General features: G+C 34.3%; 54 protein-coding genes (1 of these 54 running past the window's edge). 39 read left to right on the top strand and 15 right to left on the bottom strand.

The annotated features are described in order from the left end of the window. Window positions 1–485, top strand: partial view of a patatin-like phospholipase family protein gene (locus IRZ78_RS18655; protein ID WP_194617958.1) — the final stretch only. It extends 1060 nt beyond the left edge of the window; 485 of the gene's 1545 nt are visible here — the last part of the coding sequence; its start codon lies off the left edge, out of view; it ends in the stop codon at window positions 483–485. Between the two features lie 57 nt (window positions 486–542). Continuing rightward, on the top strand, window positions 543–1952 hold the full coding sequence (locus IRZ78_RS18650) for a T9SS type A sorting domain-containing protein (RefSeq protein ID WP_194617957.1): 1410 nt from the start codon (window positions 543–545) through the stop codon (window positions 1950–1952). Window positions 1953–2090: 138 nt separating this feature from the next. Here IRZ78_RS18650 and IRZ78_RS18645 read toward each other — a convergent pair whose 3' ends face one another. Next, entirely contained in the window at window positions 2091–2720 is a 630-nt protein-coding gene (locus IRZ78_RS18645; RefSeq protein WP_228520526.1) for a DapH/DapD/GlmU-related protein, read from the bottom strand. 255 nt (window positions 2721–2975) lie between these two features. Between IRZ78_RS18645 and serS the strand changes: the two genes are divergently transcribed. The 7 genes from serS to proC all read left to right on the top strand — a co-directional run bounded on the left by serS (window position 2976) and on the right by proC (window position 10943). After that, on the top strand, window positions 2976–4247 hold the full coding sequence (gene serS, locus IRZ78_RS18640; RefSeq protein WP_194617956.1) for a serine--tRNA ligase: 1272 nt from the start codon (window positions 2976–2978) through the stop codon (window positions 4245–4247). A 94-nt stretch (window positions 4248–4341) separates the two neighbouring features. Next, entirely contained in the window at window positions 4342–5160 is an 819-nt protein-coding gene (gene lgt / locus IRZ78_RS18635) for a prolipoprotein diacylglyceryl transferase (RefSeq protein ID WP_194617955.1), read from the top strand. Between the two features lie 202 nt (window positions 5161–5362). Further along, complete coding sequence (locus IRZ78_RS18630) at window positions 5363–7144, top strand: tetratricopeptide repeat protein (protein WP_194617954.1); 1782 nt, start codon at window positions 5363–5365, stop codon at window positions 7142–7144. Window positions 7145–7259: 115 nt separating this feature from the next. Beyond that, on the top strand, window positions 7260–7571 hold the full coding sequence (locus IRZ78_RS18625; RefSeq protein WP_194617953.1) for a DUF4286 family protein: 312 nt from the start codon (window positions 7260–7262) through the stop codon (window positions 7569–7571). 376 nt (window positions 7572–7947) lie between these two features. Then, window positions 7948–8733 carry a 16S rRNA (adenine(1518)-N(6)/adenine(1519)-N(6))-dimethyltransferase RsmA gene (gene rsmA / locus IRZ78_RS18620; protein ID WP_083692330.1) on the top strand — a complete coding sequence of 262 codons (786 nt, stop codon included), beginning with the start codon at window positions 7948–7950 and terminating at the stop codon, window positions 8731–8733. After that, a complete protein-coding gene (mgtE, locus tag IRZ78_RS18615; protein WP_194617952.1) occupies window positions 8717–10066 on the top strand; it encodes a magnesium transporter in 1350 nt (449 codons plus the stop codon). Before rsmA ends, mgtE begins: the two co-directional genes overlap by 17 nt. 100 nt (window positions 10067–10166) lie before the next feature. Then, window positions 10167–10943, top strand: a complete 777-nt coding sequence (gene proC / locus IRZ78_RS18610) for a pyrroline-5-carboxylate reductase (protein ID WP_194617951.1) — start codon at window positions 10167–10169, stop codon at window positions 10941–10943. A 179-nt stretch (window positions 10944–11122) separates the two neighbouring features. Here the strand turns inward: proC and IRZ78_RS18605 are convergent, their stop codons facing one another. The 3 genes from IRZ78_RS18605 to nhaA all read right to left on the bottom strand — a co-directional run bounded on the left by IRZ78_RS18605 (window position 11123) and on the right by nhaA (window position 13281). After that, complete coding sequence (locus IRZ78_RS18605) at window positions 11123–11524, bottom strand: cytochrome c (protein ID WP_194617950.1); 402 nt, start codon at window positions 11522–11524, stop codon at window positions 11123–11125. Between the two features lie 64 nt (window positions 11525–11588). Beyond that, window positions 11589–12131 carry a hypothetical protein gene (locus IRZ78_RS18600; protein WP_194617949.1) on the bottom strand — a complete coding sequence of 181 codons (543 nt, stop codon included), beginning with the start codon at window positions 12129–12131 and terminating at the stop codon, window positions 11589–11591. 4 nt (window positions 12132–12135) lie between these two features. Beyond that, entirely contained in the window at window positions 12136–13281 is a 1146-nt protein-coding gene (gene nhaA / locus IRZ78_RS18595) for a Na+/H+ antiporter NhaA (RefSeq protein ID WP_194617948.1), read from the bottom strand. A 256-nt stretch (window positions 13282–13537) separates the two neighbouring features. Here nhaA and IRZ78_RS18590 point away from each other — a divergent pair, with 256 nt between their 5' ends. The 4 genes from IRZ78_RS18590 to IRZ78_RS18575 all read left to right on the top strand — a co-directional run bounded on the left by IRZ78_RS18590 (window position 13538) and on the right by IRZ78_RS18575 (window position 16836). Then, a complete protein-coding gene (locus IRZ78_RS18590) occupies window positions 13538–14485 on the top strand; it encodes a 2-hydroxyacid dehydrogenase (RefSeq protein ID WP_194617947.1) in 948 nt (315 codons plus the stop codon). Window positions 14486–14666: 181 nt separating this feature from the next. Further along, window positions 14667–15050 carry a DUF4234 domain-containing protein gene (locus tag IRZ78_RS18585; RefSeq protein ID WP_194617946.1) on the top strand — a complete coding sequence of 128 codons (384 nt, stop codon included), beginning with the start codon at window positions 14667–14669 and terminating at the stop codon, window positions 15048–15050. Further along, complete coding sequence (locus IRZ78_RS18580; RefSeq protein WP_194617945.1) at window positions 15025–15489, top strand: DUF2752 domain-containing protein; 465 nt, start codon at window positions 15025–15027, stop codon at window positions 15487–15489. The genes IRZ78_RS18585 and IRZ78_RS18580 overlap by 26 nt, the downstream gene beginning before the upstream one ends. Window positions 15490–15735: 246 nt before the next feature. Then, a complete protein-coding gene (locus IRZ78_RS18575) occupies window positions 15736–16836 on the top strand; it encodes a suppressor of fused domain protein (RefSeq protein ID WP_194617944.1) in 1101 nt (366 codons plus the stop codon). A 97-nt stretch (window positions 16837–16933) separates the two neighbouring features. Here IRZ78_RS18575 and IRZ78_RS18570 read toward each other — a convergent pair whose 3' ends face one another. Further along, window positions 16934–18736: a lysophospholipid acyltransferase family protein gene (locus tag IRZ78_RS18570; protein ID WP_194617943.1), complete on the bottom strand. Its 1803-nt coding sequence runs from the start codon at window positions 18734–18736 to the stop codon at window positions 16934–16936. 117 nt (window positions 18737–18853) lie between these two features. Here IRZ78_RS18570 and IRZ78_RS18565 point away from each other — a divergent pair, with 117 nt between their 5' ends. The 4 genes from IRZ78_RS18565 to IRZ78_RS18550 all read left to right on the top strand — a co-directional run bounded on the left by IRZ78_RS18565 (window position 18854) and on the right by IRZ78_RS18550 (window position 22557). Beyond that, window positions 18854–19615, top strand: a complete 762-nt coding sequence (locus IRZ78_RS18565; RefSeq protein WP_194617942.1) for an exodeoxyribonuclease III — start codon at window positions 18854–18856, stop codon at window positions 19613–19615. Between the two features lie 254 nt (window positions 19616–19869). Beyond that, complete coding sequence (locus tag IRZ78_RS18560) at window positions 19870–20814, top strand: OmpA family protein (protein ID WP_194617941.1); 945 nt, start codon at window positions 19870–19872, stop codon at window positions 20812–20814. 335 nt (window positions 20815–21149) lie between these two features. After that, on the top strand, window positions 21150–21380 hold the full coding sequence (locus IRZ78_RS18555; protein ID WP_194617940.1) for a hypothetical protein: 231 nt from the start codon (window positions 21150–21152) through the stop codon (window positions 21378–21380). 139 nt (window positions 21381–21519) lie between these two features. Continuing rightward, the gene (locus tag IRZ78_RS18550; RefSeq protein ID WP_194617939.1) at window positions 21520–22557 is read left to right on the top strand and encodes an aldo/keto reductase; all 1038 of its coding nucleotides are present in this window, start codon (window positions 21520–21522) and stop codon (window positions 22555–22557) included. Between the two features lie 89 nt (window positions 22558–22646). On the opposite strand, the gene IRZ78_RS18545 is transcribed toward IRZ78_RS18550, so the two are convergent. From IRZ78_RS18545 to IRZ78_RS18530, 4 genes are all read right to left on the bottom strand, one after another. Beyond that, window positions 22647–24284 (bottom strand): DUF4139 domain-containing protein, encoded by a 1638-nt coding sequence (locus IRZ78_RS18545; RefSeq protein ID WP_194617938.1) that lies wholly within the window; start codon window positions 24282–24284, stop codon window positions 22647–22649. Window positions 24285–24351: 67 nt separating this feature from the next. Continuing rightward, on the bottom strand, window positions 24352–24975 hold the full coding sequence (locus IRZ78_RS18540; RefSeq protein WP_194617937.1) for a murein L,D-transpeptidase catalytic domain-containing protein: 624 nt from the start codon (window positions 24973–24975) through the stop codon (window positions 24352–24354). A 15-nt stretch (window positions 24976–24990) separates the two neighbouring features. Continuing rightward, window positions 24991–26151, bottom strand: a complete 1161-nt coding sequence (locus IRZ78_RS18535) for a vWA domain-containing protein (RefSeq protein ID WP_194617936.1) — start codon at window positions 26149–26151, stop codon at window positions 24991–24993. A gap of 111 nt (window positions 26152–26262) precedes the next feature. Continuing rightward, window positions 26263–27222 carry an SIMPL domain-containing protein gene (locus IRZ78_RS18530; protein WP_194617935.1) on the bottom strand — a complete coding sequence of 320 codons (960 nt, stop codon included), beginning with the start codon at window positions 27220–27222 and terminating at the stop codon, window positions 26263–26265. 147 nt (window positions 27223–27369) lie between these two features. On the opposite strand from IRZ78_RS18530, the gene IRZ78_RS18525 reads away from it, so the two are divergent. After that, the gene (locus IRZ78_RS18525; RefSeq protein ID WP_194617934.1) at window positions 27370–29193 is read left to right on the top strand and encodes a histidine kinase; all 1824 of its coding nucleotides are present in this window, start codon (window positions 27370–27372) and stop codon (window positions 29191–29193) included. Next, entirely contained in the window at window positions 29190–29939 is a 750-nt protein-coding gene (locus IRZ78_RS18520; protein ID WP_194617933.1) for a LytTR family DNA-binding domain-containing protein, read from the top strand. The genes IRZ78_RS18525 and IRZ78_RS18520 overlap by 4 nt, the downstream gene beginning before the upstream one ends. A 112-nt stretch (window positions 29940–30051) precedes the next feature. On the opposite strand, the gene IRZ78_RS18515 is transcribed toward IRZ78_RS18520, so the two are convergent. Continuing rightward, window positions 30052–32016 (bottom strand): biosynthetic peptidoglycan transglycosylase, encoded by a 1965-nt coding sequence (locus IRZ78_RS18515; RefSeq protein ID WP_194617932.1) that lies wholly within the window; start codon window positions 32014–32016, stop codon window positions 30052–30054. A 255-nt stretch (window positions 32017–32271) separates the two neighbouring features. Between IRZ78_RS18515 and IRZ78_RS18510 the strand changes: the two genes are divergently transcribed. Beyond that, window positions 32272–32748 (top strand): DUF6252 family protein, encoded by a 477-nt coding sequence (locus IRZ78_RS18510; protein WP_194617931.1) that lies wholly within the window; start codon window positions 32272–32274, stop codon window positions 32746–32748. Between the two features lie 94 nt (window positions 32749–32842). On the opposite strand, the gene radA is transcribed toward IRZ78_RS18510, so the two are convergent. The 4 genes from radA to panC form a co-directional block, all read right to left on the bottom strand. Next, entirely contained in the window at window positions 32843–34204 is a 1362-nt protein-coding gene (gene radA, locus IRZ78_RS18505) for a DNA repair protein RadA (protein ID WP_194617930.1), read from the bottom strand. Further along, the gene (locus IRZ78_RS18500) at window positions 34204–35358 is read right to left on the bottom strand and encodes an alpha/beta hydrolase-fold protein (RefSeq protein ID WP_194617929.1); all 1155 of its coding nucleotides are present in this window, start codon (window positions 35356–35358) and stop codon (window positions 34204–34206) included. Before IRZ78_RS18500 ends, radA begins: the two co-directional genes overlap by 1 nt. 201 nt (window positions 35359–35559) lie before the next feature. Then, window positions 35560–35910: an aspartate 1-decarboxylase gene (gene panD, locus IRZ78_RS18495; protein WP_194617928.1), complete on the bottom strand. Its 351-nt coding sequence runs from the start codon at window positions 35908–35910 to the stop codon at window positions 35560–35562. A 14-nt stretch (window positions 35911–35924) separates the two neighbouring features. After that, window positions 35925–36803, bottom strand: coding sequence for a pantoate--beta-alanine ligase (panC, locus tag IRZ78_RS18490; RefSeq protein ID WP_194617927.1), 879 nt, complete (start codon window positions 36801–36803; stop codon window positions 35925–35927). Between the two features lie 78 nt (window positions 36804–36881). Here panC and IRZ78_RS18485 point away from each other — a divergent pair, with 78 nt between their 5' ends. From IRZ78_RS18485 to IRZ78_RS18395, 19 genes are all read left to right on the top strand, one after another. Beyond that, the gene (locus tag IRZ78_RS18485; RefSeq protein ID WP_194617926.1) at window positions 36882–37688 is read left to right on the top strand and encodes a glycogen/starch synthase; all 807 of its coding nucleotides are present in this window, start codon (window positions 36882–36884) and stop codon (window positions 37686–37688) included. A gap of 21 nt (window positions 37689–37709) precedes the next feature. Continuing rightward, entirely contained in the window at window positions 37710–39422 is a 1713-nt protein-coding gene (locus tag IRZ78_RS18480) for a DUF4270 domain-containing protein (protein WP_194617925.1), read from the top strand. 10 nt (window positions 39423–39432) lie between these two features. After that, a complete protein-coding gene (gene glmS, locus IRZ78_RS18475) occupies window positions 39433–41283 on the top strand; it encodes a glutamine--fructose-6-phosphate transaminase (isomerizing) (protein WP_194617924.1) in 1851 nt (616 codons plus the stop codon). Between the two features lie 305 nt (window positions 41284–41588). Continuing rightward, complete coding sequence (locus IRZ78_RS18470) at window positions 41589–44405, top strand: TonB-dependent receptor (protein ID WP_194617923.1); 2817 nt, start codon at window positions 41589–41591, stop codon at window positions 44403–44405. Window positions 44406–44492: 87 nt separating this feature from the next. Then, complete coding sequence (locus tag IRZ78_RS18465) at window positions 44493–46058, top strand: G-D-S-L family lipolytic protein (RefSeq protein ID WP_194617922.1); 1566 nt, start codon at window positions 44493–44495, stop codon at window positions 46056–46058. A 234-nt stretch (window positions 46059–46292) separates the two neighbouring features. Further along, complete coding sequence (gene atpD, locus IRZ78_RS18460) at window positions 46293–47804, top strand: F0F1 ATP synthase subunit beta (protein ID WP_047777068.1); 1512 nt, start codon at window positions 46293–46295, stop codon at window positions 47802–47804. A 70-nt stretch (window positions 47805–47874) separates the two neighbouring features. Next, entirely contained in the window at window positions 47875–48156 is a 282-nt protein-coding gene (locus IRZ78_RS18455; RefSeq protein WP_173969375.1) for a F0F1 ATP synthase subunit epsilon, read from the top strand. A gap of 278 nt (window positions 48157–48434) precedes the next feature. Further along, window positions 48435–48698, top strand: a complete 264-nt coding sequence (locus IRZ78_RS18450) for a hypothetical protein (RefSeq protein ID WP_194617921.1) — start codon at window positions 48435–48437, stop codon at window positions 48696–48698. A gap of 53 nt (window positions 48699–48751) precedes the next feature. After that, entirely contained in the window at window positions 48752–49033 is a 282-nt protein-coding gene (locus tag IRZ78_RS18445; RefSeq protein ID WP_194617920.1) for a hypothetical protein, read from the top strand. 245 nt (window positions 49034–49278) lie between these two features. Further along, complete coding sequence (locus IRZ78_RS18440) at window positions 49279–49917, top strand: NAD(P)H-binding protein (RefSeq protein ID WP_194617919.1); 639 nt, start codon at window positions 49279–49281, stop codon at window positions 49915–49917. Between the two features lie 79 nt (window positions 49918–49996). Continuing rightward, a complete protein-coding gene (locus tag IRZ78_RS18435) occupies window positions 49997–51133 on the top strand; it encodes a pyridoxal phosphate-dependent aminotransferase family protein (protein ID WP_194617918.1) in 1137 nt (378 codons plus the stop codon). Between the two features lie 235 nt (window positions 51134–51368). Then, window positions 51369–51563 carry a hypothetical protein gene (locus tag IRZ78_RS18430; protein WP_194617917.1) on the top strand — a complete coding sequence of 65 codons (195 nt, stop codon included), beginning with the start codon at window positions 51369–51371 and terminating at the stop codon, window positions 51561–51563. Window positions 51564–51618: 55 nt separating this feature from the next. Beyond that, window positions 51619–51816 carry a hypothetical protein gene (locus IRZ78_RS18425; RefSeq protein WP_194617916.1) on the top strand — a complete coding sequence of 66 codons (198 nt, stop codon included), beginning with the start codon at window positions 51619–51621 and terminating at the stop codon, window positions 51814–51816. A gap of 79 nt (window positions 51817–51895) precedes the next feature. After that, window positions 51896–52756: a TraB/GumN family protein gene (locus tag IRZ78_RS18420; protein WP_194617915.1), complete on the top strand. Its 861-nt coding sequence runs from the start codon at window positions 51896–51898 to the stop codon at window positions 52754–52756. A gap of 7 nt (window positions 52757–52763) precedes the next feature. Then, complete coding sequence (locus tag IRZ78_RS18415; protein ID WP_078006758.1) at window positions 52764–53267, top strand: RNA polymerase sigma factor; 504 nt, start codon at window positions 52764–52766, stop codon at window positions 53265–53267. Next, entirely contained in the window at window positions 53257–53871 is a 615-nt protein-coding gene (locus IRZ78_RS18410) for a hypothetical protein (RefSeq protein ID WP_194617914.1), read from the top strand. Before IRZ78_RS18415 ends, IRZ78_RS18410 begins: the two co-directional genes overlap by 11 nt. A gap of 181 nt (window positions 53872–54052) precedes the next feature. After that, the gene (gene bioD, locus IRZ78_RS18405) at window positions 54053–54670 is read left to right on the top strand and encodes a dethiobiotin synthase (RefSeq protein ID WP_194617913.1); all 618 of its coding nucleotides are present in this window, start codon (window positions 54053–54055) and stop codon (window positions 54668–54670) included. 98 nt (window positions 54671–54768) lie between these two features. Further along, on the top strand, window positions 54769–56040 hold the full coding sequence (gene bioA / locus IRZ78_RS18400; RefSeq protein WP_194617912.1) for an adenosylmethionine--8-amino-7-oxononanoate transaminase: 1272 nt from the start codon (window positions 54769–54771) through the stop codon (window positions 56038–56040). A 137-nt stretch (window positions 56041–56177) separates the two neighbouring features. After that, a complete protein-coding gene (locus tag IRZ78_RS18395; RefSeq protein ID WP_194617911.1) occupies window positions 56178–57344 on the top strand; it encodes a beta-ketoacyl synthase N-terminal-like domain-containing protein in 1167 nt (388 codons plus the stop codon). Window positions 57345–57433: 89 nt separating this feature from the next. On the opposite strand, the gene IRZ78_RS18390 is transcribed toward IRZ78_RS18395, so the two are convergent. Continuing rightward, a partial coding sequence (locus IRZ78_RS18390; protein WP_194617910.1) for a T9SS sorting signal type C domain-containing protein occupies window positions 57434–57671 on the bottom strand: 238 nt, incomplete at its 5' end.

Here is a 57671-nt window from a genome sequence, read left to right as displayed (position 1 = left end):
CTTTATATACCGTTCAAACGCGCTATATGACTTTTGATAAAGATGTCGAAAGTACTTTTGAACGTTATAAAATACCGGTTTCGAATTATCAGATTATTGGATTTACTACCATTAGGGATTATTTGGTAAAGATGCAAAAAGATTATCCTTATGAAGATTTGGTGTTTGAATTGAAAAATACAAATGACGAAGCAAGCAGTTGGGTAAAATTATTTGGCAGTTTTAAACAGGAACTGACCATGAAGTTTGGTGAGGATTCCTTTAAAAAAGATAAGGATGGCGAAATAATTGTAGCGACTTTAAATAAAGAAAAATTCAAGGATTTAGCTGCCAGACAGGTTTTATTATTATACGAATATGCCTCGCACGTAGAAACCAAATTAAGAATTACTCCCGACGAACGAGAGGTTTTATTGCTTTCAGGCCGTTTTGCCGCTTACTTAAAAACGAATGAATTAAAAGAATTATTGGTCGAACGTAAGTAATTTTGTCGAAATTTGATTTTCTATTTAATGCCTCAAAATTTTTGACAGAATGTTATTATGAATAAAAAAATCGTTTTTGCCTTATTGTTTTTGCCCCTCTTTTTATCTGCTCAGGAAAAAGGAAGCGATGCATCTGATAATGTTTCAAGGTATTTTTATGACGATTATGTTGTTTCGGTAGAGATTTGGTACGGAAAAGATAAGAAACCAGACAGTACCAAAACGTATTATTCGAATGGAAAGTTGAATGAGATTTTCTTTTATGATGATAAAGGTCTTAAAGATTCTAATGCTTATCAGTACAACAAACAAGGCGAAAAACTGGTCACTTGGAATTTCTCGCATGGAAAACTTGTGAGCAGAACCGATCATAAATTACCGTTTAACAAAGACAAAGAAGAAACGGTAAAAAAAGCCCTGAAATTGATGACCGAAATCAATACAAGAACGAATTATAACCCGACTAAGGTTAACGATTTGTTCAATCGTGGCGTTTTAAGTATTAGTCTTGGTAATACTACATTGGCACTTGAAGATCTAAAAAAGGTGGAATATTCTATTGATAAAGATCCTAAAAATAAAGATATTGTCCTGTCTGATTCTTTAGAGAAATCGAAAGCGGTTTTTAGAAGTAAACTTTACGATCGATTGGCTAATATTTATGCTTCACTCGAAATGGACAATTTTGCTTTTAATTATTGTTATAAAGCTATTAATAATGCTCCTGACGATTTACGTATTTTGTACAACTTTGCAATATTATTACAGCGAAGAAAGTCTTATGATTTGGCTCGTTTTTATTTAGAAAAAATTGTAGCCAAAAAACCGGATCACGCACATGCACAATGGGCACTCGCCATATTGTACAGTGATATAGGAGAATATCAAAAAGCTATGGAAAGTATTACTATTGCTTTTAAAAATGAGAAAACGATTATTGACAAGAGCATAGGATATGGCGGGAGGGATTTAAGAGCCACGAGGGGTTTAATCTACCATAAACTAGGAGAATCAGATAAAGGAATTGCCGATTTGAAATATGTTTTAGATATGGATAAAAACAATTCGTATGCGATGAAAAATCTGGGGATTATTTATCTCGATCAACTCAAATACAAAGAAGCCTGCGAATTGTTCCGAAAAGCTGATGAGCTTAATTATACGCTCGTTTATGATGAGGTCGATTTACCATCATTATTAGAAAGTGCCTGCAATAATGTTCAGCCCGAAGTTACAACTCTTAAAAAGCCTTATGTTTTCCCTAATCCGGCTCAAACAACAATTTCGGTTGAGAATGTAAAATCTAAAAACTTTGATTTCGAGTTTTTTGATTTCGAATCCAAAAGTGCCTTAAAAGGCAAAACCAGCGACGGAACAATAAATGTTATAGCATTAACTCCAGGATTTTATATTTTGAAAGTTACTGTTGAAGATGTTGTTAAAACATTTAAGGTGATTAAAGAGTAAAGAATTAAGAATTAAGAATTAAGAATTAAGAATTAAGAATTAAGAATTAAGAATTAAGAATTAAGAATTAGTATATTTAAATTACTAAAATTTTTTTGAATCTCTGTGCTACTTTATTGTATATCTGTGGAATAACTACTATTCCAAAACCACTTGCTCAATTAATTCCAGTCTTTTTACAATCGAATTTTTGACTAAAATAGTTACCGGCGATAATACTGCATTTGCTCCAATTCGTGAATTGTCACCAACCAAAGAACCAAATTTATCCGAGTTCGTTTCGATAATTTTAGCATCATAAAGTACTGATATTTTTTTATTCGCTCTTTCGTTGTAATGATTGGCGGCAATCGAACCTGCTTCAAAATTGATGTTTCGTCCAATAATACTGTTTCCGATGTAATTAAAATGCGCAATTGCGGTATTAGAACAAATAATACTGCTTTTTATTTCGCAACCCAGACCAATTTTTACCGATTGATCTAAATAAACACCTTCTCTAAAATAAGCGTTTGCACTAATATAGCAGTTTTTACCAATAATAGCCGGTTTCTTAATCGTTACATTGTTTTCAATAGTGGCTGATTTATGAATGGCAATATTATCTTGAATAATATAATCATCCCCCAGATTTAAAATCATTTTTTCGATTATAGCTTTGAGGTCATTGGTGATATTCCAGGGTTCTGATGGAGAAAGATTAGTAAAAGTCTTTGAGAAATTTTCGATAAAATGGTCGATAAGCATGATGGTAATTTTTAATTGCAATTTACTGATTTTTTATTTTCGAAAAAGGGATTTCGCACGTTATTCCGCAGAGATACACGGAGATTTTCACGAAGCTTCACGAAGTAATATTTAAAATTTTTGTGTATCTCTGTGAAAATCTCTGTGTATCTGTGCGGAACCTCTTCTTGAACAACCTCGAAATAACTTTAGAATCAACTTTGTCGTGATCTTATAAAACATTTCCTTAAATTTGCTTCCGTTATAAAAAAATACAATAGTTATAAAAATCAAGCTATGTTACAAATCGCATTTATTAGAGAGAATCAGGAGAAAGTAATCAAGGCTTTAGCAAAACGAAATATCGATGCTAAAAGCGTTGTTGAAGAAGTCGTGCAATTAGACGAAAATCGTCGTGCAACACAAGTTGAATTAGACAACACTTTATCTGAATCTAATAAATTATCCAAAGATATTGGAGAATTAATGAAAGCGGGAGAGAAAGCTAAAGCGGCAATCTTAAAAGAAAAAACGGTTTCATTAAAAGAAAAAAGTAAAGAATTAGGCGAAAAAGCTGAAGCTTTGGCTACCGAATTAACCAATTTATTATATACTTTACCAAATCTTCCGGCTGATATTGTTCCTGAAGGAAAAACTCCGGACGATAACTTAAATGTTTTTCAGGAAGGTGATATTCCGGTTCTTCACGAAGGTGCACAACCTCACTGGGAATTGGTAAAAAAATACGATATCATCGATTTCGAATTGGGTGTAAAAATTGCTGGAGCAGGATTTCCGGTTTATAAAGGAAAAGGAGCTCGTTTGCAACGTGCTTTGATCAATTATTTCCTGGATAAAAATACTGCTGCAGGATACAATGAAGTTCAGGTACCGCATTTGGTAAACGAAGCTTCTGGATACGGAACAGGACAATTACCGGACAAAGAAGGACAAATGTATCACTCAACAATTGATGATTTATATTTGATTCCAACTGCTGAGGTTCCGGTTACGAATTTATTTCGCGATGTTTTATTAAGCGAAACGGAATTACCAGTTTTATACACAGCTTATACTCCATGTTTCCGTCGTGAGGCAGGTTCTTACGGAGCACACGTTCGTGGATTAAACCGTTTGCACCAATTTGATAAAGTAGAAATTGTACGTGTAGAACATCCCGAGAAGTCTTATGAAGCACTTGACGGAATGGTTGAGCACGTAAAAGATATTTTGAAAGAATTGAAATTGCCATACCGTGTTTTACGTTTATGTGGTGGCGATATGGGATTCACATCGGCTTTGACATATGATTTTGAAGTGTTTTCTACCGCGCAGGATCGTTGGTTAGAGATCAGTTCTGTTTCTAACTTCGAAACTTTTCAGGCCAATCGTTTGAAATTACGTTTCAAAGACAAAGACGGAAAAAATCAATTGGCGCACACGCTTAACGGAAGTTCATTGGCTTTGCCAAGAGTTTTAGCCGGTATATTAGAAAATTACCAAACTCCGGAAGGAATCGTAATTCCAGAAGTTTTACGCCCTTACTGCGGATTTGATATTATAAATTAATTAAACAGTACTTAGGATTAAACCTAACAGGTTTCTAAAACCTGTTAGGTTTTCTTAATTTAAGCGAAGTACTAAAACAAAAATAAAACAAGAGATGAATGGAATTTTAAACTGGAATGTTGATCCGGTTATTGTCATGATAACAGATAGTTTTCCTTTAAAATATTATGGAGCTCTTTTTGCTATCGGACTTTTACTGGGATATTATATCGTAAGAAATATTTATAAAAAAGAACATCTATCGGTAGATAATCTGGATAGTTTATTGGTTTATGTAATCGTTGGTACCATCTTAGGCGCACGATTAGGGCATTGCTTTTTTTATGAGCCTTCTTATTTTTTACAGCATCCTATAGAAATTCTTTTGCCAATTCAGAAAGTAGCGGGAGTTTATAAGTTTGTTGGTTATCAGGGTTTAGCAAGTCACGGAGGGTCAATAGGTGTTTTGATCGCAATGATCTTATATTGTCGAAAATACAAAGTTAAGTTCTTATGGTTGCTCGATAAAATGGCCATTGGAGTTCCGGTAACAGGTGCTTTTATCAGATTTGGGAATTTTATGAATTCTGAAATCTACGGAAAACCAACAAACGGAAACTGGGGAGTTGTTTTTCAGAGAGATGATATGATCCCGAGACATCCAACACAATTATACGAAGCATTTGCTTATTTATTGATTTTCGCAATTGTTCTTTATCTTTATAAAACAGAAAAGTTTAAAAAAGCAGACGGGTTTATCTTCGGATGTTTCTTAACTTTAATGTTCGTAGCCCGATTTGTAATCGAATTTTTCAAAGAAAATCAGGAAGCCTTTGAAAATGATATGATTATTAATATGGGACAAGTATTAAGTATTCCTTTTATTTTAATTGGTATCGCCCTGATGATTTGGAAATCTAAGAAGGAGGTTTAGTTGATGAGTTTACAGTCACAGTCGGAGTTTACAGTTTGGATTGCGCTGAACACTGAGACGGAAACATAGTTTACAGTCGCAGTTTACAGTGAATTGTGCTGAACACTGATACTGATACTGAATACTGAAAACTGAGACTGAAAACTGAGACTGAAAACTGAGACTGAAAACTGAGACTGAAAACTGAAAAAAAGACTGAATTATGAAAAACATCTTTATTTATATCGTTTTACTATGGTCTGCTTTTGCTTTTTCGCAAAACGAGCAATTGGCTCAATATTACTACGATAAAGGTGATTTCGAAAAAGCTAAAATCAGTTATGAAGAACTGCTGAAAATTTCGCCATCCAATACCCAATATTTTTTAAGAACGATCGATTGTTATCAGCAACTGCAGCAATTTGATTTGTCTCAAAAAGTTATTCAGGAACGTTATAACAGATACAAACAAGGTGTTTTTTTAGTAGAGTTGGGGTATAACTATCAATTACAGAAAAACGAAGCTAAAGCCAAAAACTACTACGAGCAGGCTATAGAAAAAATCAAAACAAGTCCGAATGATGTTTACGGAATTGGTAATTCTTTCGAGAAAAAAGTATTGCTCGAATATGCCTTAAAAGCATATCAAACAGCAATGCAGATTCAGCCCAATTATAATTTTAATTTCCAGATCGGGATGTTGTACGGGCAGTTAGGGAAGACCGATCAGATGATTGAACTTTTATTGACAGAATCGTATAATAATCCGCAAAACGCCAATTTAATACAAACTCAATTATCCCGTTTCATGAATGGTGAAACAGATAATACCGCTTTTAAAGATGCCATGCGTAAAGCTTTGATCTTAAGAACTCAAAAAGATCAGGATGTATTCTGGAATCATTATCTGAGCTGGTTTTATGTACAGCAAAAAGAATTTGGAAAAGCCTTTATTCAGGAAAAAGCGATTTACAAACGCGAACCTGAATCTCTTTCGAGCATTGTCAATTTAAGTCAGTTTGCTTTGAACGAAGACGATACTGATACGGCTGCAGAAATCTTAAATTTCATACTTCAAAACACCAAAGATTTAGACTTATTGATTCAGACGAATTCGTATTTAATGCAAATTAAAATCGATAAAGCACAGGAAAAAGACTATCCAATTATCAATACAGAGTTACAACAATTGCTTGCAACCTATGAAATAACTCCTTTTACCTTATCTTTGCAAATAATTCAGGCACATTTCCTGGCTTTTAATCTTAAAAAGACTGAAGAAGGAAGGGCAATTGTTAAGAAAGCATTAGAATTAAATCTGAATGATTATCAAAAAGCAGATGCCAAAATGGAGTTGGCCGACATCTTGCTTTTAGAAGAAAAGTTCAATCAGGCGCTGATTTATTATTCTCAAATTCAATTGGATTTAAAGAATGATGTCATGGCGCATGAAGCAAGTTTAAAAGCGGCAAAAACAAGTTATTACAAAAGCGATTTTGAGTGGGCTTTGAAACAGTTTAAAGAGCTGAAAGCGGCAAATACGCAGTTAATTGCCAATGATGCCCTAGAATATTTTTTACTGATAAATGACAACACTGTTGCCGATTCGACGCAAACGGCATTAAAACAATTTGCAAAAGGTGATTTTTTGATCTATCAGAATAAGAAACCGGAAGCAATTGCTCAGTTTCAGAGTATTTTAAAAGCCTTTAAAGGACAAGAAATAGAAGCTGTAACACTGTTGCGTTTAGGTAAAATTTATGAAAGTCAAAAAGATTTTAGTTCGGCTTTAAGCCAATATCAACAGATCATTGACAATCATAGTGACGGAATTTATGTAGATGAAGCGCTGTTTTTTTCGGCAGAAATTTACAACGACGAATTGAAAGATGCAGAAAAGGCAAAACCTTTATATGAAAAGGTAATTTTTAATCATCAGGATAGTATTTACTTTGTTGATGCCAGAAAAAAATACCGAGAGCTGAGAGGGGATAAGAATTTGTAAAATTTCAAAAAGCAAATTCCAAATTGCAAAAAATGAATTTATAATATGACGATATCTTGAGTCTAACAAAATGCTTAGAATCTTAGAGACTCAGAATCTTAGAAACTTTAAAAAAATGATTATTTACAACGTTACAACCAATATACATGAGAGCGTGCATGACCAATGGTTAAAATGGATGCAGGAAAAACACATACCGGAAATTCTGGCTACTAATAAATTTTCTTCGGCAAGAATCGTAAGGGTTATGATCGAAGAAGAAATGGGCGGAATCACCTATTCTGTTCAATATGTTACAGATAGCAAAGAGACTTTGGATCAATATTATATCGAAGATGAACCAAAGTTTCATCAGGAAGCTTTAAGTTTATTTGCAGACAAAATGCTTTCTTTCAGAACAGAATTGGAAGTGATTTCGGAGCATTAATATTAAGTTTTTCAGTCTCTCCCGATAGCTATCGGTATCAGTCTCGGTAAAAATAGGAAATTATGGAAGTTCGATTTCAAACCAAAGAAGAAAGTAATAAACAGCAACAAGAAGATTTTTTGAAGTTGTCTAAAGTTGAAAGATTTTATAGTTTTTTACGCTTAAGCGAAAGAATAAGCAGGTTTCCTGTGAGAATAAAGTAGATAAAAACAAAGATAATTTCCAGATTGTAATTGATTTGGAAAAGAAAAAATAAAACTTTGTGCCTTCGTGCCTTTGTGGCAAATTGAGCAAAACAGAAATAAAATAAAACTTTGTGTCTTAGCGTCTTCGTGGCAAAAATACCTTAGTGCCTTTGTGGCTAATAAAAAAGAAAATGGAAAAAGTAAAAGCCAAAAAACATTTAGGACAACACTTCCTGAAAGACGAAAGTATCGCCAAAGCAATTGCAGATACGTTGAGTTTAAAAGGATATGATGAGGTTTTAGAAATAGGACCGGGGATGGGTGTGTTGACTAAGTATTTGCTTGACAAACCAATTAACACGCACGTGATCGAGATCGATGGTGAATCTGTGGTGTATTTGGGTGAAAATTATCCAAAACTAAAAGATAAAATTATCTCTCAGGATTTCCTGAAATACAATATAAACGAGGTTTACGAAAATAAACAATTCGCTATTATTGGAAATTTCCCTTATAATATTTCGACGCAAATTGTTTTTAGAACTTTAGAATTCAAACATCAGATTCCGGAATTTTCGGGGATGTTCCAGAAAGAAGTTGCTGAAAGAATTTGCGAGAAAAAAGGCTCAAAGGCTTACGGAATCTTATCCGTACTGGCTCAGGCTTTCTATGATACAGAGTATCTGTTTACAGTAGATGAAAACGTCTTTATTCCTCCGCCCAAGGTCAAGTCGGGTGTGATGAAAATGACCCGAAAGGAAGATTATAGCCTTCCGTGCGGAGAAAGGTTGTTTTTTACAGTAGTAAAAACGGCTTTTCAGCAAAGACGAAAAACATTACGTAACAGTTTGAAAACATTAAATTTATCTGATGAATTGCGATTAGACACTATCTTTGATAAACGTCCGGAGCAGCTTAGCGTAGACGAATTTATTGTTCTGACTCAAAAAATAGAAGCCGATGGAGTTCAAAGTTAGCAAAGAATTAATCCACCAGTTAGAAGAGCATATCGTTAGTAAAAACGACAAAGAGCTTGAAGTTTTATTGAATGATCTGCACCATGCTGATATTGCCGAAATCCTGGATGAACTGGATTTCGACGAAGCAACTTATATCTTTAAGGTTTTAGATAGTGATAAAACGGCAGAAATTCTTCTGGAACTGGAAGATGATTTGCGTGAAAACATCTTAAGCCGACTTTCGCCTAAAGAAATTGCAGAAGAGCTTGATGAGCTTGAAACAAATGATGCGGCCGATATTATTGGTGAACTTTCGCAGGAAATAAAAGCGGAAGTAATCTCTGAGCTTAACGACGTTGAACACGCAAAAGACATTGTTGATTTGTTGCGTTACGACGAAAATTCTGCCGGTGGTTTGATGGGAAAAGAGTTGGTGAAAGTCAACGAAAACTGGAACGTATTAACTTGCGTAAAAGAAATGCGTATTCAGGCAGAAAACGTTTCCAGAGTGCATTCTATTTATGTGGTCGATGACGAAAATCGTCTAAAAGGAAGATTGTCATTAAAAGATTTACTCACAACTTCGACCAAAACACAAATCTCTGATATTTATATTCGAAAACTCAACTTTGTAAACGTAGATACCGAAGATGTTGAGGTAGCACGTATCATGCAAAAATACGATTTAGAGGCGATTCCGGTGGTAGATGAACTAGGGCGCCTGGTAGGTAGAATTACCATCGATGATATCGTAGACGTAATTAAGGACGAAGCTGATAAAGATTACCAATTAGCGGCGGGTATTACGCAGGACGTAGAATCGAACGATAGTGTTCTTGAACTAACCAAAGCACGTTTGCCATGGCTTTTAATAGGAATGGTGATCGAAATTGTAGCATCTTTTGTCTTGAAAGGAAACGAAGCTACGTTTCAAAAATATTCAACCTTAATTATTTTCGTTCCGTTACTTTCTGCAACTGCTGGAAATATTGGTGTTCAGGCATCGGCGATTGTGGTGCAAGGTTTGGCCAACGGAACATTAAAAGAATTTAGCAGAGGATATTTTAGTAAAGAGATTAGCGTTTCTATGATTTCAGGAACTATTATTTCGTTGCTTTTATTGGCGTATCATTCTATAATGTACCAACAATATTTAGTGGGAATTGCGATTTCGATTTCGATGATTGTAGTAATTTTATTTGCTGCGACTTTAGGAACCCTGGTACCGTTATTTTTACATAAAAACAAAATTGACCCCGCAATCGCGACGGGTCCGTTTATTACCACAACCAATGATGTATTTGGAATTATGCTCTATTTTGGAGTAGCCAAACTGATTCTTGGGTTCTAAGTTTTTGCAACAAATTAACAGAATGCAGTGATTTAACATCTCTAAAATCTGTGTAATTTGTGGCTGAAAAATTCGCTATTAACCAGCCAATAAATAAGCAATGAAAGTACATATCATAGGAGGAGGGAATCTTGGGGTTTCTATAGCCTTGGGAATTGCTAAATTCTCCAAAAATAATCAAGTCACAGTTACAAGAAGAAACATCGCCAGTATTCAATATTTAACGGAGTACGGAATCACGGTTTCATCAGATAATAAACATAATATTCAAGAGGCCGATGTGGTAATTTTAACCATTAAACCTTATCAGGTGGATACTGTTTTTGCTGAAATTTTATCAGCAATTCCGGGAAAAACCATTGCTTCGGCAGTGAGTGGTTTGTCTTTGGATATGCTTCAGGAAAAAACAAACAATGCTTTTCCGGTAATTCGTATTATGCCCAATATCGCGGCACAGTTTGGCGAATCGGCAACTTGTATCTCTTTCCCTGAAAAGGACAGAGAAAAAGCATTGCCAATTGTTGACCTGTTTCAGGATTTAGGAACTGCTCCGGTTATCGACGAAAAGTTAATGGATGCAGCAACAGTTTTGGGTGCCTGCGGAACAGCTTATGCGTTACGATACATTCGTGCGTCGATGCAAGCCGGAATCGAAATAGGTTTTGATTCTCAAACCGCTTTGGCAATTGCGGCACAAACCGTAAAAGGAGCGGCTAAAATGTTGCTAGAGGAAAAAGTACATCCGGAACAATTAATCGACCGTGTAACAACGCCTCAGGGCTGCACAATCGTAGGATTGAACGAAATGGAACACAATGGCTTTAGTTCGTCTTTGATAAAAGGTATTAAGACTTCTTTGAAACAGATCAAGGGATAAGATTTAATAAATTACAATATTTAAAATTCCAAATTCCAACTTTGTTGGGGTTTTGGATTTTTTTTTGTTTTTAAGATACTGCTTATCGTTATAGTTTGTCACTTCGAGCGAAGGGAGAAGTCGTACTAGAAACTCGTCAAATATTGATAGAAATCAAGTTGTCGAATAATTGGAATTTATTAATTATGACAATATTCAATTAAATCGCTTATATCTTTTTTATTTAAAACTTTGGAAAATTTAATCCTATGATAATCAATTCCAAATTGTTCAATTTTAGTACTGTCAATTTTGTTTCTTTTATTCGTTAACCATTTTTTCATTACTAATGAGTCAATTTGATACAATGCAGGTCCGGTAGATCTTGCATTTTTTTTATGACAGGCTGCGCAATTTGAATGGAAAATCTCTTTTCCTTCTGTTTCATTTTCTGTTAAATCAGAATTTCCGCAAAACGCAGGCACGGGTATTCTGCAATCAAAAGCGGGTGGAACATAAGTTTTTATGTGATAGAATATAAATCCGATAAGTGCAGTGATAAGTAAAACTGAAAAGAGAAGTATTTGACGGATTTTATTCATTTGCAGCTTTAGTTACTTGGAATTTGGAATTTATTCACAACTGAAATTTTGGAATTTAAAAATTTTATTTCTTAATAAGCTGTATATACTTCCTCCCACATTCTGAAAGTTTAGTATAAGAATTCATGGCGTTACCATAATTCTGAATCGTGAGAGTGTCTTTAGTATAACTGGCGCCAATTCCTACCGGAATATCCAATTGTTGAGAAGTTGTTTCTGAATCAGCTATAGAATCATTGTCTTCTTCACGGCTAATATCTCCTTCGTATTCATCCCATTCTATGCCTTCTAAAACGATAATTTTTTCTCCGGATTCGTTGGTGGTTAAATTAGCGATACCTTTTAATTGTCGAAGTTTCGTTTTTAAAGCATAACTATAACCAGTTTTAGTTTTGGTTATGGTTATCGAAATTTTACATTCATCGTTATTATCCGATTCAGGCTGTGTTTCATATAAACCTTCGATCACTTCTTCATTTGTGTTCGTTTGAAGCGAAACTTTTGATGTAGAGGGATCTTTTTCAACTGCAGGTTTTGGCTTATTATTGCAGGCCAAAACCAGGAATGCAAATACGAATACAGCTGTAATTTTAGATATCGAATTCATAAAATCAAGTAGTTTTATTTCTTGTCAGGGTATATTTCAAATAAACAAATCCAAATATTCCGGAAAGTACGGATGCGATAAGGATGGCAATTTTAGAAAAAACGATAACCTCGGGATCTTTAAAAGCCAGAAGCGTGATGAAAATCGACATTGTAAAACCAATTCCGCCTAACATTCCCGCGCCCAGAATATGCGCCCATTTTAGACTTTTGGGCAAAGCGCACAAACCAGCACTTACTCCAATCGAAGAAAAAAGTAAAATCCCTAATGGTTTTCCTATTACTAAACCTAAAATAATACCATATGTATTAGGATGATTTAGTCCCTGATGCCAGTCAGATTCTATAGCAATGCATGTATTCGCGATAGCAAATAGCGGTAAAATAACAAAAGCAACAGGTTTATGTAAAAAATGCTGCAGTTTATAGGAAGAAGATTGTTCTCCGCCATCTCCAAACGGAATTACAAATGCCAGAATAACACCCGTAATGGTAGCGTGAACTCCCGAATTAAGCATAAAATACCACATTACAATTCCTCCAATTAAATAAGGAATCAGGTTATGAATTTTCATTCGATTCAAAATAAACAAGAAAACCCATATTCCTAAAGCAATGGCAAGATTTACAAATGCAATTGAGGTGGTGTAAAATATAGCAATAACGATAATCGCTCCAAGATCATCGATAACCGCCAAAGCAGTTAAAAACACTTTTAATGACGCTGGAACTCTTTTTCCTAAAAGAGATAAAATCCCAATGGCAAACGCGATATCAGTCGCCATAGGAATTCCTGCTCCGTTTTGCGTTGCAGTTCCAAAATTTAAAGCCAGGAAAATAGCGGCAGGAACTAACATTCCGCCAAATGCTGCCATAATTGGTAATGAAGCATTTTTTATACTTGATAGTTCACCATGGTAGATTTCGCGTTCTAATTCCAGACCAATTAATAAAAAGAAAATGGTCATTAAACCATCGTTAATCCAATGTGTGATCGAATGCCCGCCTAAGTCTTTTTCCCAAAAGGCAATATATTCTGTTTGAAAAGAAGAATTGGCCAGGTAAAGAGATATAATCGTAACAAATAGTAAGAGTAATCCTCCTGATTTTTCGTTGTCAAAAAAGGCTTTAAAAGTCTTGGTTAGTTTCATTGTGGAGGGAGTTGTGTGAATTTAGAAAGATATATATTCAGCTAAAATCGCTGAGTCTTGTATTTTCAAAGTTAAAAAAAATCCTGCCAATAAAAAATTTTAAGCTTATTGTCTTCAATACATGCCTAGTTTGATTTTGTAAAATGCTTTTTTTAATAATCATTTTCTTTGCGATTTTGTGACTTTGCGAGATTAATATAAACTGTAAACTTAAATAAAGAATAAGCTGTATTTTTGCTTTATAAAATATAATACAATGAGCATAAAAATTCTGCATATCGATAGCAATAACCCAATTCTGTGGCAACAATTAGAAGATGCCGGTTTTGAAAACCACGCCGATTTTAAATCTTCTAAAGAAGAAATCGAAGCCAAAATTCAGGATTATAACGGAATCGTAATTCGTAGCCGTTTTAAAATTGATAAAACTTTTTTAGATAAAGCAATCAATTTGCAGTTTATTGCCAGAGTTGGCGCGGGTTTAGAAAGTATCGATTGTGATTATGCCGAAACAAAAGGAATACATTTAATTGCTGCTCCTGAAGGTAATCGCAACGCTGTTGCAGAACATTCATTGGGCGTAATTTTATCTTTATTTAATAATTTGAATCAGGCCGACGCCGAAATAAAAGCCGGACACTGGAATCGTGAAAGTAATCGTGGTCATGAACTTGACGGAAAAACCGTAGGGATTATTGGTTACGGAAACATGGGGAAAGCTTTCGCTAAAAAACTTCGCGGTTTTGAAGTAGATGTTATCTTTCATGATATTTTAGAAAATATTGGTGACGAAAATGCCCAACAAGTTTCGCTACAGGAATTACAGCAAAAAGCAGATGTTTTGAGTTTGCACCTTCCGTGGACTCCTGAAACGGATAAAATGGTAAATAGTGATTTTATAAATGCATTTGCAAAGCCGTTTTGGATCATAAATACTTCACGTGGTAAAAATATCGTTACGGCAGATTTGGTCGAAGCAATGAAGGCTAAAAAGATTTTGGGCGCAGGTCTGGATGTTTTAGAATATGAGAAATTATCTTTTGAAACCTTGTTTCAGGATAAAAATACTCCCGAAGCTTTTCAGTATTTATTAGAAGCTAAAAATGCTTTGCTGACGCCTCATATTGCAGGATGGACTTTTGAAAGTCATGAACGTTTGGCGCAGGTTATTGTCGATAAAATTAAGGCAGTGTATTCAAAGTAAGTTGAGCAAAAGAGAGCTCACAAGCCTTGTGCTATTTTTAGAGTTTTATAACGAGTTTTTTCTGTACAATTTTCAGGTGATTATTAGTTTTTAAAGTTAATTTTTAATAATATTGTTTCTAAATAAGGAGTAGCCGAAAATCCCAAGAGTAGGAACTAACCAATTAATTTTAATAAATAAAATGGAAAACAATTTTCAAGAGACGTCTAATGATTTTAATGAGCAAATTCCGGTATTCAAAGTAGATCCAATAATGGTATTGGTTTTTGGATTTTTAACTTGTGGATTATATTTAATTTATTGGAATATTAAAGTTGCAGAAGTTTTTAATGCTGTAGCTAAAAGAGAAGTTATTTCGCAGCCTATTGCAATTTTTGCAGGATGTTGTATGCCGGTAAATATTTATTTTTATTACTTAGCTGGTAAAGATGCATTGCCAAAAGTGTATGAAAAAACAGGTGAACTTCAAAAAGATCAGTCTACTTTATTAATTGTTTTAGGTCTTTTCTTTCCTATGGCAGCAGCAATGATTGTACAAGGTGATATCAACAGATTATACAAATAATAGCAGAGTAAAGCGTAAAGTTTACGGAATTATCGGTGCAGCAATTACACTGATAATTCCGTTTTTCTTAATGCTCAACAATCACAATGACCATTTAGAGACAGATCAGTCGTTTTGTCCTTTCAAGATGGTGACCGGATTTCCTTGTCCGGGTTGTGGTATAACAAAATCGCTAGTGTATTTCTATCAGGGAGATATTTATAAAAGCATTAGTTATCATATTTTAGGACCTTTTGTAATTGTATTTTGCTGGTTGACTATCATTATACTGATCACAGAAATTATTACCAAAAAAGAATATTTTACAGGTCTTTTATACAATCGAAAATTAGCCTATAATATGGCTTATTTTCTAGCCTTTTATCATTTGATACGATTAGTGTTATTTGTTAGGAATAATTCTTTTGATGATATATTACATCAGTCGATTTGGTTTTAAAATATTAAGTTCCCATTTGTGAAGGCAAATGGGATTTTTTTTGACTTACTGTGAACGCTAAGCTTTTGCCCTATAGCTCATCAAAATTTAAAAGGAAGTGATAAATTACTTTTTCATAATTTTTAGAGATAAGTTCGTGTAAACTGAAATTAAAAAGCATTATTTTAGTGTAAAATTAATAGTGTTTTCCAGATAAAAAACGTTGCTTAAGTGTAGTTTAATCTGGAAATAATAAATTGTAGAAACATGGGATTATTTAGTAGAAACAATAATAAAATTGAAAAACCGAAGGTTATTCTTGAACTAAGAAGTCCTGGCTGTCCAATAACTGCAATTGTAGAACAGGATAATAGAACTGCTTACTTTTATCTGTTTGGGGATAATGAAGATTTTGGTACAAAAAGCTGCTGGATTAGAAATTTAAATGCTGCGCCAAATGAAAAAGAGACAAAATTGATGGAAAAAGGTGTTTCTCCTATGTTAACCAAAGAGTTTTGCAAATTTCCGGAAGGACAGGAAGAACTCAATGCTAATACTCTGGAAATTGTTTGGCTGGAAGAAGGAGATGGAGCGGCGTTATTAGAAAACGGAGAAATTTTATGTATAATTCCTAGTTGGGGAGGTAATGGCGGGTTTTACGGATACGCTCGCGATTGTACTGGAATGGGCGATTTTGCCTGGGAAATTTCAGAAGATAATGAAATGCGTACGCGTGTTAAACGCTCAGCAGAATTTTTGAAATCATGGGATGAAGAAATGAATCCTTTTAGAATTCTGCAGCCAGAAATTTTAGATTATTACGATGAAATATTCGGTAAAAGTGAAAAATATTTTGCAATTGATAATGCAGAATGGCCCCCAAAAGGCCTTTATGTGAATCAAGGCGCAGAAAAAGCTGTTTTTGCAACTGTAGCAGTATCATTGCGACCACAGCCCAAAATAGAGATGTATTTTGAAAACACAAGTGATGTTAATAGAATTGAACTTGGAGTTATTCTACAGTCTGCATTGAACAACGACCAGGTAAATAAAATTGGGAGCTCTATAAGCGGGATGACAGCAATACCTTGGGATTTTGTTACTTTTTTAGCAGAAGGTCATACTGTAGAATTTCAAACTGGAGTTAATGAAAAATTTAATTTTGCCATACTTACCAATAGGCTCAAAGCGCTTCCAGAAGTTAAATTACCGGATTATAGAGGAACAAGAAGTACTTTTTTATGGATAGTTCCAATATCAAATAAAGAAAGAACCGAAATGATAGAATCCGGAGTTGAGGGTGTGCTAGATAAGCTAGATAATATTGGAGAAGAAATATTTAATTTAAACCGAGAAGAAGTTGTTTGAAATTAACAGCAATAAGCAAATAAAGAAAGGTATTTAAAATAAAAAAACTCATAAGCCTCGGCTTATGAGTTTTTTTATTTTGTATCCAATTTTGTAATTAATCTTCTTTCTCAGATAATTTACGCTCCAGTTCTATCTGAAACTCTTCGATAACAGGTTTCATAGTACTTTCTGGAATATCTGCAATTCTTATGTACATTAAACCATCTACGGCATTGTTGAACAAAGGATCGACATTAAAAGCGACAACGCGCGCATTTTGCTTGATGTATTTTTTAATTAAAACAGGTAAACGTAAATTTCCTGGTTCTAATTCATCAATGATTTTATCGAATTTGTTTAAGTCAGATTCTGCTTCATCAAAGATAAAATCTTTATCAGCGTCTTTTAGTTTTACCTTATATGCTTTCTTCGGGTGAATATACTGTGCAATATACGGATCATAATAATTCGACTTCATGAACTCAATCATCAGTGATTTCGAAAAGTCAGAGAATTGATTACTGATACTTACACCGCCCAATAAATATTTATGTTCAGGATAACGCAAAGTAGTATGAATAATACCTTTCCATAACAAGAACAATGGCATTGGTTTTTGCTGGTATTCCTTAATGATAAACGCACGACCCATTTCGATCGATTTGTGCATCATGTCGTGCAATTCAGGTTCGAATCTAAATAAATCATTCAAATAAAAACCTTCAATTCCGTACTTAGGGTAAATTTCAGAACCCAGTCCCATACGATAAGCACCTGCAATTTTTTTAGTGTCTTCATCCCATAAAAACATATGGTGATAATATTGGTCAAACTGATCTAAGTCGATAGATTCATTTGTTCCTTCGCCCACCTCACGAAAAGTGATTTCACGCAAACGGCCAATTTCGTGGAGAATGTTCGGGATAGATTTCGCTCTTGCAAAAAATACTTCGTAGTTTTTACTTTGCAATAAACGGCAATCACTATTTCTTAACATATTCACCTCGTCAATCATTTTTGACTCACTCGCGGGCGTTACGATTTTTTTAGGTGCTTTTGGTATTTTTAAACTCGCCGTGTCCAGTAATTTATGGTCCTTTTCGAAAGGATTGGCAAGCATATAAGTCTTCTTTCTTAAAAACTCCGAGTAATCTTCAAACGATTCAAACTCGTTTTGTTCGTTTACAGAAATTGGTTTTCCAATACGAACTTTAATTACACGGTCTTTCTGCGTAAGCAATTCCGATGGTAATTTTGCAGTTCGTAAAGTATCATCAATTTTAGAAAGCCAATAGAATAATCGGCTGTTTTTAGCATGAAAATAAATAGGTACAACCGGAACTTTGGCTTTTCTAATCAATTTTAGAGCGCCTTCTTCCCAGGGTTTATCTACAACTAATTTCCCGTCTCTGTAGGTTGAAACTTCCCCGGCAGGGAAAATCCCCAAAGGTTTTCCATCACTTAAATGACGCAACGTTTCTTTAATTCCCACTACGCTCGATTTAGCATCCTTATGATTCTCAAAAGGATTCACCGGCATGATGTATTTTTTAAGCGGAACAATTCGGTGTAATAAAAAGTTGGCAATGATCTTGAAATTTGGTTCTCTTTCGAGCATTAATTTCAATAGCAATATACCATCAATTCCTCCAAGCGGGTGATTTGAAATGGTAATATAAGCGCCATCTTTAGGTAAACGTTTTAAATCTTCTTCCGGAATTTCGAATTTAATTTGCAATTCATCCAATACTCCGTTCAAAAACGCAACGTCTTCTAAATGTTTATTATGATCGTAAATTTTATTAAGGGTAGAAATTTTAAGGACCTTCATAAGAATCCAGCCTGAAAAAGTACCAAGAACTCCGTACTTTTCAACATTTATTGCCTTTGCAACTTCTTTCGCGGTAACTAAACCCATGTACTATTTTTAATTTATTAGAGCAGCGAACAAAGATAACAAAAAAGTCTACTTTTCGTTGTTTCAAACACAAACTTTCCACTTTTTTATTACATTTGAAATCCAAAAAAAACACTAATGAAAATTATTTCTTATAATGTAAACGGAATACGTGCCGCAATAACTAAAGGCTTCATCGAATGGTTGCAACAGGCTAATCCTGATGTTATTTGTCTTCAGGAAATAAAAGCAACCGAAGAACAAATTCCCGTAAACGATATTACTGCTGCAGGTTACCCATATCAATATTATTATCCGGCTACCAAAAAAGGGTATAGCGGAGTGGCTATTTTATCTAAAATAAAACCCAATAATGTGGTTTACGGAACCGGCATTCAGCACATGGATTTTGAAGGACGTAACCTTCGTGCCGATTTTGACGATTGTTCAGTAATGAGTTTGTACCTTCCGTCTGGAACCAATATTGAGAGATTAGACCATAAATTTATGTTTATGGATGACTTTCAAACTTATATTAACGAGCTAAAGCTAACAATACCTAATTTAATTATTTGTGGCGATTATAATATTTGCCACGAAGCCATCGATATTCATGATCCCGTTCGTAACAAAACTGTTTCAGGATTTTTACCTGAAGAACGCGCCTGGCTTGATGGCTTTATGAAATCAGGTTTTGTTGATAGTTTCCGTCATTTCAATAAAGATCCGCATCATTATTCATGGTGGAGTTACCGCGCCGGAGCCAGAGGAAATAACAAAGGCTGGCGTATCGATTACAATTTGGTAAGCGATTCTTTGCAACACAGATTAAAACGTGCCGTAATTCTTCCAGATGCAGTACATTCAGATCACTGCCCGGTTTTAGTCGAAATCGAGTAAAGTTTGGTACTGTTCTTGTTGAGAGAATAGCGAGTTTAGGGACGAGCATTATTTAGCTATTTTGCAATTTGAAATTTATCCCGAGGCTTCTGGATTGGAATTTTAATTTTAAGGAGCTATTTCCTGCTGTCCACTATATTTTTGTGGTGAACCTCACCACAAAAGGATGGCGTTCCCATCAGGGCTAGGGCTCTCCGTAAAACAAGAAATTTTGAATTATTAATGCGCCCCAACAATAAAAACCAAAAAGTAATATGATTAAAAAGGCCTCCATCGGACTAATAGTTGTAGCTATGTCTATGACTTCATGCGTATCCAAGAAAATTTACAACGATCTTGAAACAAAATATTCAGATCTTAAAAAAGAAAACCGTTCAATCGCTGATCAAAATGCCGATTTACAAAAAGCAAAAAACGAATTAGAATTAGAACGTGATAAACTAACAAAAGATCTGGCCAGCACAAAAGATGATCTTGCCAAACAAAAAGCAGATCTTGCCGCAGCACAAAACAAATTCAAAGTTTTGCAGGATTCATACAACGCACTAGAGAAAAACAGCAACGATGCATTAGAGAAAAACATGGCTAAAAACCGTGAATTGCTGGCACAATTAGAAGCAAAATCAAAAAAACTAGCCGAAGAACAAGCAAGTCTGGATAAAACAGCAAGTCGCTTAAACGAACTTGAAGCTATGATTGCAGCTAAAGAAGCAGCAATGAAAAAACTAAAAGAAACTTTGTCTAAAGCCTTAAATGGTTTTGAAGGTAAAGGTCTTACAGTAGAACAAAAAAACGGAAAAGTATATGTTTCTATGGAAAACAAATTGCTTTTCAATTCAGGAAGCTGGGCCGTTGGAACCGAAGGTAGAAAAGCCGTTGTAGAATTAGGAAAAGTATTAGGAGACAATCCTGATCTTTCGGTTCTTATCGAAGGTCATACTGATGATGATCCGTATGCAGGTTCTGGACCAATTGCAAACAACTGGGATTTATCTACAAAAAGAGCTACAGCAATTGTAAATATTTTAAGTGAAAACGCTAAAATCAATAAACAAAAACTAACAGCAGCAGGTCGTAGCGAGTTTTCTCCGCTAGCGAGTAATGCTACCCCGGAAGGAAAAGCTAAAAACCGCAGAATCGAAATCATCCTAACACCAAGATTAGATGAAATCGCTGAGATGTTGAATAGTATTAATTAAGTTGCTAAGTCTCTGAGAGGCTAAGTTGCTAAGTTTTTTTAAAGATTAAAAAGGTTCAAAGTTTTACTTTGGGCCTTTTTTGTTTTCTAGTATTTCTTGCAAGGTTTTGAAAACCTTGTAAGAAATGAAAAATAGATTATTCATTTTATATAATGTAGTCCCTAACGGGACAAATATTCGTTTGTATTATTTTTTCTACCAATATTTAATCTCTTCGAGATATTTTTAAGGCTTAAAATGTTTTGGTTTTGTCGCAATTTGTCTTAAAGAAAAATAATTTTAAGAATACTCCGTTAGGAGTTAGATGTTGGTAGTAGAAGAGAAGAATCGTCTAAATGATTGTCCCGTTAGGGACTATATTTATAGAAGAAATAAAAGTAAAAGTTATGAGATGTTTAACAAAGAAAGATATGATATTTGTTGATCCAAATCTTGTTGAAAAGAATAATTTATTATGGGTAGAATATCATCAAAAAGTAGAATTGGGTTTGGAAGATATAAAACACAATAGGATAATTTCGAAAGAAGATTTAGAGAAAGAAATGCTAGATTGGGATAATGATTAGATGGAATTCATATTCTTATCCTTTTTTTAACTTTTGTACAATTTTCATTTGAAAAATCCCGTCGTATCTTTGAGTTTTATAATTCAAAAGCTGTAAACTTAGAATCTTAGTCACTCAGCAACTTAGAAACTCAAAAGAAATGAAGTATACCACACTACCCAACACCGACATAAAAGTTAGTAAAATAAACCTCGGAACAATGACTTTCGGGCAGCAAAACACCGAAGCAGAAGGACATCAACAAATGGATTATGCACTCGAAAGAGGTATTAATTTTTTTGATACTGCCGAGATGTATTCGGTTCCTGCAAACGAAGCCACTTACGGAAGTACCGAGAAAATCATAGGAACCTGGTTCAAGAAAACCGGAAATCGCGAAAAAGTGGTTTTGGCCTCTAAAATTGCGGGACCAAACCCTAATTTTACCTACATGCGTGAGAAAGTAGATTTCTCTCCGGAAAGCATTAAATATGCTTTAGAAAATAGTTTAACACGTCTTCAGACAGATTATATCGATTTGTACCAAATGCATTGGCCGGAAAGACCAACAAATTATTTTGGACAACGCGGTTTTAAAGATCACGATGCCGAATGGGAAGATAATTTTAGAGAAATTCTGGAAACTTTTAACGGATTAATCAAAGAAGGTAAAATCAAACACATTGGGGTTTCTAACGAAAATGCGTGGGGAATGATGCGTTTTCTGGAAGAAAGCAAATATCAAGACCTGCCAAGAATCAAAACCGTTCAAAATCCGTATAACTTATTGAATCGTCTTTTTGAAGTAGGTTCTGCCGAAATTTCTAAATACGAAAATGTAGGTTTACTGGCATATTCTCCTTTAGCTTTTGGAGTTTTAACGGGTAAATTTTTAACCGGAGAAGCACATCCAAATGCGAGAATCAATCTTTTCCCGCAATACACGCGTTATAATAGTGATCAATGTACCCAAGCAACAAGATTGTATCAGGAAATTGCAAAAAAACACGGCCTGACATTGACAGAACTGGCAATGGGATTTGTTTTGCAACAACCGTTTTTAACCAGTGCGATTATTGGTGCGACGACAATGGAACAACTAAAAGAAAATATCGACACTATAGATGTGTTCTTGTCAAAAGAAATTTTAACCGAGATTGCTGCAGTTCAGGCGATAATTCCTGATCCGGCTCCTTAATTAGAGTTTTTAGATTAAACACAAATTCCACTAATAAACACAGAGCAATCCGTGAGAATTAGTGGAATTCGTGTTTAAATTCTATTTTCTTATAAATTCAAATTCTGATCTTTAGGATATCTGACTTTATAACTAATTCTGAATTTCTTGTTTTCATTTGGTTTCAGCTGCAATTGCCAAGTTATTATTCCGGTTTCGGCATTTACTTTTGCACCGTCGGTTTGCAATAATTCTACCTCAATTTCTTTGTTGGTACTTAATGGGTATTGATCTTTCAATAACAATTCGACCGCTTCTTTTTTATTGTTTCTCACGGTAATATCAAAAGTAAAAGTTTGTTCTTTTTTAGTAGATAAAAACTTAGTTCCTGATTTATCAGCGACTTTTTCGCGTTTTATCGAAACCTTTTTATCACGCCCCATGCTCAGATTCAAAGTATCACTGGTTTGATTAGGTTCTATGAAAGTTTTACCAACATACATCCCTTCAAAAATAATATTAGCTTCACCTCTTAGTAAATTATACTTACTGTAATCTGCAATTTCGGCCAACAAAAATGCTTCATTCTCTACTCGTGGAACTGCATAATATTTATAAGTTGCAGGTAATTTAATTTCTTTTAATGAAACACTGTGTATTTTTCCATTCGATAAAATATCATAGGGGATATCAATATCAAACGAAACATTCAGTTGGTTTTCTGCAACAGTAGTATAATTAGAAACTGATGATTCCATCATTACAGTAGCAGCCATATCCATAGATTTTTCTGCTTCTCTTGAAACTTTTGCAATACTTCCCTGAATCTGATTTCTTTTGCTCAATCCATAAGCAGTAGTAGTCACTTCCCCATAGGTTTGATTGGCTAAAAACCAAGAACTTAATATTGGTGCCTGATTATTTTGATTAGGCTGTCCGCTTGATAAAGTCAGTTTTACTTTTTTCCAGTCAATACCCGTGTTCTGAACCACTTGTGCTTTGTACATCATATTAATTGGCGATGTAACGCTTTCGGCACGCAAATCATAAAAAGGTGTCCAGGTTGCATTATCCGTTAGATAAGAAATGTCGAACGGAATTACTCCGGCAGTTTGATTCATCACCTGTAAGATTAGTTTTCCTGATGATGTTTTCTCTTCTTTATTTGCGTTTATTTCCAGCTTATTATTCAATTTTCGAAGCGTTTCATTCAGCTTTGTCTGTTTCTCTGTAAGAGTATTGATATTGTTGGCAATCTCAATTTGCTTGTTTTTATAATAATCAACCATTTTCATTAATTCGGTTACGTTCAAACCTGAGTTTACTCCCGAAATCTGTTGGTTTTTATCTAAAAGCTGGATCGTTTTGTTTTCTGAATTAATCGTATTATGCACTTTCTGAATTTCCTTCTGAACCAAAACGATACTGTCCCTTACTATTTTTAGTGCAGGCGATTTAGAATCGGCTTCATATTCTGAAATATAATTGTTGGTAAACTGAACCGAAAGAACTGTTACGTTTGATGGCGCACCAATTTGCACAGAATTTTCATTTAAATTCACCGCTACGTTTTTGATTACAATTTCGCTCGCACCAGCCGGAAGTGTTGCAGTTGCAGTTTGAGATAATTCGGCGGCATTAAAATATACTGTTGCTGATTTTACTTTGGCAGTAGTAAAAATTGGCTTTTGTGCCAATACAAACGTGCTTATTAGCAATAAGAGCAATGTGGCTTGTTTTTTAATCATGAGTTTATAATTTAAAGTGTTATTATAAAATTATAGATAACAAAAATGGCCCTAAGGTTGGTTTAACTTAATAATAAATTACTAAAATGATTTTCTTTTTAGAATTATCAATCTTTTTTTCGATGATCCTAAAAAACTTTTCATTTACCATTGGGCATCCCAAACTGTTACAAATAGGATTAATTTGCTCGTCAAACGGAACGTCAATATATTTGTGAAGTACTATATTGCGGTCGAAAGCATTGCTATTGGTTTGGTCTAAACCATATAATTTATAGGCTTTGCCAAATCTTCCCGAATAGGAACCGCCAATGGCATATTTGCCTAAAGAGCTGCAATTCGAATTCTTTACATTGCTAAATTTCAATTTTCCCGGAGTTCCTGTTTCTGATCCGGAACCATGTCCGACCAGACCTTTATCGAGTAGTTTGTTGTGTTTTAAATCGTAAATAAAAAACCGGTTTTTTCCAGATTCAATCTTCATGTCTAAAAAGAAAACAACATCTGAATTGTATTTAGGCGTTTTCCCCAAAAAACTCCTGATTTCAGTGATCTCACTTTTTAGCTTCTCTTCGTAGGAGTAAACCGGTTTTGAACTTTTAATACTTATCGATTCTTCTTTCTTGTTCATACATGCAAAACTCAGACCAAAAATGCTGGACAGCAGCAAAAGGAAAATTTTCTTTTTCATGATTACCGATTGATTTTATTTCTCCACTGTATAACCTTTTACTTTTGCAAAGCCCACGATCGATGTGTTGATGGCATTTCCCAAATCATCTTGTTTCTTGGTTTTTTTAGTTTCGGCATCAATAAACTGCTGACGTTTTTTGCCCAATTCGCCAATTTCTTTCTGGATTGTAGCTCTCTCTTTCGTTTTTTGCTCGACAATTGTTTTGATCTCGGCTTCAGATTTATTCTGAAGTTCTTTTGGTAATTCTTCTTTTTTAATTTTAGAAATAGCCGTTTTGTCCTCTTTGACTTTGTCGACCAAATCCCAGCTTTCATTTTTATAAACCGCTTTTGATTTGCTCACCGCACGTTCAGCATAATTTGAGGCCGAAACTTTTTGTGCATTTTTATCCTGCGCTTCCTGATTCATTTTTTTAGCAGAACCTTTGGCCCCATAACTAATGTAGGTGTTGTTGATTTTTTCATTGCACTTTGTAATTTCATCATCATAAGGTGTGGCAATGTATCGTACAGATTCATTAGAATCAATATTAAAATATTTCCCTTTTCCGTAATCTGCACCATTTTTCCATAGTTCGCGTATGCCTTGAGTTTTATCTCCGCAATAAATAGTATTCACATAAATGCCATTTTTTAAAGCATCGCTAATAGCTTCTTTATAATTAATCCCGCCCTGATTGAATTCTTCATTTCCGGAAATATAAATCAGCTTCATATTGTTGTTGTCTTTCGCCCATTTCAATTTTTTGGTAGCGTCCTGAATAACAGCTCCGCAATATTCACTGCCTCCATTTGTACTTAGGGCAAACAGTTTTTCAGAAATCAAATCCAGATCTGTCGAAAGCGGCGCTATTTGTCTTATGTAATTCGATTTTTGAGATAATCCGTCATTTCCATATTCATATAATGCGATTTCGATATCAGGTGTTTTTCCGTCATATTTTAAAGTGGTCAGCGTATTTACAATGTTCCAAAGCCTGGATTTTGCCTGGTCTATCAAACCATCCATACTGCCCGAGGTGTCCAGTAAAAGCGCTACCTGTATCTTGGTGTTTTCTGTTACTACTGGTTTTTCGATTACAGTATTCTTTTTAGAATTTGCATTCGAAGAAGTAAAACTTACCAAAGAGATTGTAGTGACCAAAAGTGCTGAGATAAATAGATTTGATTTCATGATTTCGAGTTTTTAATTGTTGATTACAGATCAAATTTAAAAACTTAAAGACCTCATTTTTTACAGAAAGGGTGAAACGGTATTTTGACTTGGTGAAATGATGCTGTGCAATTAGTTTTGTTTCGTTGTATTGATATTCAGGTTTTTTAAATCACCGTTTGGAGTCACCAGAATAAATTCTTTGTCTGTTTTTAAAACCGGTTTCTTTTCTCTGTTAATCGCAATTTTAATTTCATATTGTATTTGAATAACAGGTTCTAAAACAGTTGAATTAATTACAAAATCAAAATCTTTATTAAGTACCGGCTGGCAATAAAGTGTAACCGATTTGTTGATTTGATTAATGTTTGCCTTTTTTAAGTTTAAAGAAGAACTATTGTAGGCTTCATACGATTTATACATTTCTACGGGTACGTTTATAATGAAATCATCAGTGATTTTTTTCTCAGCATTTGTAAATGTTTCTCCCAGCAATTCCTGATAGTTTTTTAATTTTTCCTGAATAAGAAGTTTTGCTTTGTTTGTCATTTCTTTTTTGAGGGTTTCTAATGCATTCGAGAAATAATCAACCCGTACCAAATCGTATATTTCATAATTGGATAAAATCGAAATAAATTCATTAAGCTGAGCAGGATCAGCGAATTTTATATGAATGTTTTTCTTGAGTTCAAATCCTGCGGGAACTTCATTATAAGTCTTTCGATTAAACACTTTTTTCTCTGTTTCGTATTGGTAAACCGGAACAAAAGAAATCATGTCGACAAAAGTTTCAACTCCTTTTTTAAGTTTAATTTCGTTTAATGACTGCGTAATTCTTTGGTCCATTAATTCATTCACTTCCTTAGTTGTTTTGCCGGTTTGAGTAATGCTAAAAATTGCCGTATAGGCGTCTGCCTTAACATTTGCAAGCCCTTTTACACTTACAATAATATCGGTATTTGAAGGAAAATTTATATCAATCGCATTGTTGTTATAAGATTGCTGATGTTGATAATTGATATTTCCGGAAGCCTGTGCCATTATAAAGGAAGAAAATAGTGTTGTTAAGAATGTAAAGAATAGTTTTTTCATGATTATAGTTTTTAAATTGATAATCAAATGTATTGATCGAAAAAACGTATTTTTGGAAGAATGGGTCAACGGGTCTTTTGACTTGGTGAAAAATATAGGATAGGAATTTGAAATTAAGTTACTTTACATTTTCAAAACAACTTATTTGTGAAACGTCATTGGTTAATTATTTTTAGTATGCTTTATGCAGTGCTATTGTTTCCGCAACAAACAATAGCGCAGGAAATTCCTGTGCCTAAAGCCGAAAAAAGCAAGCAGGTCAAAATCAGTAAGGCGGCAGAAGATTTATCTGTTTCATTGGATGAAAATAATGAATCGAAAATTGCCGTGAATTATGAAAAATTGGCCAACGAATTTTTGAATAATGGTGATAATGCCAAAGCCGAGGAATATTTTAAGAGGGCATTAAACAGTTACACCAAATTAAAAAGGACTGAAGATAAAATCCGTGTAACGCGTAGTTTGGCCAAAGTACAGGAAAGTCAAAAAAACTTTAACTCAGCCATTAAAAATTACGAAGTTGCAGGTGCATTAGCAAAAGATGTTTCTGAAGAAAAGATCAACTTAAACGATGCCAACCGACTTAAAAATCAGTCAAATCCTGCCAGTCAGACCAATTATGTAGATTCTAATATTGAATTGCTGAAAAAGGAAAAGAAAAGTCAGGAAGTTACAGAAGCATATGTTCAGAAAGCTCAAAATTCATTAGACCTAAAAGATAAAAGTGTTGCAATAGAAAGCTATAAAAATGCACTCGTTTACGCAAAAGACAAACCGGAATCTGTAATTAAAATTAAGAATGAAATTGCCAATGTTTACGCCTCAGACAATCAGTTTGAAAAAGCAATTGGAATCAATCAAAAACTATTGGCAGAAGCCGTAACCAAACAAGACTTTAATACTCAGATCAAGCAATTGCAATCGCTGGCAACACTTTATTTTAAAAAAGAAGAACCAAAGAAAGCTTTAGTTTCATTGAAAGAAGCGTATGATTTAGCGTCTAAAAAAGGAAATTCGGCGGAAGCCAAAAATACTTTATCAGCCCTTGCAAAATATTATAAATCTAACGGAAATGAAAAAGAGAGTATGGCTCTTTATGAGCAATTCTTTCAAAATTTTGATGAGTTAATTCATTCTGATACGACTTTGATTAATGCAAAAACTTTTCAGGTTACAGAAGGTAAAATACGTCAGCTTGAAAAAGAAAAATCATTAAAAGATGAATTAATTACCAAGAAAAATACCTTCAATTATTTTCTTTTAGGATCAATTTTATTGCTTTTGCTCTTGTTCGCCTTTATTGTAAAAGCTTTGTATGCTATAAAAATCAAGAACAAAGAAATCGCTTTGCAATCGTTACGACGCGAGATGAATCCGCATTTTATTTTTAATAGTCTGAATAGTGTCAACCAGTTTATTTCTGAAAACAAAGAACTGGAAGCCAATAAATACCTGACTTCGTATTCGAACCTGATGCGGGATATGATGGAAAATTCGAACAAAGATTTTATTTCGCTGGATAAAGAAGTCGAGCAATTAAAAAAATACCTGGATCTGGAACATTTGCGTTTTCAGGATAAGTTTGATTTTGAAATTACTGTTGATGAAAAGCTGGATGCCGAGAGTGTTTTTGTACCCAATATGATTATTCAGCCTCATTTAGAAAATGCAATTTGGCACGGTTTACGTTATCTCGACAAAAAAGGTTTTCTACAGCTTCAATTTCAGTTTGTTGATGGTAAAGTTGTCGTAATTATTGATGATAACGGAATTGGTTTAGCCAAAAGCAAGGAACTGAAAACAAGCAACCAGAAAGTACATGAATCGCGTGGCCTTAATAATACCAATGAACGAATTGGGTTGCTGAATGAATTGTATAAAAAGAATATTACTTTTGAAATTAAAGAGAAAGCTTTGCCGGAATCCGGAACAATTGTTCAGATTGTTTTTCCATTAATTGATAAAATATGATGACATTTCAGAAGATAAAAAGTGTAATTGTCGAGGATGAATTGGCGGCGCGCGAAGTACTCAAAAATTATTTGAGTAAATATTGTCCGCAGGTTGAAGTTGTAGGTGAGGCGCAGAATATAAAAGAAGCTGTCCCTTTGCTGCATGAAATTCAGCCTCAATTGGTTTTTCTTGATGTCGAAATGCCTTTTGGGAACGCTTTTGATGTTCTTGAAGCGTGTAAAGATCTGCAATTCGAAACTATATTTGCCACAGCATTTTCTGAATATTCGCTAAAAGCATTAAACCAAAGTGCGGCCTATTATTTGCTAAAACCCATTAGTATCGAAGAATTGATTGTTGCGGTAAATAAAGTGCAGCATCAAATTATGAATCATGAGATTTTTAACAGAAATAAAATTATCGTTGAGAACTTTCATGAATCAAAACCAGAGAAACAACAGGTAATCTTACCAACGCTGGAAGGTTTTGAAGTGGTAAAAATGGAAGAAATAGTTCGCTTGCGCGGAAATGGAAATTTCACTGATTTGTATTTGAATAATGGAAACAAGAAAATGGTTTGCCGGTTTTTGAAACACTTTTCAGAAATTTTGCCTTTGCCTTTTATCCGGGTTCATAAATCTCATATCATTAATATGAATTGTGTGAAATCATACAATAAAGGCGGAATTGTAACGCTAAACGACGGAGCCGAAATCGAAGTGTCGCCTACTTATAAAGAAGATTTTCTAAAGAACTTTAAGTAGTTTTCTAACCGCAAAGTTCGCAAGGTTTTACGCAGAGTTCGCAAAGGTTTTTATTTCACAACTTAAAGAAATCTTAGCGCGCCTTGCGTAAAACCTTGCGGTTAAACAAATATTATAAGTCAAATTCTTCTTCTATCGACAGCGAATCGTTTTTAACCGCAGTTGAGTCAGGAGCTTTTATCCGTATTAAAGAACGTGCATTACCGGAAATATAAACCGGCAGCTGGCCTATTGTATCTTCAGGAACTAAAAGACCGCGACGAAACATTAAATTTTTTAAAAACTTCTGATTTTGCACAGCAAAGTCTTTCAGATTTCCCTGATCATTAAACTGATACATGAATTTTCTTGGCTTCGGAATAATAGTCGCCAGGTACAAACATTCATCTACATTTAAAGCCGATGGACTTTTTTGGAAATAGAAATGACTTGCTTCGCCAATTCCGTATACATTTGGTCCCCATTCGATGATGTTGAAATAGACTTCCAGCATTCTTTCTTTACTAACAACACGATTGTTCTCCAAAATATAAACCAATAGAATTTCTTCCAGTTTACGCGAAAGTGTTTTTTCTCTGGTTAAGAAAACATTTTTAATCAATTGCATACTAATAGTACTAGCACCGCGAGAGAATTTTTTGGTTCTGATATTCTTTAAAATAGATTGCTTGAAAGCTTCATTAATGAATCCGCGATGGGAGAAGAAAGAAGGATCTTCGGTCGTCAGGACACATTTTCTTAAATAAGGCGAAATCTGATCTAAAGGTGTATAATTAGGATTTGCATTTCCAACTAAAACCGGTCTTTGCAAAACATTCTGAATAATGGCGCGATAGACAAATTCACCGTTTAATTTGTTGAGATCGGCTTCACCATATTTGGTGATTTTTAGATCTTCTTTATTGAGTTTACTATCAAAAACTAAAGTATTCGGTTTGTTTTTATTGAATTTGAAATCCAGTTTGTAGTCGAAATTTCCCGTAGCTTCCATTCCCTGAAAGTGTGTAAACAATCCATCAGGCAATGAAACGATAAAATCCTGCGCTTTCATTTTTGGGATATCCACTTTCAACGTATAAATGGTATCTTTTTCGGTGCTGTAAGAAATATAAGGTTTCACTTTTATCTTGTTCAGTTGCATGGTCGAAGTGCTGTCGATCGAAATAAAATCATCTCCTAATAAAAAGCGATAATCAAAACGCGCATTTTTTATCACAACGTCTTTACTGGCAATTTTTGGGTGGTTGATTTTTAAATTGGCGATAGAAGTGTAACCTTCGATATGCAATTCGCTGCCGTCTTTTTCTATATTCTGAACATTTAATCGGATAGAATCGAAACTTGCTTTTAAATTATAACGTTCGTCTAAATACGGAACACGAATTGCTCCGGTATCAAGATTGAAAAAACGAATATCGGCTTTTTTATTTCTTGGATCAGTAAATCCTTTTATGTTCCAGCGCTGATCAAAATCTTTGCTTTGAACATGAAGATTGGTTTCGAGTTGTTTGTTGTCTAAAACGAGTTTATTTACTGCGACAGAGGTTTTTTTGCCATTATCATCAATTCTGAAATTCAGGTTTTCCAACTTCATATCTGTCGGAACCAGATTCAGTAATTTTGAAATAATGCGATAGGCAAAAGTGGCGTATTTTCTTTTTTCGTTTTTATCAGTGTCGGCTTTGTCTTTCTTTAAGAAAGCATCAAAATTGCGGACATTTCCTTTTTTTACTAATTGAATATAACCGTTGTTTACTTTTAAAGTTCCAATTTGTACATCACCAATTAGTAAATTAGATAAACTGATACTGGTTTCAATTTTTTCAATGTTACAAAGTGTATCGGCATTTTTAGGAACCAGAACAACATTGGTTAATTTAATACCATTTAAACCATCAAACGTAGCCGATTTTACAGAAAATGTACTGTTGTATTCGGTATTCATCTTAGTTTTTACTTTGGCGATAGCTTGTTTTAAAAGCGAATCACGAAAAAAGTAAAAGCCTAAAAAAAGCACTACCAATACTAATGCAAGTATTATAAGTGCCTTGTATATTTTTTGTTTTGGGAATTTCATAAATGGAGATTGGTATTCGAAATTTTTCGCTTTTCAAAGCTAGTGTAAATTTAAATTTAAATTTATCTGCTTATAAAGTTTTCCTTATAAATTTTCTATAATGTTCTAAAGGTTTGATTTTGTTGTTATTATGTTTTGTGTTTTTCTAGATAATAGAAGGAATTTATGGTTTAGCGTCAAAATTGAGAGAAGCCGTAAAGTTTTACAATTTACACAATATATATTTGCTTCATTAATAATATTAAAATCAAACCAATGAAAATCTTAAAAAAAATTATGTTTTTGTCTTTTGCTATTTGTGCAATGGTGTTGTCGTCATGCAGTAGTAATGATTCTGATGATGAAGGAACTCCGGAAAATCAAGAGGAATTTATCAAATTCACATACAATGGGAAAGTATACAATTTTGAGCCTGGCCTTATGTCGTCGTTAAACATGAATATTATGGGAAGTACGGGAATTGATGACACATACAAAAAAATTTCATTATGGACGCCTTTGAATGTTACCAAGGGAAGCCATGAGATCGTATATGATTTATCAAATATGGAGACTACTTATCAAGCGTCTTTTAGTTTTATGCCTGCAATAAAGAATGCTAATGCTAAATCTGGAAAAATAAATATTACCGCTGTTGATGATAAAAAAATTGAAGGCACATTTACTTTTTCGGGAACTTCAGGAGAACAGACATTTACTGTTACAGAAGGTAGCTTTAGAGTTTTAAGATAGTAGAAGTTGTTTTATAAAAAAATCTCGCTCATGTACATTCGTTAAATTGATGTTCGTGAGCGAGATTTTTTTTTAAAAATAGAATGTTGCGGTTTTATCCAAAAAGAATGCCCGCCACATCTTCAATTTTTGCTACAAGTTCAATCTTGATTCCGGTATTCTTTAAGGCAATTTTGTTGTACTTAGAGACAAAAATAGTGGTGAAACCTAATTTTTCGGCTTCCTGAATTCTTTGATCCACACGATTTACAGGACGAATTTCGCCCGAAAGTCCCACTTCGCCGGCAAAACAAAAGCCTTTTGTTACCGGAATATCTTCGTTTGATGATAAAATAGCAGCAACAACCGCAAGGTCAATTGCTGGATCATCAACAGAAATTCCGCCCGTTACATTCAGGAAAACGTCTTTTGCGCCTAAGCGAAATCCGGCTCTTTTTTCTAGAACCGCTAAAATCATGTTTAGTCTTTTGGCATTATAACCTGTTGTGCTTCGTTGTGGAGTTCCGTAAACTGCGGTACTTACCAGCGATTGTATTTCGATCATCAACGGTCGCATGCCTTCCATGGTAGTAGCAATCGCCGTTCCGGACATTTCTTCGTCTTTGTGCGAGATTAATATTTCTGATGGATTGCTGACTTCGCGTAAACCACTTCCTAACATTTCGTAAATTCCCAATTCGGCAGTAGAACCAAAACGGTTTTTTAGCGAACGTAAAATTCGATACACGTGATTTCGATCGCCTTCAAATTGTAAAACGGTATCGACCATATGCTCGAGGATTTTTGGTCCGGCAATGTTTCCGTCTTTTGTAATATGCCCGATTAAAATAACCGGAATATTGGTTTCTTTGGCAAACTTGATCAATTCGGCAGTAGTTTCTCTAATCTGAGAAATACTTCCGGCAGTCGATTCAATATAATCTGTATGCAAAGTCTGAATCGAGTCGATAATGACAATTTCAGGCTGAATAGCTTCAATTTGTTTGAAGATATTCTGCGTTTTGGTTTCTGTCAGGATATAGCAATTGTCACTATTTGGCGTGATTCTTTCAGCACGCATTTTTATTTGCTTCTGACTTTCCTCGCCCGAAACATATAAAGTTTTATAAGGTAATTTTAATGATATCTGAAGTAAAAGTGTACTTTTCCCAATTCCGGGTTCACCGCCCAAAAGTGTCAAAGATCCCGGAACAATTCCGCCACCCAAAACGCGGTTCAATTCGCCATCAGTAGTATCCATACGGATTTCCTGAGTCGAGTCGATCTCATTAATTTTTAAAGGGCGGGGAGCTTTTCCACTTGGTGTTGGTTCGCTTTTCCAGGCTACTTTTTCCTGCTTTTGAATGATTTCTTCAGCAATAGTATTCCATTCTTTGCAGGCATTGCATTGTCCTTGCCATTTGGCATATTGGGTACCGCAATTCTGGCAAAAAAAGGAAGTTTTAACTTTAGACATTATTTACTGGTTTTTTCAAGTGTTTTCATCTGGTCGATTTTCTCGTACATCAAATCTTTGTTTAAATCTCCAATTGGCTCCATTTGTGAAGCATTTTGATATTTTTTTGAAGCTCTTTTAGGATCTCCCATTTTTTCATACATCAAACCTAACTCGTATTCTCCTAACATGGCTTTTGGGTAATTTACATTTCCAATTTCGGCCATTTTACCTAATTCATCATAAGCATTCTTTTTCAGGATCAGGGTTTCTATAACTTTAAAGTCGCTCATTCTTACCGGAATCTGAACTCCTAAAACTTTAGACATTACGTTGTATTTGTTTTCCAGATAATCAGCATAACCTGTTTCAAGAACAGCAATTTTATTATTGTATTCCGCAGAATTGATTGGTCGGTATACTTCAAATATTTGGTATAATGCACTTGGAATAGCGTGCAAGACCTCAGTATAATGTGTTGTACCTTTAAATAAGTCGTACTTATAATTTACTAATGGATTATTAGCTATTTTAATATTGCTGTCTAATTTTTCTATCGGTTCTTTGATTTTTTTATTATCTCCGTCTGCGGCAGATACATAATAAAATAAAGGCTCTGTTATTTTAGAAAATTTCTCCGGTATTCTAACTTCCATTTTATTAGCCAGTTCAGGGCTAAAAGAAATGTACGCATTAAAAAGAGGTTTTTCTTTATACAAGTAGAAGTTGATAAAACTTGCCGTTACATCATGACCGGCAATAATTCTAAAAGGTGATGTGCGGTATTTTTTTTCGACATAAGGCACTAATTCGGCACCAATGAATTCAAAAAATTCGGCTCCTTTTTCAAAAGGAAGTCCAGTATTTTGATCCACTGTTGTGTCGTCTTCACGTTCGTCATTTTTATTTTGATGAACGCCAATAATAATTACTTCGGGTAAATCTCCCCAATAGGCACCATAACTTAAAGCTCCGGAGAAAGGATCAAATAAATAATCGCCATCTAACAGGTATAAAACAGGATATTTTTTTTCGGGATTGGCCTCGTAGGATTCTGGAAGTCCAATGGTTATTCTTCTTTCTACACCAAGTTTTTCAGATTTGATGTTGTCGAATGTTTTCTGCGAAAAAACAGAAAAAGAAATTAAGGTAAGCAGTAAGTAAACTTTTTTCATGATTTGGGCATTTCAGTGAATTAAAAAGTATTGAAATAGTGTAGCAATATAATACTTTATTTGCTTTTTTGTTACTGTAGGAATTTAAAATAAAGCAATGAACTTGTGGGCTTAAATCTTTTTGATTTAAGCAAAAGAAATCTTGTTTGTTCAAAAATAATTTTGACAAACAGTGGTATTATTAAGGCGTAAAAGGAAAACTTAAGTTAGCGAATTATCGTTTTCATTAGGGAAAATGATCCATGGTTTGAAGGCTTTAGCCTCTTCAAATTCCAGGGTTGCATAGGATATAATGATAATGATGTCGTCTTTTTGAACTTTTCTTGCGGCAGGTCCGTTAAGGGTGATTTCGCCCGAATTTTTCTCTCCTTTTATAGCGTAAGTTTCAAAGCGTTCGCCATTATTAATATTTACAATAGATACTTTTTCACCTTCAATAATGTTTGAGGCTTCCAGTAAAGTTTCATCAATAGTAATACTGCCAATATAATTTAAATCAGCTCCAGTTACTTTTACTCGATGAATTTTAGATTTTATAACTTGAATTTGCATGATGCAAAGGTAAATTAATTTAATGAAATGGTGTCAATCAACCTTATAGAATTAACAAATACCGCTATAAATGCACGGTAATTTTTGTCTTTACTTTTATGATCGATAGGTAATAATGTAGATTCGTCAGCAATTACAAAATATTCAAGGTCAAAACGCTCATTGTCTTTGAAGGAATTTTCGACAAATTGAATCGTTTCTTCGGGAGTTCCGTTTTGAAATATTTCTTTTGCTTCGGTTAAGACTTTATATATAATAGAAGCTTCTTTTCTTTCTTCGGGAGTTAAACGTTCATTGCGTGAACTCATGGCCAATTGATTATCTTCTCTAAAAATTGGACAACCCACAACATTTACAGGTAAGTGGTTTTTTTCGACCATTTTTTTGACAATCTGCAACTGCTGAAAATCTTTTTCTCCAAAATAAGCATTGGTTGGCATTACAATTTCGAACAAACGTTTTACGATGGTTCCAACACCGTTAAAATGTCCGGGTCTGAACTTGCCTTCCATTTGATTTTCCAGTCCGTCAAAGTCAAAAGACTGTGATATTGTATGTCCTTCGTAAATGTCATCTACAGTTGGAGCGTAAAGAATTATTTTGTCACTTAAATTGCGCATTTTTTTTACGTCTTCTTCAAGTGTTCTTGGATATTTTTCGAGATCTTCGGGATTGTTAAATTGCGTTGGATTGACGAAAATACTTACAACCGTATCGTCGTTTTCTTTGATTGATCTTTGCATTAACGCCAGATGACCTTGGTGTAAAGCGCCCATTGTTGGTACAAATCCGATGGTTGAATTTGTGGTTTTGATAGTTTTTAAATAAGCTATCAAAGCTACTTTACCGTAGAAAATATGCATGGCAGTATTATTAAAATTTAGTGCAAACATAATATATTAGTTATAAACTGCATAAATTTTTGTAATTTTGCAACGTTTTTATTACCAAAAATTAAGTAAAATACTATTATGAAAGATAAGAGGATATTATATGTATCATCTGAAGTCGTGCCTTATTTGGCTGAAAATGAGGTTTCTTTAATGTCTTATGACGTTCCAAAAATGATCAATGATCAAGGAGGTCAGATAAGAATTTTCATGCCAAGATATGGAAATATCAACGAAAGAAGACACCAGTTACATGAAGTTATTAGACTTTCAGGAATGAATTTGGTAGTGAATGACTTAGATATGCCATTGATTATCAAGGTGGCTTCGATTCCAAAAGAGAGAATTCAGGTTTATTTTATTGATAACGATGAATATTTTAAACGTAAAGCAACCTTTGCTGACGAAGAAGGAGTTTTGTATCCGGATAACGACGAAAGAGCAATATTTTTTGCTAAAGGAGTTGTCGAAACGGTGAAAAAACTAAATTGGGTTCCGGATATCATTCACGTGCACGGTTGGCTGGCTGCAATGCTGCCAATTTATATGAAGCACTATTATAAAAATGAGGCTTTGTTTTCTGAAACTAAAATTGTCACTTCTGTTTACGGGCAGTCTTTTGATGAAAACCTGGATTTAGAAATGATAAATAAGGTGAAATTTGATGGTGTGCCTCATGAGGCGATCTCTGATTTAGAAACGCCAAACTACGAAAATGTCTTAAAGGCTAGTATATTACACTCTGATGCTGTAATTATAGCATCTCAAAACGTATCCCCAAGTTTAACAAAATTTATAGAATCTTCAGGAAAACCTTTTTTACCTTTCGCCACGAAAGATGCATTCGCTGAAGCGTATACAAATTTCTATAAAACAATGGGTCTTTAAATTTTAACATTATTATTAAACATGTATAATACTTCTTTTATTAAGAAAATTCTATTAGTAGCAACTGTTGTCCTTTTATATTCTTGTGATAAAGATTTTAATGAAATCGGTGAGGGTTTAATCGGAGACGATCATTTTGGTCTGGAACATACAGAATATGATGTTTTAGCTTATAATCAGGAAGTAACTCCAGTTCAGTCAAACGGATTGACACTTAATGGTTTGGGTATTTATGACAACGCGGTTTTTGGAACAACTACAGCCAATTTTGTAAGCCAAGTCGCTTTAGAAACCAATGCGCCAACTATTGGTGAATCACCTGTAATAGAAAGTGTAGTGCTTAGTGTTCCTTATTTTAGCCATGTAACCGGAGCAGATTCTAATGGGGGTAATCTATACGCGTTAGATTCTATTTATGGAGATAAAGCAAATGGTAAACTTAAACTGAGTGTTTACGAGTCTGATGTCCAAATGCGTTCTTCTTATATAGATGGCGGTTCTCAATTTGCTCAATTGTATTATACGAATCAGGATCCTGATTTTTTTGCAAATCTAGTTCCAAAATCAGCACCTAAGCTTTTAAATGATGATCCTGATAAGAAGCAAAATGTGGCATTCTTTTTTAGTAATCTTCAACAGAAAAAAGATTCAACAGTAGTAGATGCTAATGCTGCTGTGAAAAAGTATACTTATACTTATACTGCTCCGGAGATGCGCTTAAAACTAAATAAACAGTTTTTTCAGGATAAAATTCTTAACGCCCCGGCATCAAAGCTTTCTTCTACAACTGTTTTTCAGGAGTATTTTAGAGGGGTGTATTTTAAAGTAGAAAAATCTGCGGACAGTCCAACGACGAATCTGGCATTGTTAAATTTTTTCAAACAGGGTGATAATGCTAAAATCACGATCAGGTATAAGGCAAAAACGGCTATAACTACAGATCCTGTGGATACAATGGAAGACAAAACATTGGTTATTAATTTGTCAGGAGCTGCTGCCAACTTGTATAATGATGTTAAAGATCCTGCTTATGCTGCTGCTATAGCAAATAGAAATGACCAAACTGGAGACGAACGTCTTTATTTAAGAGGAGGGCAGGGTTCGCTTGCTGTAATTGAATTATTTGGTAAAACTGATATAATGGGTTATGATGATCAGGGGAATGTTGTAAATACTCCTAATGGTGTGTCAGATCAATTAGATGAAATCCGATATAATGTTAAGTATAAAAAATGGCTGGCCAATGAGGCTAATTTAGTTTTCTCTATTGATGCAGCTAAAATGACAGGAGTTTGGGAGCCAAAAAGAATTTACTTGTATGATTTGGTAAATAATATACCCCTTGTAGATTTTAGTACAGACGGATCTACAGATGGGACTAATAATAAAATCGTATATAGTGGTATAATTAATTTAGATGCTACTACAAAGAGAGGTACAACGTACAAAATTAGATTAACGAGCCATGTTCGTAATTTAATAAAAGATGCGGCTGTAAAAAATGTGAAATTAGGTTTGGTAGTAACAAGTGATATAAACACAATAACTTCAGGTAAATTAAAAAATAGAATTTTAATTGATCCGGCTAATCCAAATGACTATTTTTCAGAAGTACCAAGAGCTTCAATTATGAGTCCGTTAGGAACAGTATTGTTTGGAGGAAATATTCCTTCAACAGATGCTAACTATGCGAAAAGACTTCAATTGCAAGTGTACTACACGAAACCAAATTAATAAATAATATATGTGTGGAATTGTTGGATATATCGGTCATAGAGATGCCTATCCTATTGTTATAAAAGGGTTAAAGCGTCTTGAGTACAGAGGATATGATAGTGCGGGTGTCATGTTATATGATGCTGAAACAGGTATAAAAGTTTGTAAAACAAAAGGTAAAGTTTTAGATCTTGAAGCTAAAGCAAAAGAAGGTTTTACTACAAACGGAACTATAGGGATAGGGCATACGCGTTGGGCAACACATGGAGTGCCAAATGATGTAAACTCGCATCCTCATCTTTCTAATTCAGGTGAGTTGGTCATTATTCATAATGGAATCATTGAGAATTATGCACCGCTTAAAGAAGAATTAATCAAAAGAGGATATACTTTTAAATCTGATACAGATACTGAAGTTTTAGTCAATTTGATTGAAGAAGTTCAGAAGAAAGAAGGAATAAAGTTGGGTAAAGCAGTTCAGATTGCTTTAAATCAGGTGGTAGGGGCTTATGCAATTGCTGTTTTTGATAAAAAAAATCCAAACGAAATAGTGGCTGCAAGATTAGGTAGTCCGTTAGCGATTGGTGTTGGAGAAGGAGAATATTTTATTGCTTCTGATGCTTCGCCTTTTATCGAATATACTTCGAATGCAATTTATCTTGAAGATGGTGAAATGGCAAACATTAGATTGCATAAGCCTCTTAAAGTTAGGAAAATTAAAGACGACTCTTTAGTAGATCCTTATATTCAGGAGCTTCAAATGAATTTGGAGCAAATAGAAAAAGGAGGTTATGATCATTTCATGCTTAAAGAAATCTACGAGCAGCCAAGTGTTATAAAAGATACCTACAGAGGAAGACTTCATGCAAATAAAGGAATTGTTCAAATGGCTGGTGTTGAAGATAATTTGGAGAAATTTCTTAATGCCGACAGAATAATTATCGTGGCTTGTGGTACTTCATGGCACGCAGGTTTAGTCGCGGAATATATCTTTGAGGAATTTACACGTATTCCTGTTGAAGTAGAATATGCTTCTGAATTTAGATACAGAAACCCTATTATAAACAAAAACGACGTTGTTATTGCAATCTCTCAATCGGGAGAAACGGCTGATACAATGGCGGCTATTAAATTAGCTAAAGAAAATGGTGCTTTTGTATTTGGAGTTTGTAATGTGGTGGGTTCTTCTATTTCGAGAGAAAGTCATGCCGGTGCTTATACGCATGCAGGACCTGAAATTGGAGTAGCGTCAACTAAAGCGTTTACAACTCAAATTACGGTTTTAACTATGATCGCATTGCGATTAGGTAAAGCTAAAGGAACTTTATCAAACACTGATTTCCATACATACTTACAAGAATTAGAAATAATCCCTGAAAAAGTAGCGGAGGCATTAGAAACAAACGACAGAGCAAAAGAGATTGCTGCAGCTTTTAAAGATGCTCCAAACTGTTTGTACTTAGGTCGTGGATATAACTTCCCTGTTGCATTAGAAGGTGCTTTAAAGCTTAAAGAGATCTCGTACATTCATGCAGAAGGTTATCCTGCTGCAGAGATGAAACACGGTCCGATTGCTTTGATCGATGAGCATATGCCGGTTATTGTGATTGCACCTAAACAAGGTCACTACGATAAAATTGTAAGTAATATTCAGGAAATTAAATCAAGAAGCGGTAAAATCATCGCTGTAGTAACTAAAGGTGATACTCAGGTTCGTGAGTTAGCAGATTATGTTATTGAGATTCCTGAAACTTCAGATGCTCTATCTCCATTGATTACAACAATACCTTTACAGTTGCTGTCTTACTATATAGCAGTAATGAGAGGTTGTAATGTAGATCAGCCACGTAACTTAGCAAAATCAGTTACTGTAGAGTAATTCGATTAAAATATTTATATGTTAAAAAAAGCGAGATTTAGGTTTCGCTTTTTTTTATTGCCATATATTTTTTCTTTATGCTTAATTTTTATTAAATCCTTATTTTTTTAATTAAAAATAATATGTATGCATAGTATTTTGTGTTTATTAAGTTTGATTTTTGATTTTAATTGAAGAAATGCAATTGTTAAATAGTTAAAATTGTAACAAAATTTATATAGAATATTTATTTTTTTTAACATTTTTTTATTAATATCAAAAATATTTGTATTTTGGCTATATAAACTAACCAAAAACAAATCCAAATGAGAGTGTATTTGCTAATTATGTTGTTTTTCAGCGGAATATCCTTTGCGCAGAATACAATTACTGGTTCTGTTACTGATAGTAACAAACAATCTATTCCTGGTGCTAATATTAATTTAGTAGGAAGTTCTACCGGAACGTCTACTGATTTTGATGGCTCTTTTAAATTGAATACTTCTGCTAAACTTCCTTTTGTGATCAAAGTTTCGGCAGTGGGATTTGAAAGTAAAACAATTAATGTTACTTCGGTAAACCAAAAAATCAATGTGATTTTAAAAGACGAAGAAACAAAATTAGATGAAATTGTTGTTTCGGCTTCAAGAACTCCGGAACGTGTCATTGAATCGCCGGTTACTATTGAAAGAATGGGGCTTCAGGAAATTAAAAATACAACAGCACCTACTTTTTATGATGGTTTAGAAAATTTAAAAGAAGTGAACTTTAATACCAGTAGTATTTCTTTTAAATCGATAAATACGCGTGGTTTTGCTACAGTGGCAAATACACGTTTTATGCAGTTAGTCGACGGGATGGATAATTCCTCTCCAGCCTTGAACTTTGTATTAGGGAACCTAATTGGTATTTCTGATATTGATGTAGCCAGTGTCGAACTTTTGCCTGGAGCGTCTTCTGCATTATATGGAGCGAATGCTTTTAACGGTATTATGTTTATGAGCAGTAAAAGCCCTTTTACTAATGAAGGGATAAGCGTTTATTATAAATACGGACAAACAAGTCAGGATGCTGCCGGAACAAATGATTACAATGATTTTGGAATCAGGGCAGCAAAAGCATTTACCAAACATTTTGCATTAAAAGCGAACTTCACTTATATGGAAGCTTCTGAATGGATTGCGGCTGATACGAGAAGTATGACTGGCGGTTCTGTAGGGCATGCTAATAATTCAAATTATGATGGGTTAAATATATATGGTGATGAGATTACAACCTTTATCCCAAATGTTGGGCAGGTGAGTAGAACAGGATATCGTGAGCAGGATTTGACTGATAATAAAGTTAAAAGTATGAAGGCTGACTTTAGTGCTCATATTAAGCCTTGGGCAGATGATACTGAAATTATTTTGCAATATAAAATTGGTACAGGTAGCACAATTTATCAGGGAGCAAACAGATATGCTTTGAAAGATTTCTTAATGCAGCAGGGTAAATTTGAAATAAAAGGTAAAAACTTTTTTGGAAGGGTTTATTTTACAAGTGAAGATGCGGGAAATTCTTATGATATGAGATTTGCCGGCTGGAATGTTAACAGACTTGCAAAATCAGATAAAAACTGGTTTACAGATTACGGAACAGCATATCAATTGTCATCTGCCGTACTTGGTCTTAATGCAACTGATGCATCTAATTATGCAAGGAATTTTGCTGACTATAATGTCTCGCCAAATTTACCATTGGTGCCAAATATTGATCCGCTTAATCCAAGTGCCCCAAGATCGGCCAGATTTGAGCCAGGTTCTGCACAATTCAATAATGCTTTAGCGACAGTTATTTCTAATCCTGATTTAACTCAGGGGGCTAAATTTATTGATCATTCTAAATTATATCATTCAGATGTAAATTATAATTTGAGAGATGTTATCAAATTTGCCGAAATTCAGGTGGGAGGTTCATGGAGAAAATATATCATGGATTCAGAAGGAACAATCTTTACAGATTACGATGGTCCTATCGAATATAAAGAATATGGGGCTTATGCTCAATTGCAAAAAAAATGGCTGGACGACCGATTGAAATTTACAGGATCTATTCGTTATGACAAAAGTCAGAATTTTGATGGTAATGTTTCGCCAAGAGTCTCTTTTGTGTATTCTGCAGGAGAATCAAAAAGACATAATTTCAGAGCGTCTTATCAAACAGGTTTCCGTAATCCAACCACTCAGGATCAATATATTGGTTTAGATTTAGGGCCATTTGCATTAGTGGGTTCTGCGCCAGACAATTTAGATCGTTTTCAGGAAACGCAGCCTGTAAGTCTTGCTGGTCAGGCTATACCGGGAGCAGGTATAGGGCCAACGGTTAATTTATCCGGGCGTAGCGCTTATGAAAATTCATATACATTGACTTCTGTTCAGGCATTTGCAGCTTCTGCAAATCCTGCTGATCTTAAGGTTGCAAACCCAAGCTTGGTAAAACCGGAACAAGTACATGCTTTTGAAGTAGGATACCGCACAGTGGTGCAAAATGATTTATCGATTGATATCAATGCGTACTACAATATTTATAATGACTTTATGAATACTTCAAGAGTAATTACTCCTTATTATGGAACAGTAGGAACTAATTCTGCAGATCCTGGTGTTCAGTTGGGTTATGCTGCTTTGGCTTTTGGAGACAGAAGAGTGTATCAAATTTATACTAATACTACTGCTCAAATCACATCATTTGGTGTTGGAGTTGGTTTGTCTAAAAAAGTATATAAAGATTTTGAATTGGGCGTTAATTATAATTATTCTCAATTTGATTTTGATCAAACAGAAGATCCAAGTTTTGTGGCAGGATTTAATACGCCAAAACATAGAATCAAAGGTTCTTTTGGAAATGCTAAAGTGACTAAAAACTTAGGCTTTAATGTTAATGTAAGATGGAATACAGAATATTTATGGCAATCTTCTTTTGGAGATGGTATGATTCCGGAAAATACAGTTCTTGATGCTCAGATTAATTATGGTATTCCAAAATTGAAATCTGTTATTAAACTTGGAGCAACAAATCTTTTTGGAAAAGATTATCTTCAGGTGGTTGGTGCAGGTATGATTGGTCAGATGTGGTTTGCTTCATGGGTGATTAATCCTTAAATGAAAATGATTTGATCGAAATATTTTTCTTTCTTTTTATGATTTACTAAATAATAAGGAAGAGCTAATAATTTAAAAGTTAACAACATGAAAAAAAATATAAAATGGCTATTACTGGTTTCTTTAATCGTTGTAGCATGTAATAATGATGATAGTAATGATGAGCCTGCAGAAGTACCTGTTGTGCCGGGAACGGCAGTTTTTACTAAATATGTAGCACTTGGAGATTCTTTTGCTGCAGGTTACAGTGATGGAGCGTTGTTTGCAAAAGGGCAGAGTAACGCCTATACTAATATATTATCGCAACAATTTGCGGCCGCTGGCGGAGGTGCTTTTACAACTCCTTACATGCTGGATAATATTGGTGGATTTTCTTCTGGAGGTGTGCAAATTCCTAAATTTCCAACAAGGTTTATTTTTGAGCCCGTTACAAGAACTCCTGTAAATGTTCCCGGAGTTTCCGGAACAGCGATAACGGCACGTTTAACTGGCTCTTTCAATAACATGGGTGTTCCTGGGGCGAAAAGTTTTCATTTGTTAGCGCCTGGATATGGAAATCTTGCTGGTGTTTTTACGACTCCGGCTACCGCAAATCCATATTTTGCACGTTTTTCTTCTTCGTCTACTACAAGTATTCTGGCTGATGCCATGGCTCAGGCTCCTACCTTCTTCTCTTTGTTTATAGGTGGTAATGATGTTTTAGGTTATGCGACAAATGGGGGTGTGCCTACTTCTCAGGATCCGGTTTTAGGAGATGATATTACACCAACTGCAACTTTTAATTTTGCCTACAATACACTTGTTAGTACTTTAACTTCAAATGGTGCAAAAGGAGTAGTGGCTAATTTACCATACATTACAACATTGCCACACTTTACAACAGTGCCTTACAATCCGCTTACGGCAAAATCAATTGGGAAGGATAATGAAGCTGTTGGATTGGCTACTATTAAATTGCTGAATGCACAATTATATGGTCCGCTAAAAGCAGCCTTAACAGCTTTTGGCGCGGGTGATAGAATTAATTTGCTATCTGAAACTTCTGCGAGCCCGGTATTAATAAAAGATGAAACATTGCCGAATCTGGCTGCTAAGTTGGCAGCAGCATTTACGCCAACATTAGGAGCGCAGACAGCGGCTTTCTACGGAGCGATCTTTGGACAAGCCAGACAAGCCAAGTCTACAGATTTGTTACTGCTAACGACGAGAGCTGCTATTGGTGCGGCGCCAACGGCTGTTGATTCCGGTGTAGGAATTGCTCCTCCTTATCCATTAAATGCATTTGGAATTTCATTTCCATTACAAGATAAACATGTGTTGATTCCAGCTGAAATTGAAGAGATTAGAGTAGCTACAGACGCTTATAATGTAATAATTGCAGCCGCTGCAGAAGCGAAAGGACTGGCTTTTGTGGATACAAAAGGTGTAATGACAAAGTTGTCCAGCGGAGGAATTCGTTTTGGAAATTTCACAATGACTTCTTCGTATGCAGTTGGAGGTGCCTTTTCGCTTGATGGTGTGCATCCTAGTCCAAGAGGTTATGGTTTGATTGCTAATATTTTTATTGATGCCATCAATGCAAAATATGGTTCGACTTTGCGTCATGTAGATTTGGGGACATATCCAATTCAATATCCATTAACGATTCAATAGTTTTAATTTTTTTTAGTATAAAAGCCACTCATTTTGAACATGTAGTGGCTTTTTTTTATTATGTTAAAAAATGCCATTTTAGATATTTGAAGCCTTAGATTTATGAATCAAACAAAATCGTAGTATTTTTTATAAAAAAAATATTGATTTTATATTTTAAAAAATTATCTTTGCGCTTTGAAAAAAGAGGTATTTTCGATAAACCTAAATAGCTATTTAATAAATACATAAGTAATGTCAAAAGTAATAGGAAAAGTTGCTCAAATCATTGGACCAGTAGTTGACGTAGTTTTCAACGGTAAGGATGTTGAACTTCCAAAAATTTATGATTCACTAGAAATCACTAAAAAAGACGGAACATTGTTAGTTCTAGAAGTACAATCTCACATCGGTGAAAACACTGTGCGTACCATTTCTATGGACTCTACAGACGGTTTGTCAAGAGGATATGAAGTAGTTGGAACTGGAAATCCAATCCAAATGCCAATCGGTCCAGATGTATATGGAAGATTATTCAATGTAATTGGAGATGCAATTGATGGTTTAGGAAACTTGCCAAAAACAGGAGAAAACGGTTTGTCTATTCACAGACAAGCTCCTAAATTTGAAGATTTATCAACTTCATCAGAAGTTTTATTCACAGGTATTAAAGTAATCGATTTGATCGAGCCTTATGCAAAAGGAGGTAAAATTGGATTGTTTGGTGGTGCAGGTGTTGGTAAAACTGTATTGATTCAGGAGTTGATCAACAATATTGCAAAAGGTCACGGTGGACTTTCTGTATTCGCAGGAGTAGGAGAAAGAACACGTGAAGGAAATGACTTACTTCGTGAGATGTTGGAGTCAGGAATTATTAAATACGGTGATGATTTCATGCACTCTATGGAAAATGGAGGATGGGATTTATCTAAAGTAGATATGCCAGGAATGAGAGAGTCTAAAGCTACTTTCGTTTTCGGACAAATGAATGAGCCTCCTGGAGCTCGTGCACGTGTGGCACTTTCAGGATTATCTATCGCTGAGTATTTCCGTGATGGAGCTGGAACTGATCAAGGTAAAGACGTATTGTTTTTCGTTGATAACATCTTCCGTTTTACACAAGCAGGTTCTGAGGTATCAGCACTTTTAGGACGTATGCCTTCTGCAGTAGGATACCAACCAACTTTGGCAACAGAGATGGGGGCGATGCAAGAGCGTATTACATCTACAAACAAAGGATCTATTACATCTGTACAAGCGGTTTACGTTCCTGCGGATGACTTAACTGACCCGGCACCGGCAACAACGTTTGCTCACTTAGATGCTACAACTGTATTGTCTCGTAAAATTGCTGAGCTAGGTATTTATCCAGCGGTTGACCCGTTAGATTCTACTTCAAGAATTTTGACTCCTCAAATCTTAGGAAATGAGCATTATGACTGTGCACAAAGAGTAAAAGAGATTCTTCAAAAATACAAACAATTGCAAGATATTATTGCGATCCTTGGTATGGAAGAGTTATCTGAAGAAGATAAATTATCAGTATCAAGAGCACGTCGTGTTCAGCGTTTCTTGTCTCAACCTTTCCACGTAGCGGAGCAATTTACAGGTATTCCTGGAGTTTTGGTTGATATTAAAGATACTATCAAAGGATTTAACATGATTATCGACGGTGAGTTAGATCATCTTCCAGAAGCAGCTTTCAACTTGAAAGGTTCTATTCAGGATGCTATCGAAGCTGGAGAAAAAATGTTGGCTGAAGCATAATCTAGTTTTCAGTATTCTGTCACAGTATTCAGTACTGAGACTGTTAACTGAGACTGTAAACTAAAAAAAGATGATTTTAGAAATAGTATCACCAGAGGCAAAATTATTTTCGGGAGAAGTAACATCTGTTACATTACCTGGAGTTGATGGAAGCTTTCAAATATTGAATAATCACGCTCCTATTGTTTCTATTCTGGAAAAAGGAACTGTAAAAATTGCAGCGCCAAGTTTTAATTTTTCTAAAGAAGTAGCAGGTAAATTTACGAGAGTAAACGACCAGACTTATACATTAGAGATTGAATCAGGGACAATCGAGATGAAAGACAATAAAGTAATTGTTTTAGTTGACTAAGACAATCTCAAAATAATTGAAAAAAAGCCAGACAGTGATGTCTGGCTTTTTTTATGCGCTTTTGTAATGGGAATGTGAGTTTGGAAAAATGTTTCCTCTTTAGTTAATTTTTTATCATTCTTTAATATTTTAAAAAAATGATTAATTGTAAATGTCAGAAAATTAACAAAATAGACTAAAACAGCATAAAAAATGTGTAAGTATTTTTTCATATGCCTAATATATTTGTAAGTATATTAACACTTAAACATTTTATTATGAAAAAAGCTTTTTTAGGAATGCTAGTAATAGCATTAGGTTTTGGAACAATGTCATTAAGTACAAGTTCTAACGATGTTGCTAATTCTTCAATAAAAGATCAGCAGGGAGTTCAAGTTGTAAATGTTGTATTTAGTACAACTTATACGGCGCCTTGGTTAGGGATTTGTTGTGAGTCGCCACTTAGTGCGGCTGAGCGAGATCTTATTAAACGTGGACTTCCGCCTACTAATTACATTATTTTAAGTACTACAAGTAATACTGTAACTTATAAAGTCAATTAATTTACCTCAGTAGAGATAAAGCATTATTAACAGTAACACTTAAACAATTTATTATGAAAAAAGTTTTTTTAGGAATACTGGTAATAGTATTAGGTTTTGGAACAATATCGTTCACTACAAGTTCTAATGATATTGCTAAACCTTCAGTTGACAATCAAAACCAAGTTCAGGTAAATGCTGCATTTGGTGCTACGTATACAATTCCGTGGAATAGCTGTTGCGAGTCGCCGCTTATTCCTATCGAACGTGATATTGTTCAGCGTGGATTACCAATTGGTACATACTACACCATCAAAAGTACCACAGTTAATTCTGTGACCTATACAATTTTTTAGTGCAAATAGAAATTTATAATAAATAGTGTTTTTTTTGGTAATAATCCATTATCTAAGAACAAACAATTGCGGAATAAAAGAAAAAGTCATTCATTAGTTGAATGACTTTTTTGTTTTATATTTGGACTATTAGAATCTCTTTATAAAATATTGATCGTGTTAAAAGCTCAGTAAGCTTTTATTTTTTCGTTTTATCGGCTTGATAAAACGCAATTTATCTATGTCAAATTTTATAAAGAATCTATATGAAAAATATAAAAAAAGTTGCCGTATTAGGCGGTGGCGGAAGAACTGGAAATTATCTTGTCAACCAGTTATTAAAAGAAGGATTTAGTGTAAAACTACTACTGCGACACCCAGAGGATTTCTCTATTCAAAATAATCAAATCGAAATGATCAAAGGCGACGCTGTTGATCTCGAATCTATAAAATCATTGCTTAAAGATTGTCAGGCTGTTCTGAGTACAATTGGACAACGCAAAGATGAACCTTTAGTGGCAAGTGCAGCTACTAAAAACATTTTGCAGGTAATGAACGATTACGGAATTCAGCGCTATGTATTATTGGCGGGGCTTAATATTGAAACTCCATTTGATAAAAAAAGTACTAAAACTCAAATGGCTACAGATTGGATGAAAACCAATTTTCCGATAATTCAGGAAGATCGACAAAAAGCTTATGATTTTTTAGTCGAAAGCAAAATAGAAAGGACTCAGGTTCGGGTTCCGTTTATCGAATTTACAGATGTAAATTCTGAGATTTCAATAAGCTTAGAAGATTGTTTGGGAGATAAAATCAGTGCATTTGATATTGCTACATTTATGATTCAGGAAATGGAAGCATCTAAGTTTAGTGGAAAATCTCCTTTTATAAGTGCGATTTAAAAATTAGAATAAAAACAGCGGGAGATATCAAACGCCCGCTGTTATTTAATATCAACTTCAATTTCATAACTTTGCTTTTATGAAATTAGCCGAAAACCTTATTCAAAAGCTTGAAAATCGTAAGCAGAATAATTCGCTTAGGAAATTGCCTGTGTTTAATAATTTAGTCGATTTTTCTTCTAACGACTATATTGGCTTCTCAAAATCAGAATCTATTTTTAAGTTAACCCATGCCTATTTGCTGGAAAATGAAATTTTTCAGAATGGCGCTTCGGGATCCCGATTGATTTCGGGTAATCATTCATTGTATCAAATAACAGAAACGTTTATTGCGGAGTTTCATGACGCTGAATCGGCTTTAATCTTTAATTCGGGTTACGATGCCAATGTTGGGTTTTTTAGCGCTGTACCGCAACGAAATGATGTTATTTTGTATGATGAATTAAGTCATGCTTCTATTCGCGACGGAATCGTAATGTCGAATGCCAAATCGTATAAATTCAATCATAATGATTTTGAAGACTTAGAACGATTAATTCAAAAATTTCCTAATACCAATATTTATATTGTAACTGAGACTGTTTTTTCTATGGATGGTGATAGTCCGAACTTAGAAGAATTGGCAGATCTTTCTGAAAAATACAATTGTTTTTTAGTAGTGGATGAAGCACATACTTTAGGAGTTTTTGGAGATAAAGGCGAAGGCTTGATTCAATACCTTAATTTACATAACAGGATTTTTGCCCGAATCATGACTTTTGGGAAAGGTTTAGGATGTCACGGTTCAGTGATTTTAGGAAGTAGTGAACTTAAAGAATATCTGATAAATTTCGCCAGAAGTTTTATTTATACAACCGGATTATCTCCACATTCAGTTGCGACAATTTTGGTGGCATACCAGCAATTGGATGTTCAGAAAGAAACAATCGAAAAATTACGTCAAAATATTGTGTTATTCAATCAGCGGAAAAACTTGTTAGGTTTAAAGCCAATGTTTGTGCGAAGCAAATCGGCAATCCAATCTGCCATTGTTCCGGGTAATGAAAATGCCAAACAATTGGCCCAACAACTACAAGATAAAGGTTTTGATATAAAAGCAATACTTTCACCAACCATTCCGGAAGGGCAGGAGCGTCTGCGTTTTTGTATTCATAGTTATAACTCTGAAGAACAAATAAATCAGGTTTTAGAATTGCTTAGAGACTTTGTTTTTTAGTCGAGATAATTCCACAAAGATTCACGAAGTTTTCGCAAAGCTGCACAAAGAATAGTTTTGTGCAGTTTTGCGATTTTTTCTTTGTGGCTCTTTGTGAAATTAAAGGTCTATTCTAAAAAAAAATACCATTCTCAAGATCCATGTTTCCTCACTTTTATAAAAAAGTTTAAATTATTTTGTAACGTTTTGATTGTTCGATTACTTACGAGTCGTAATCAAATAAACCAAAATAATTATGAAAACTATAATCACTTCAATAAAAAGAATCATTTGTAATGTATTGCTTTTTTTAACAACGGTACAAGTAACTTATTCTTTGGTAAGTCATCATTTGTATGGCAAGCCGTATCCTCATCTTTTTATTATAATTGTTTGTTTGCTTGTGGCAACTTTTGCCTCAATACAAAGAGAAAAATACAACAAACAATAAAGGAGTTTTAATCATCAAATCTATCAATAACAACAATCTTTAAAACCAAATTATTATGAAAACAACTTCAAATTCAGTTATCGAAAAAATATTCAATTATGTGTTTGTCTTTTTAGCTTCGGCGGGACTTGGATATGCACTAGTGAATCAATTTATGCTAAATCATCCAAACAAAGACTTACTGCTTATTATGATCTGTCTGTTTTTTGCTTCGTTAGCTTCATGGGAAAGAAAAAAATATAGTAAATCATAATTAATAGTCAATCATCAATCAAACAAAATCAAAAGAGTCAATCAAATAATCATCAATTAAATAATCATCAATCAATAAAATGAAAAAAATATTTACATCAGTAGCAGCAGTAGCTTTAATTTTTTGCAGTACAATTCAGGCACAAACAAAATCTCCAAAACTTGAAAATTCTCTTTTATGGGAAGTTTCAGGAAACGGATTATCAAAACCATCTTATGTTTACGGAACAATTCACGGTATGTGTCCAACCGATTATTTTATGGCAGAAAAAACAAAAAATGCATTTCAGAAATCAGATAAACTCATTTTAGAGATCAACTTATCTGATCCAATTGAAATGGCTGATATGCAAAAAGCAGGTATTGCTTCAGAACCATTAAGCAAGACATTATCGCCGGAACAATTGTCGAAGTTAGATGTAGTTTTACAAAAAAATACTGGTCTAAAAATTCAGCAATTAGATGGTTTTACTTTAGCTGCTATGATGGGGTTTATCTCTATGAAAACATTTGATTGCGAAACTATAAAATCATATGAATCAGATTTTATAGATTTGGCTAAAAAAGAGAATAAAAGTATTGGAGGTTTCGAAACCGTAAAAAAGCAAACCAATATGTTAGCAAATGCCTACACCGATTCAGAATTAATTGAAACTGTTGAAGATTTTAGTAAAGCCAAAACTAAAAAAATGGTAGAAGATTATAAAGCAGAAAATGTAATGAATGTTTATAATGATTTTGCAGACGAAAAGGTGATGAGTAAAACAGCGAAAAAATGGATACTCGATGACCGAAATAAAGATTGGGCTCAGAGAATGCCAGGGATGATGAAAAAGGAAAGTTTATTTGTTGCAGTTGGCGTAGGGCATTTAGCAGGTGAAGAAGGAGTAATTAATTTATTGAGAAAAGCAGGATATAAAGTAAAACCAGTAACGAAATAACATCGTTTTGAAAGAGAAAGAACAAGAATTTTTAAAAAGGATCGAAAGTCATAAAGGAATACTTTACAAAGTTTCTAAAATGTACATGGACAATCATGACGATCAGCAGGATTTGTTTCAGGAGATTGTTTGTCAGCTCTGGAAATCGTATGATTCTTTTAGAAACGAAAGTCAGTTTTCGACCTGGATGTATCGCGTTGCAGTAAATACGGCAATTGTTTTCTTAAAGAAAGAAAAACGAAAGGTTGATAAATACGAAATCGCCTCAGAAAACATCAAAGACGATGAAGGTGATTCTCATATCAAAGAAAGTCAGATCGATCATTTTTATAAAGCTGTTCAGAAACTGGAGAAAATCGATAAAGCTATTATTTTCTATCAGCTTGAAGGTTTTTCTCATAAAGAAATAGGAGAGAATCTGGGGATATCTGAAGGAAATGCAAGAGTAAAATTAAACAGAGCAAAAGAAAAATTAAAAGAAATAATTAAAAATCAAGGATATGGATTTTAACGATATACAAAACGCATGGAATAACGAAAAGACTGATAATGTTGTTGTTCCGGATAATTTAGAAAAAATACAATCGGCAAATATGCCATTGGATAAAATTAGAAGAAATTTACGTAAAGAACTTTTTGGACAGATTCTCGCTTTGATAATTATAGGTTTTTTGCCACTATATCATGAATTTCCGTCAAAATTCACAGGTCCTTACTATTTTATATACGGAATCGTGGCAGCAATAAGTATTTACTATTTGTCTAAGCTTTTTCTATTTTATAAGAGATTGGATAAAGCAACATTAACAACCAAAGACAGTTTATATGAAACCTATTATGATATTAGGCTTAATATGCAGCTTTATAAAACTTTTACGTTTGCACTAGCTCCTTTTTTCATGATCTATTTGGCTGGTTATTTGATTTTTGGAACTCCTGGCTCAGCCGAAATTTTAAATGGGAATTTTGAAAATGAAAAATTAATATTAAAAGTCGTAATTTTCATGATAACAATGTTGCTTATTGGTGTTTTGACAGAGTGGTGGGTGAGTTTTTATTATGGAAAATATGCGAAAGAAATCAAGAAGGTCATTGACGAATTAAAAGAAGAATAAAAAACAATCAAACCCATCGTAATGATGGGTTTGTTTTTATTGATATTTTTGTATCATTGCCCACGGATAAAACGGATGTAAAAGATTTACACAGATTATTTACTTTTTGGTTGTTGGCAATTAATTTTAAAAAAAATCCGCTTTAACCTGTTCAATGAGTGTTATCTGTGGTCTAATTATTATGAAAATATTTGTAACAGGAATTTCGACCGATGTTGGAAAAACGATTGCTTCTTCTATTATTGTTGAATCTTTAGAAGCAGATTATTGGAAACCTATTCAGGCCGGAGATTTAGATAATTCGGATAGTCATAAAGTTAAAGCAAGAATTTCTAATGAGAAAACTCAAATCTTCGATAATAGTTACAAATTAAATACGCCGGCAAGTCCGCATTTAGCAGCAGAAATTGACGGAATCAAAATTGATTTAAGTAAAATTGAAGAACCAAAAGCCGATAATCATTTGGTGATTGAAGGCGCTGGTGGAATTTTTGTTCCGTTAAATGAAAGCGAAACCATCATCGATTTAATTCAACCTGATTATAAAATTATTGTGGTTTCAAGACATTATTTAGGAAGTATCAATCATACTTTATTAACAATTGAAGCAATTATAAATCGAGGTTTTAAGGTTTCAGGAATTATCTTTAGCGGAAGCGAAAACAAATCGACAGAAAGTTTAATTCTAAATAAAACCGGAATAAAATATGTCGGCAGAATTGACGAAGAACCTTATTTCGATCAAAATGTGATTAAAGAATACGCCGATTTTTTCAGGGATAATTTGCTTAATTTATAGCGAAAAGAAGATAGGATAAAGAAAATTGACTTTCCTATCTTTGTGTGAATTATGGGGTTTAGTCTTTTTTCTATGCTCTAATATCTATTCTAAATAAAATGACATTAACCGAAAAAGACAGTCAATACCTTTGGCATCCTTACACACAGCATAAAACTTCGCAGGCTCCAATTGCAATTTCAAAAGGAGAAGGTGCTTTGTTATGGGACGAAAATGGAAAAGAATATATTGATGCCATCGCATCCTGGTGGGTAAATCCGTTTGGGCACAGTAATAAATTTATTGCCGATGCAATTTATAAACAGTTAACCACTCTGGAGCATGTTTTGTTTGGAGGTTTTACTCATGAACCTGCGATAAAAGTGGCAGAGAGACTGATGGAGATTTTGCCAAAAAATCAACAAAAAATCTTCTTTTCTGATAATGGTTCAACTGCCGTCGAAGTAGCAATAAAAGTAGCTTTGCAGTATTTTTTTAATAAAAATGAAAAACGAACGACTATAATTGCTTTCGAAAATGCCTTTCACGGTGATACTTTTGCGGCAATGGCAGCAAGCGGAATCTCGTTTTATACACAGGCTTTTCAGGGAATGTTTATAGATGTGGTTCGTATTCCGGTGCCCATAAAAGGAAATGAACAGGAAAGTTTTGATGCTTTGAATAATGTAATTCAAAATCATAATTGCGCCGGTTTTATTTTTGAACCTTTGGTGCAAGGTGCTGCCGGAATGGTCATGTATGAACCAGAAGCATTAGCAACGCTGATCAAGATTTGTAGAGAAAACAAAGTCCTGACCATTGCAGATGAAGTAATGACGGGTTTTGGCAAAACAGGAAAAACTTTTGCGATGGATTATGTTTCAGAAAATCCGGATATGATTTGCCTTTCTAAAGCTTTAACCGGAGGAACAATTCCAATGGCGATTACGACTTTTACACAAGAAGTTTTTGATGCTTTTTATGATGATGATATCAATAAAGCATTATTTCACGGACATACTTTTACAGCGAATCCTACAGGTTGTGCAGCTGCTTTGGCAAGTATGGATTTGTTGCAGACCGAAGAAATGCAAGCTAATATCGAAAGAATTAATGCGAGCCATTTAATCTTTCAAAAGAAAATAGAAAATCATTCAAAAGTATTTACAGCCAGTACATTGGGTGTTATTTTTGTAGTCGAAATCAAATCAGATTCAGAGGAAAGTTATTACGGATCGATGCGTAACAAGCTTTATGATTTCTTTATCGAAAAAGGTGTCATTTTACGTCCGGTTGGAAATATTGTTTACATTCTTCCTCCATATATCATGACCAGTGAACAGCTTGAAAAAGTATATAAAACAATAGAAGAAGCGATTGAAATGGTCTGAATATAGCCCACAGATTTAACGGATGTTGCGGATTTTCGCAGACTAAATAACAATCGGTGTATATCAGTTTAATCCGCGTCATCAGCGTGCCATCTTTCATAAAACTTCGCGAACTTTGCGATAAAAAACCAAAAACCTTGAATACTAAAATCTCGATTACAGCTTTTTCTTCGATTTCTCCTTTAGGACATACTTCTAAAGGTGTTTGGGAAAAATATCTCGACAATCAACATTGTTTTTCGAAACAGTTTTTAGATCAGCAAGAAACTTCGGTGGCTTCTCTTGATGCTAAATCGAAACAAATTGTTGCTGAAATACGGGAATCAGATATTAAATATAAATTTTTAGACGATTCGGTTTTATTTGCAATAGCAGCTTCGCGAAAAGCAGTTGAACAAGCAGGATGGAATTCAGATGATGTTTTCGGGATTAATATTGGTTCATCACGCGGAGCTACAGATTTATTCGAAAAACATTATAGAGAATATCTTGATACCGGAAAAGCGCAAACTTTAGCTTCTCCCACAACAACTCTGGGGAATATCTCATCATGGATTGCGCATGATTTGCAAAGTAATGGTCCTGAAATTTCTCATTCTATAACTTGTTCTACAGCTCTTCATTCATTATTAAATGGAGTTGCATGGCTGAAAGCGGGAATGGCTGATAAATTTTTGGTAGGAGGAAGCGAAGCGCCATTAACTGATTTTACAATCGCTCAAATGCGTGCTTTAAAGATATATTCCAAAATAAATCAGGATGAATATTCCTGGCCAAATCTGGCTTTTGATTTTGAGAAAACACAAAACACGATGATTTTGGGCGAAGGAGCCGCGGTTTGTTGTCTGGAAGTTGGGGAAAAGGAAAATGCGATTGCATATGTTGCAGGAGTTGGATATTCAACGGAGATTTTAGAACATAATATTTCTATTTCTGCCGAAGCAACCTGTTTTCAGAAATCAATGAAAATGGCATTAAAAGATGTCGATTTAGAAAGTGTTGATGCAATCGTAATGCATGCTCCGGGAACAATAAAAGGAGATGTAACAGAATTACGTGCCATCGAAAAAGTTTTTGGATCTAAATTACCTTTACTAACGACTAATAAGTGGAAAATAGGTCACACTTTTGGCGCATCGGGAATATTGAGTTTAGAATTGGCGTTATTAATGTTTCAGCATGATGTTTTTATAGGAGTACCCTTTGGAACAAAACAAAATCAGACAAAATCTATAAAAAGAGTTTTAATAAATGCTGTTGGTTTTGGCGGAAATGCAGTTAGTATCTTGATCGGGAAGCCTTAATTGGTTTTTTGAATATTATTGTTTTACAAAACAAAAAAATCCATTCCGCTAGACGGAATGGATTTTTTTATTGAATGCTTGTTGGTATGTTATTGAAATATGATTTTTCTTGTCGTTGTAAAATCATTATCTAAAGTTACTTTTACCAGTAAAACCTGATTGCCTGATTGCAGGTTTTGAATTTGAAGTTCAGTATTGGAAACTTTTGTTTTGTTGTAAAGTGTTTTTCCTGTAATGTCAAAAATAGTAACTTCTTTTATGTTTTCTTTTGAAGATGAAACGTTTATAATTTTATTCTTTACCGAAATTAAAATGCCGCCTTCGATG

The sequence above is a fragment of the Flavobacterium sp. CSZ genome (genome assembly GCF_015350725.1).
Lineage (GTDB): Bacteria > Bacteroidota > Bacteroidia > Flavobacteriales > Flavobacteriaceae > Flavobacterium.
The sequence above is the reverse complement of the archived record's forward strand: the minus strand, read 5'-3'. Positions and strand labels throughout refer to the sequence as shown.

Excerpts from the sequence above, each read along its gene's own strand:
- IRZ78_RS18465 (WP_194617922.1), top strand. The coding sequence starts at position 44,493 with ATGAAAAAAAATATAAAATGGCTATTACTGGTTTCTTTAATCGTTGTA.
- IRZ78_RS18430 (WP_194617917.1), top strand. The coding sequence starts at position 51,369 with ATGAAAACTATAATCACTTCAATAAAAAGAATCATTTGTAATGTATTG.
- bioD (WP_194617913.1), top strand. The coding sequence starts at position 54,053 with ATGAAAATATTTGTAACAGGAATTTCGACCGATGTTGGAAAAACGATT.
- mgtE (WP_194617952.1), top strand. The coding sequence starts at position 8,717 with ATGGAGTTCAAAGTTAGCAAAGAATTAATCCACCAGTTAGAAGAGCAT.
- IRZ78_RS18485 (WP_194617926.1), top strand. The coding sequence starts at position 36,882 with ATGAAAGATAAGAGGATATTATATGTATCATCTGAAGTCGTGCCTTAT.
- IRZ78_RS18515 (WP_194617932.1), bottom strand. The coding sequence starts at position 32,016 with ATGAAATTCCCAAAACAAAAAATATACAAGGCACTTATAATACTTGCA.
- IRZ78_RS18440 (WP_194617919.1), top strand. The coding sequence starts at position 49,279 with ATGAAAAATATAAAAAAAGTTGCCGTATTAGGCGGTGGCGGAAGAACT.
- IRZ78_RS18605 (WP_194617950.1), bottom strand. The coding sequence starts at position 11,524 with ATGAATAAAATCCGTCAAATACTTCTCTTTTCAGTTTTACTTATCACT.
- IRZ78_RS18590 (WP_194617947.1), top strand. The coding sequence starts at position 13,538 with ATGAGCATAAAAATTCTGCATATCGATAGCAATAACCCAATTCTGTGG.
- IRZ78_RS18560 (WP_194617941.1), top strand. The coding sequence starts at position 19,870 with ATGATTAAAAAGGCCTCCATCGGACTAATAGTTGTAGCTATGTCTATG.
- IRZ78_RS18535 (WP_194617936.1), bottom strand. The coding sequence starts at position 26,151 with ATGAAATCAAATCTATTTATCTCAGCACTTTTGGTCACTACAATCTCT.
- IRZ78_RS18630 (WP_194617954.1), top strand. The coding sequence starts at position 5,363 with ATGAAAAACATCTTTATTTATATCGTTTTACTATGGTCTGCTTTTGCT.
- proC (WP_194617951.1), top strand. The coding sequence starts at position 10,167 with ATGAAAGTACATATCATAGGAGGAGGGAATCTTGGGGTTTCTATAGCC.
- atpD (WP_047777068.1), top strand. The coding sequence starts at position 46,293 with ATGTCAAAAGTAATAGGAAAAGTTGCTCAAATCATTGGACCAGTAGTT.
- IRZ78_RS18410 (WP_194617914.1), top strand. The coding sequence starts at position 53,257 with ATGGATTTTAACGATATACAAAACGCATGGAATAACGAAAAGACTGAT.
- IRZ78_RS18575 (WP_194617944.1), top strand. The coding sequence starts at position 15,736 with ATGGGATTATTTAGTAGAAACAATAATAAAATTGAAAAACCGAAGGTT.
- IRZ78_RS18510 (WP_194617931.1), top strand. The coding sequence starts at position 32,272 with ATGAAAATCTTAAAAAAAATTATGTTTTTGTCTTTTGCTATTTGTGCA.
- IRZ78_RS18470 (WP_194617923.1), top strand. The coding sequence starts at position 41,589 with ATGAGAGTGTATTTGCTAATTATGTTGTTTTTCAGCGGAATATCCTTT.
- IRZ78_RS18600 (WP_194617949.1), bottom strand. The coding sequence starts at position 12,131 with ATGAATTCGATATCTAAAATTACAGCTGTATTCGTATTTGCATTCCTG.
- IRZ78_RS18420 (WP_194617915.1), top strand. The coding sequence starts at position 51,896 with ATGAAAAAAATATTTACATCAGTAGCAGCAGTAGCTTTAATTTTTTGC.
- glmS (WP_194617924.1), top strand. The coding sequence starts at position 39,433 with ATGTGTGGAATTGTTGGATATATCGGTCATAGAGATGCCTATCCTATT.
- panD (WP_194617928.1), bottom strand. The coding sequence starts at position 35,910 with ATGCAAATTCAAGTTATAAAATCTAAAATTCATCGAGTAAAAGTAACT.
- rsmA (WP_083692330.1), top strand. The coding sequence starts at position 7,948 with ATGGAAAAAGTAAAAGCCAAAAAACATTTAGGACAACACTTCCTGAAA.
- IRZ78_RS18565 (WP_194617942.1), top strand. The coding sequence starts at position 18,854 with ATGAAAATTATTTCTTATAATGTAAACGGAATACGTGCCGCAATAACT.
- IRZ78_RS18480 (WP_194617925.1), top strand. The coding sequence starts at position 37,710 with ATGTATAATACTTCTTTTATTAAGAAAATTCTATTAGTAGCAACTGTT.
- IRZ78_RS18550 (WP_194617939.1), top strand. The coding sequence starts at position 21,520 with ATGAAGTATACCACACTACCCAACACCGACATAAAAGTTAGTAAAATA.
- IRZ78_RS18530 (WP_194617935.1), bottom strand. The coding sequence starts at position 27,222 with ATGAAAAAACTATTCTTTACATTCTTAACAACACTATTTTCTTCCTTT.
- IRZ78_RS18545 (WP_194617938.1), bottom strand. The coding sequence starts at position 24,284 with ATGATTAAAAAACAAGCCACATTGCTCTTATTGCTAATAAGCACGTTT.
- lgt (WP_194617955.1), top strand. The coding sequence starts at position 4,342 with ATGAATGGAATTTTAAACTGGAATGTTGATCCGGTTATTGTCATGATA.
- bioA (WP_194617912.1), top strand. The coding sequence starts at position 54,769 with ATGACATTAACCGAAAAAGACAGTCAATACCTTTGGCATCCTTACACA.
- IRZ78_RS18500 (WP_194617929.1), bottom strand. The coding sequence starts at position 35,358 with ATGAAAAAAGTTTACTTACTGCTTACCTTAATTTCTTTTTCTGTTTTT.
- IRZ78_RS18450 (WP_194617921.1), top strand. The coding sequence starts at position 48,435 with ATGCTAGTAATAGCATTAGGTTTTGGAACAATGTCATTAAGTACAAGT.
- IRZ78_RS18520 (WP_194617933.1), top strand. The coding sequence starts at position 29,190 with ATGATGACATTTCAGAAGATAAAAAGTGTAATTGTCGAGGATGAATTG.
- IRZ78_RS18625 (WP_194617953.1), top strand. The coding sequence starts at position 7,260 with ATGATTATTTACAACGTTACAACCAATATACATGAGAGCGTGCATGAC.
- serS (WP_194617956.1), top strand. The coding sequence starts at position 2,976 with ATGTTACAAATCGCATTTATTAGAGAGAATCAGGAGAAAGTAATCAAG.
- IRZ78_RS18425 (WP_194617916.1), top strand. The coding sequence starts at position 51,619 with ATGAAAACAACTTCAAATTCAGTTATCGAAAAAATATTCAATTATGTG.
- IRZ78_RS18555 (WP_194617940.1), top strand. The coding sequence starts at position 21,150 with ATGATTGTCCCGTTAGGGACTATATTTATAGAAGAAATAAAAGTAAAA.
- IRZ78_RS18435 (WP_194617918.1), top strand. The coding sequence starts at position 49,997 with ATGAAATTAGCCGAAAACCTTATTCAAAAGCTTGAAAATCGTAAGCAG.
- IRZ78_RS18650 (WP_194617957.1), top strand. The coding sequence starts at position 543 with ATGAATAAAAAAATCGTTTTTGCCTTATTGTTTTTGCCCCTCTTTTTA.
- nhaA (WP_194617948.1), bottom strand. The coding sequence starts at position 13,281 with ATGAAACTAACCAAGACTTTTAAAGCCTTTTTTGACAACGAAAAATCA.
- IRZ78_RS18445 (WP_194617920.1), top strand. The coding sequence starts at position 48,752 with ATGAAAAAAGTTTTTTTAGGAATACTGGTAATAGTATTAGGTTTTGGA.
- IRZ78_RS18570 (WP_194617943.1), bottom strand. The coding sequence starts at position 18,736 with ATGGGTTTAGTTACCGCGAAAGAAGTTGCAAAGGCAATAAATGTTGAA.
- panC (WP_194617927.1), bottom strand. The coding sequence starts at position 36,803 with ATGTTTGCACTAAATTTTAATAATACTGCCATGCATATTTTCTACGGT.
- radA (WP_194617930.1), bottom strand. The coding sequence starts at position 34,204 with ATGTCTAAAGTTAAAACTTCCTTTTTTTGCCAGAATTGCGGTACCCAA.
- IRZ78_RS18540 (WP_194617937.1), bottom strand. The coding sequence starts at position 24,975 with ATGAAAAAGAAAATTTTCCTTTTGCTGCTGTCCAGCATTTTTGGTCTG.
- IRZ78_RS18585 (WP_194617946.1), top strand. The coding sequence starts at position 14,667 with ATGGAAAACAATTTTCAAGAGACGTCTAATGATTTTAATGAGCAAATT.
- IRZ78_RS18455 (WP_173969375.1), top strand. The coding sequence starts at position 47,875 with ATGATTTTAGAAATAGTATCACCAGAGGCAAAATTATTTTCGGGAGAA.